Source organism: Janthinobacterium sp. GW821-FHT03A03 (assembly GCF_059421435.1).
Genome location: NZ_JBWKUZ010000007.1, coordinates 56,087 through 110,382, shown reverse-complemented (window position 1 = coordinate 110,382; position 54,296 = coordinate 56,087). Strand labels below are relative to the sequence as shown.

At 64.1% G+C, this 54,296-nt stretch carries 56 protein-coding genes and 1 riboswitch (2 of these 57 running past the window's edge); of the genes, 36 read left to right on the top strand and 20 right to left on the bottom strand.

Annotated features, from left to right (window positions below):
• The 3 genes from AC07VI_RS15745 to AC07VI_RS15735 all read left to right on the top strand — a co-directional run.
• Positions 1-40, top strand: the 3' end of a protein-coding gene (locus AC07VI_RS15745) for a DUF2867 domain-containing protein (protein ID WP_492995024.1). It extends 479 nt beyond the left edge of the window; the window shows 40 of its 519 coding nt (coding positions 480-519); its start codon lies beyond the left edge, outside the window; it ends in the stop codon at positions 38-40.
• Between the two features lie 85 nt (positions 41-125).
• Positions 126-737, top strand: coding sequence for a nicotinamide riboside transporter PnuC (gene pnuC, locus AC07VI_RS15740; RefSeq protein ID WP_086145990.1), 612 nt, complete (start codon positions 126-128; stop codon positions 735-737).
• Positions 737-1,285 carry an AAA family ATPase gene (locus tag AC07VI_RS15735; protein WP_086145975.1) on the top strand — a complete coding sequence of 183 codons (549 nt, stop codon included), beginning with the start codon at positions 737-739 and terminating at the stop codon, positions 1,283-1,285. Before pnuC ends, AC07VI_RS15735 begins: the two co-directional genes overlap by 1 nt.
• On the opposite strand, the gene AC07VI_RS15730 is transcribed toward AC07VI_RS15735, so the two are convergent.
• Both AC07VI_RS15730 and AC07VI_RS15725 read right to left on the bottom strand, forming a co-directional pair.
• Entirely contained in the window at positions 1,282-3,429 is a 2,148-nt protein-coding gene (locus tag AC07VI_RS15730) for a TonB-dependent siderophore receptor (RefSeq protein ID WP_099374927.1), read from the bottom strand. The two genes, AC07VI_RS15735 and AC07VI_RS15730, sit on opposite strands and share 4 nt — an antisense overlap.
• Before the next feature lie 85 nt (positions 3,430-3,514).
• Positions 3,515-3,612, bottom strand: a riboswitch (TPP riboswitch).
• A gap of 78 nt (positions 3,613-3,690) precedes the next feature.
• Positions 3,691-4,848, bottom strand: coding sequence for an iron-containing alcohol dehydrogenase (locus tag AC07VI_RS15725; protein WP_070224018.1), 1,158 nt, complete (start codon positions 4,846-4,848; stop codon positions 3,691-3,693).
• A 142-nt stretch (positions 4,849-4,990) separates the two neighbouring features.
• Between AC07VI_RS15725 and AC07VI_RS15720 the strand changes: the two genes are divergently transcribed.
• The gene (locus tag AC07VI_RS15720; protein ID WP_226935859.1) at positions 4,991-5,296 is read left to right on the top strand and encodes a ferritin family protein; all 306 of its coding nucleotides are present in this window, start codon (positions 4,991-4,993) and stop codon (positions 5,294-5,296) included.
• A gap of 93 nt (positions 5,297-5,389) precedes the next feature.
• Positions 5,390-5,869 carry an Imm26 family immunity protein gene (locus tag AC07VI_RS15715; RefSeq protein WP_086145971.1) on the top strand — a complete coding sequence of 160 codons (480 nt, stop codon included), beginning with the start codon at positions 5,390-5,392 and terminating at the stop codon, positions 5,867-5,869.
• A gap of 159 nt (positions 5,870-6,028) precedes the next feature.
• Here the strand turns inward: AC07VI_RS15715 and AC07VI_RS15710 are convergent, their stop codons facing one another.
• On the bottom strand, positions 6,029-7,387 hold the full coding sequence (locus AC07VI_RS15710; protein ID WP_086145970.1) for a sensor histidine kinase family protein: 1,359 nt from the start codon (positions 7,385-7,387) through the stop codon (positions 6,029-6,031).
• A 13-nt stretch (positions 7,388-7,400) separates the two neighbouring features.
• The gene (ompR, locus tag AC07VI_RS15705; protein WP_223278807.1) at positions 7,401-8,102 is read right to left on the bottom strand and encodes an osmolarity response regulator transcription factor OmpR; all 702 of its coding nucleotides are present in this window, start codon (positions 8,100-8,102) and stop codon (positions 7,401-7,403) included.
• Positions 8,103-8,365: 263 nt separating this feature from the next.
• Between ompR and AC07VI_RS15700 the strand changes: the two genes are divergently transcribed.
• Both AC07VI_RS15700 and AC07VI_RS15695 read left to right on the top strand, forming a co-directional pair.
• Complete coding sequence (locus AC07VI_RS15700) at positions 8,366-8,764, top strand: hypothetical protein (protein WP_172404754.1); 399 nt, start codon at positions 8,366-8,368, stop codon at positions 8,762-8,764.
• A 266-nt stretch (positions 8,765-9,030) separates the two neighbouring features.
• Entirely contained in the window at positions 9,031-10,890 is a 1,860-nt protein-coding gene (locus AC07VI_RS15695; protein ID WP_492995019.1) for a flagellar assembly protein A, read from the top strand.
• Between the two features lie 3 nt (positions 10,891-10,893).
• On the opposite strand, the gene arfB is transcribed toward AC07VI_RS15695, so the two are convergent.
• A complete protein-coding gene (gene arfB / locus AC07VI_RS15690; RefSeq protein ID WP_086145968.1) occupies positions 10,894-11,292 on the bottom strand; it encodes an alternative ribosome rescue aminoacyl-tRNA hydrolase ArfB in 399 nt (132 codons plus the stop codon).
• A gap of 201 nt (positions 11,293-11,493) precedes the next feature.
• Between arfB and AC07VI_RS15685 the strand changes: the two genes are divergently transcribed.
• Entirely contained in the window at positions 11,494-11,994 is a 501-nt protein-coding gene (locus tag AC07VI_RS15685; RefSeq protein WP_492995017.1) for a chemotaxis protein CheW, read from the top strand.
• A gap of 37 nt (positions 11,995-12,031) precedes the next feature.
• On the opposite strand, the gene AC07VI_RS15680 is transcribed toward AC07VI_RS15685, so the two are convergent.
• The 7 genes from AC07VI_RS15680 to dapC form a co-directional block, all read right to left on the bottom strand.
• Positions 12,032-14,026, bottom strand: a complete 1,995-nt coding sequence (locus tag AC07VI_RS15680; RefSeq protein ID WP_172404753.1) for an ATP-binding cassette domain-containing protein — start codon at positions 14,024-14,026, stop codon at positions 12,032-12,034.
• Between the two features lie 49 nt (positions 14,027-14,075).
• Complete coding sequence (prmB, locus tag AC07VI_RS15675; protein ID WP_086145965.1) at positions 14,076-14,966, bottom strand: 50S ribosomal protein L3 N(5)-glutamine methyltransferase; 891 nt, start codon at positions 14,964-14,966, stop codon at positions 14,076-14,078.
• 56 nt (positions 14,967-15,022) lie between these two features.
• Positions 15,023-16,159 carry a succinyl-diaminopimelate desuccinylase gene (gene dapE, locus AC07VI_RS15670; RefSeq protein ID WP_086145964.1) on the bottom strand — a complete coding sequence of 379 codons (1,137 nt, stop codon included), beginning with the start codon at positions 16,157-16,159 and terminating at the stop codon, positions 15,023-15,025.
• Between the two features lie 69 nt (positions 16,160-16,228).
• Complete coding sequence (locus tag AC07VI_RS15665) at positions 16,229-16,585, bottom strand: ArsC family reductase (protein WP_099419425.1); 357 nt, start codon at positions 16,583-16,585, stop codon at positions 16,229-16,231.
• 132 nt (positions 16,586-16,717) lie between these two features.
• Entirely contained in the window at positions 16,718-18,265 is a 1,548-nt protein-coding gene (locus AC07VI_RS15660; protein ID WP_492995013.1) for an FAD-dependent oxidoreductase, read from the bottom strand.
• Positions 18,266-18,500: 235 nt separating this feature from the next.
• Positions 18,501-19,328 carry a 2,3,4,5-tetrahydropyridine-2,6-dicarboxylate N-succinyltransferase gene (gene dapD, locus AC07VI_RS15655; RefSeq protein ID WP_086145961.1) on the bottom strand — a complete coding sequence of 276 codons (828 nt, stop codon included), beginning with the start codon at positions 19,326-19,328 and terminating at the stop codon, positions 18,501-18,503.
• 17 nt (positions 19,329-19,345) lie between these two features.
• Positions 19,346-20,575, bottom strand: coding sequence for a succinyldiaminopimelate transaminase (dapC, locus tag AC07VI_RS15650; protein WP_086145960.1), 1,230 nt, complete (start codon positions 20,573-20,575; stop codon positions 19,346-19,348).
• Positions 20,576-20,836: 261 nt separating this feature from the next.
• On the opposite strand from dapC, the gene tsaB reads away from it, so the two are divergent.
• From tsaB to AC07VI_RS15630, 4 genes are read left to right on the top strand one after another with little or no spacing between them, the layout of a single operon-like run.
• On the top strand, positions 20,837-21,562 hold the full coding sequence (gene tsaB / locus AC07VI_RS15645; protein WP_086145959.1) for a tRNA (adenosine(37)-N6)-threonylcarbamoyltransferase complex dimerization subunit type 1 TsaB: 726 nt from the start codon (positions 20,837-20,839) through the stop codon (positions 21,560-21,562).
• The gene (rimI, locus tag AC07VI_RS15640; protein ID WP_086145958.1) at positions 21,559-22,050 is read left to right on the top strand and encodes a ribosomal protein S18-alanine N-acetyltransferase; all 492 of its coding nucleotides are present in this window, start codon (positions 21,559-21,561) and stop codon (positions 22,048-22,050) included. Before tsaB ends, rimI begins: the two co-directional genes overlap by 4 nt.
• The gene (locus tag AC07VI_RS15635) at positions 22,047-22,967 is read left to right on the top strand and encodes a uracil-DNA glycosylase (RefSeq protein ID WP_492995010.1); all 921 of its coding nucleotides are present in this window, start codon (positions 22,047-22,049) and stop codon (positions 22,965-22,967) included. Before rimI ends, AC07VI_RS15635 begins: the two co-directional genes overlap by 4 nt.
• Positions 22,960-23,898 carry a DUF1853 family protein gene (locus AC07VI_RS15630; RefSeq protein ID WP_099419424.1) on the top strand — a complete coding sequence of 313 codons (939 nt, stop codon included), beginning with the start codon at positions 22,960-22,962 and terminating at the stop codon, positions 23,896-23,898. The genes AC07VI_RS15635 and AC07VI_RS15630 overlap by 8 nt, the downstream gene beginning before the upstream one ends.
• A gap of 98 nt (positions 23,899-23,996) precedes the next feature.
• Here the strand turns inward: AC07VI_RS15630 and lplT are convergent, their stop codons facing one another.
• Positions 23,997-25,259 carry a lysophospholipid transporter LplT gene (gene lplT, locus AC07VI_RS15625; protein WP_076572067.1) on the bottom strand — a complete coding sequence of 421 codons (1,263 nt, stop codon included), beginning with the start codon at positions 25,257-25,259 and terminating at the stop codon, positions 23,997-23,999.
• Between the two features lie 257 nt (positions 25,260-25,516).
• Here lplT and alr point away from each other — a divergent pair, with 257 nt between their 5' ends.
• The 4 genes from alr to fliD all read left to right on the top strand — a co-directional run bounded on the left by alr (position 25,517) and on the right by fliD (position 30,127).
• A complete protein-coding gene (alr, locus tag AC07VI_RS15620) occupies positions 25,517-26,608 on the top strand; it encodes an alanine racemase (RefSeq protein ID WP_086145955.1) in 1,092 nt (363 codons plus the stop codon).
• 74 nt (positions 26,609-26,682) lie between these two features.
• On the top strand, positions 26,683-28,059 hold the full coding sequence (gene radA / locus AC07VI_RS15615; protein ID WP_086145954.1) for a DNA repair protein RadA: 1,377 nt from the start codon (positions 26,683-26,685) through the stop codon (positions 28,057-28,059).
• Between the two features lie 131 nt (positions 28,060-28,190).
• Positions 28,191-28,511 carry a PilZ domain-containing protein gene (locus AC07VI_RS15610; RefSeq protein WP_301178810.1) on the top strand — a complete coding sequence of 107 codons (321 nt, stop codon included), beginning with the start codon at positions 28,191-28,193 and terminating at the stop codon, positions 28,509-28,511.
• Positions 28,512-28,741: 230 nt separating this feature from the next.
• Positions 28,742-30,127: a flagellar filament capping protein FliD gene (gene fliD, locus AC07VI_RS15605; protein WP_086145952.1), complete on the top strand. Its 1,386-nt coding sequence runs from the start codon at positions 28,742-28,744 to the stop codon at positions 30,125-30,127.
• A gap of 69 nt (positions 30,128-30,196) precedes the next feature.
• Here the strand turns inward: fliD and AC07VI_RS15600 are convergent, their stop codons facing one another.
• The gene (locus AC07VI_RS15600) at positions 30,197-30,997 is read right to left on the bottom strand and encodes an AraC family transcriptional regulator (RefSeq protein ID WP_172404752.1); all 801 of its coding nucleotides are present in this window, start codon (positions 30,995-30,997) and stop codon (positions 30,197-30,199) included.
• Between the two features lie 100 nt (positions 30,998-31,097).
• Between AC07VI_RS15600 and AC07VI_RS15595 the strand changes: the two genes are divergently transcribed.
• From AC07VI_RS15595 to AC07VI_RS15580, 4 genes are all read left to right on the top strand, one after another.
• Positions 31,098-32,336, top strand: a complete 1,239-nt coding sequence (locus AC07VI_RS15595; RefSeq protein ID WP_099419422.1) for an MFS transporter — start codon at positions 31,098-31,100, stop codon at positions 32,334-32,336.
• 38 nt (positions 32,337-32,374) lie between these two features.
• Positions 32,375-32,869, top strand: a complete 495-nt coding sequence (rraA, locus tag AC07VI_RS15590; RefSeq protein ID WP_086145949.1) for a ribonuclease E activity regulator RraA — start codon at positions 32,375-32,377, stop codon at positions 32,867-32,869.
• A 354-nt stretch (positions 32,870-33,223) separates the two neighbouring features.
• Complete coding sequence (gene aceA, locus AC07VI_RS15585; protein ID WP_492995005.1) at positions 33,224-34,528, top strand: isocitrate lyase; 1,305 nt, start codon at positions 33,224-33,226, stop codon at positions 34,526-34,528.
• A gap of 230 nt (positions 34,529-34,758) precedes the next feature.
• Positions 34,759-35,400 (top strand): choice-of-anchor C family PEP-CTERM protein, encoded by a 642-nt coding sequence (locus AC07VI_RS15580; protein WP_099374917.1) that lies wholly within the window; start codon positions 34,759-34,761, stop codon positions 35,398-35,400.
• A gap of 106 nt (positions 35,401-35,506) precedes the next feature.
• Here the strand turns inward: AC07VI_RS15580 and AC07VI_RS15575 are convergent, their stop codons facing one another.
• Together AC07VI_RS15575 and AC07VI_RS15570 are read right to left on the bottom strand one after the other, a co-directional pair.
• Positions 35,507-35,926, bottom strand: coding sequence for a DUF4952 domain-containing protein (locus AC07VI_RS15575; protein WP_157792291.1), 420 nt, complete (start codon positions 35,924-35,926; stop codon positions 35,507-35,509).
• A complete protein-coding gene (locus AC07VI_RS15570; RefSeq protein WP_086145945.1) occupies positions 35,913-36,296 on the bottom strand; it encodes a MerR family transcriptional regulator in 384 nt (127 codons plus the stop codon). Before AC07VI_RS15570 ends, AC07VI_RS15575 begins: the two co-directional genes overlap by 14 nt.
• Positions 36,297-36,379: 83 nt before the next feature.
• On the opposite strand from AC07VI_RS15570, the gene AC07VI_RS15565 reads away from it, so the two are divergent.
• The 7 genes from AC07VI_RS15565 (at position 36,380) to AC07VI_RS15535 (ending at position 43,035) form a co-directional block, all read left to right on the top strand.
• On the top strand, positions 36,380-36,817 hold the full coding sequence (locus tag AC07VI_RS15565; RefSeq protein ID WP_086145944.1) for a hypothetical protein: 438 nt from the start codon (positions 36,380-36,382) through the stop codon (positions 36,815-36,817).
• A gap of 101 nt (positions 36,818-36,918) precedes the next feature.
• Positions 36,919-38,745 carry a DUF4153 domain-containing protein gene (locus tag AC07VI_RS15560; RefSeq protein WP_086145988.1) on the top strand — a complete coding sequence of 609 codons (1,827 nt, stop codon included), beginning with the start codon at positions 36,919-36,921 and terminating at the stop codon, positions 38,743-38,745.
• Positions 38,746-38,876: 131 nt separating this feature from the next.
• Positions 38,877-39,512 (top strand): Vat family streptogramin A O-acetyltransferase, encoded by a 636-nt coding sequence (locus AC07VI_RS15555; protein WP_099419419.1) that lies wholly within the window; start codon positions 38,877-38,879, stop codon positions 39,510-39,512.
• 103 nt (positions 39,513-39,615) lie between these two features.
• On the top strand, positions 39,616-40,002 hold the full coding sequence (locus AC07VI_RS15550) for a hypothetical protein (protein ID WP_086145942.1): 387 nt from the start codon (positions 39,616-39,618) through the stop codon (positions 40,000-40,002).
• A 452-nt stretch (positions 40,003-40,454) separates the two neighbouring features.
• The gene (locus AC07VI_RS15545) at positions 40,455-40,691 is read left to right on the top strand and encodes a hypothetical protein (protein ID WP_139842495.1); all 237 of its coding nucleotides are present in this window, start codon (positions 40,455-40,457) and stop codon (positions 40,689-40,691) included.
• Between the two features lie 283 nt (positions 40,692-40,974).
• The gene (locus AC07VI_RS15540) at positions 40,975-41,559 is read left to right on the top strand and encodes a LysE family translocator (protein ID WP_086145940.1); all 585 of its coding nucleotides are present in this window, start codon (positions 40,975-40,977) and stop codon (positions 41,557-41,559) included.
• A 9-nt stretch (positions 41,560-41,568) separates the two neighbouring features.
• Positions 41,569-43,035, top strand: a complete 1,467-nt coding sequence (locus AC07VI_RS15535; RefSeq protein WP_086145939.1) for an aminotransferase-like domain-containing protein — start codon at positions 41,569-41,571, stop codon at positions 43,033-43,035.
• A 30-nt stretch (positions 43,036-43,065) separates the two neighbouring features.
• Here the strand turns inward: AC07VI_RS15535 and motA are convergent, their stop codons facing one another.
• The gene (gene motA, locus AC07VI_RS15530; RefSeq protein ID WP_076566560.1) at positions 43,066-43,929 is read right to left on the bottom strand and encodes a flagellar motor stator protein MotA; all 864 of its coding nucleotides are present in this window, start codon (positions 43,927-43,929) and stop codon (positions 43,066-43,068) included.
• Between the two features lie 3 nt (positions 43,930-43,932).
• Positions 43,933-44,892 (bottom strand): LysR family transcriptional regulator, encoded by a 960-nt coding sequence (locus tag AC07VI_RS15525; RefSeq protein WP_086145938.1) that lies wholly within the window; start codon positions 44,890-44,892, stop codon positions 43,933-43,935.
• A 97-nt stretch (positions 44,893-44,989) separates the two neighbouring features.
• Between AC07VI_RS15525 and AC07VI_RS15520 the strand changes: the two genes are divergently transcribed.
• Positions 44,990-46,159, top strand: a complete 1,170-nt coding sequence (locus AC07VI_RS15520) for a mandelate racemase/muconate lactonizing enzyme family protein (protein WP_086145937.1) — start codon at positions 44,990-44,992, stop codon at positions 46,157-46,159.
• A gap of 2 nt (positions 46,160-46,161) precedes the next feature.
• Here the strand turns inward: AC07VI_RS15520 and AC07VI_RS15515 are convergent, their stop codons facing one another.
• Positions 46,162-46,518 (bottom strand): glyoxalase superfamily protein, encoded by a 357-nt coding sequence (locus AC07VI_RS15515; protein ID WP_086145987.1) that lies wholly within the window; start codon positions 46,516-46,518, stop codon positions 46,162-46,164.
• A 34-nt stretch (positions 46,519-46,552) separates the two neighbouring features.
• The gene (locus AC07VI_RS15510; RefSeq protein WP_492994997.1) at positions 46,553-47,263 is read right to left on the bottom strand and encodes a hypothetical protein; all 711 of its coding nucleotides are present in this window, start codon (positions 47,261-47,263) and stop codon (positions 46,553-46,555) included.
• A gap of 184 nt (positions 47,264-47,447) precedes the next feature.
• On the opposite strand from AC07VI_RS15510, the gene AC07VI_RS15505 reads away from it, so the two are divergent.
• From AC07VI_RS15505 to nosR, 8 genes are all read left to right on the top strand, one after another.
• Positions 47,448-48,506 carry an Lnb N-terminal periplasmic domain-containing protein gene (locus tag AC07VI_RS15505; RefSeq protein ID WP_172404751.1) on the top strand — a complete coding sequence of 353 codons (1,059 nt, stop codon included), beginning with the start codon at positions 47,448-47,450 and terminating at the stop codon, positions 48,504-48,506.
• A 218-nt stretch (positions 48,507-48,724) separates the two neighbouring features.
• Positions 48,725-49,987 (top strand): DEAD/DEAH box helicase, encoded by a 1,263-nt coding sequence (locus AC07VI_RS15500; RefSeq protein WP_492994995.1) that lies wholly within the window; start codon positions 48,725-48,727, stop codon positions 49,985-49,987.
• An 87-nt stretch (positions 49,988-50,074) separates the two neighbouring features.
• Positions 50,075-50,533, top strand: a complete 459-nt coding sequence (locus tag AC07VI_RS15495) for a hypothetical protein (protein WP_139842494.1) — start codon at positions 50,075-50,077, stop codon at positions 50,531-50,533.
• A 124-nt stretch (positions 50,534-50,657) separates the two neighbouring features.
• Positions 50,658-51,524: a response regulator gene (locus tag AC07VI_RS15490; protein WP_086145932.1), complete on the top strand. Its 867-nt coding sequence runs from the start codon at positions 50,658-50,660 to the stop codon at positions 51,522-51,524.
• Positions 51,521-51,865, top strand: coding sequence for a hypothetical protein (locus AC07VI_RS15485; protein WP_086145931.1), 345 nt, complete (start codon positions 51,521-51,523; stop codon positions 51,863-51,865). Before AC07VI_RS15490 ends, AC07VI_RS15485 begins: the two co-directional genes overlap by 4 nt.
• On the top strand, positions 51,862-52,701 hold the full coding sequence (locus AC07VI_RS15480; protein WP_086145930.1) for an HDOD domain-containing protein: 840 nt from the start codon (positions 51,862-51,864) through the stop codon (positions 52,699-52,701). The genes AC07VI_RS15485 and AC07VI_RS15480 overlap by 4 nt, the downstream gene beginning before the upstream one ends.
• A 14-nt stretch (positions 52,702-52,715) precedes the next feature.
• Positions 52,716-54,179 carry an ATP-binding protein gene (locus AC07VI_RS15475; protein ID WP_086145929.1) on the top strand — a complete coding sequence of 488 codons (1,464 nt, stop codon included), beginning with the start codon at positions 52,716-52,718 and terminating at the stop codon, positions 54,177-54,179.
• Positions 54,176-54,296: the beginning of a response regulator c-di-GMP phosphodiesterase, NosR family gene (gene nosR, locus AC07VI_RS15470; RefSeq protein ID WP_492994991.1), read on the top strand. The gene runs 1,217 nt beyond the window's last position; only the first 121 of its 1,338 coding nucleotides appear in the window; the start codon lies at positions 54,176-54,178; the stop codon falls past the right edge of the window. The genes AC07VI_RS15475 and nosR overlap by 4 nt, the downstream gene beginning before the upstream one ends.

Here is a 54,296-nt window from a genome sequence, read left to right as displayed (position 1 = left end):
GCATTCGCTGGCGCGCGCGGCCAGGGCGGGCTTCGCCTGAGGCGGGGAGGGGCGGACGGCAAGGGCAATCTTGCTTATTCATGGCCGGTATTGCATACTGCACCACCAGCCTCATCACGATTCCCATGAACGATACGCTTCTCCTGCTGGGTTTTGCCACCACGCCGCTTGAACTGATTTCCTTTGTCCTGGCACTGACAACCGTTGCGCTGAACATCCGCCAGAATCACTGGGCGTGGCTGTTCGCCATCATTTCCTCGGCCGCCTACGGTTTCGTGTTTTTCGAATCGCGCCTGTATGGCGACATGGCCTTGCAGCTGCTGTTCATCAGCGTCTCGTTCTGGGGCTGGTACCAGTGGCTGCATCCGACCAGCGGCGGCAAGACCTTGCCCGTCACGCGGCTGGGCATGCGCGGCTGGCTGGGCAGCGCCCTGGCGTGGCTGGCGGGCTTTGTGCTGCTGGCCTGGCTGCTGACCTCGACCGACACGGACGTGCCTCACGCGGACGGTTTCCTCACGGCTGGCAGCCTGGTGGGGCAATTCCTGCTGTCGCGCAAGAAGCTGGAAAACTGGATCGTCTGGATCGTCGTCGACGTGCTGTACGTGTGGCTGTACCTGCACAAGGACCTGACCCTGACGGCCATCCTGTATGCCGTGTTTGTCGTGATGGCCACGATCGGCTTGCTGGCGTGGAAAAAAGCGGCGCCGGCCGCGCCCGATGCAATGGTCCTCAAGTGATGGGCCGCTGCGTGCGCGTGGCCATCCTGGGCGCGGAATCGTCGGGCAAGTCGACCCTGGCGGCCGCCCTGGCCGAGCGCTACGGCACCGTCTGGGTGCCTGAGTATTTACGTGAATTCGTCGCCACGCAGGGCAGGGTGCCCGTGGCGGAAGACCAGTATGGGATTGCGCGTACGCAAGTTGAACGCGAAGCGGCCGCGGCCGCACAGGCGGGCAACTTCCTGTTCTGCGACACGACGCCCTTGATGACGGCGGTCTACAGCCGCCATTATTTCAATGGCGCCGATGCGCAACTGGCGGCGCTGGCCGATGCCGCGCACTACGATGTGACCTTGGTAACGGCGCCCGACAGCCCGTGGGTGGCCGACGGCTTGCAGCGCGAGTCCGAAGCAGTGCGCCAGCTGATCTACCGCTACCTGCTCGACGAGCTCGACGCGCGCGGCATCGCCTATCACGTGCTGCGCGACAGCCTGGAGGCGCGCCTGGAACAGGCGGCGCCCTTGCTGCAGCAGGCGCTCGCTGCAGCGCCTGCCATTTCCCTCAATTAAAAATCGAACTGCGCCGACACCTTGAACGTGCGGCTGGCGCCCGGATACAGATAGCCGTCCGATTCCGGCGTCACGTCGCGCCAGTAGAACTTGTCGGCCACGTTGTTGACGGCGGCGCGCAGCACGGCGCGCGTGCCGGCGATGCGCGTGGCGTAAGCGGCGCCCAGGTTGAACACGTGGTATGACGGCACGAAAGTCGTGTTGTTGTACTCAAACGCTTTCTTGCCTGCATATTCCCAGCTGCCATTGACGCTCAGGCCCGCCACCTGCTGCACGGCGTAGTTCGCATGCACGGCCGCCTTGAAGGCGGGCACGTTCGGCACGCGCTTGCCGTCGAGGTCCGCATTGCCCGTGCCCGACTGCTGGCTGTTCAGGGCCGTCACGGAAGCGCCCAGGCTCAGGTTGGCGCTTGCCTTGCCCTGTGCCGACAATTCCAGGCCGCGGTGCTGGGCCTGGCCTTCGCGCACGAAGTAGCCGGCCGTGTTCTGGAATTCCAGGCCCTTGCGGATCTGGAACAGGCTGGCCGCCAGCATGAAGTCCGGCGTCACATCCATCTTGGCGCCCAATTCGATCTGCTTCGAGCGGCTCGGCGACAGTTCTTCGTTGGCATTCATCGCCTTGCGGTCGGCCGTGCCGCCATGTTCCATGCCCTGCGAATAGGCCGCATACACGGATACATTGTCGAGCGGGGTGTAGACGAGCGATACATTCGGCAGCAGGAAATCGTGCTTGGCGCGGATTTCCGTATCGGCCTTCAATACATACTGGTAGCCATCGACATTGATATGGCGCAAGCCGCCATGCAGCTTCCAGTTCGGCGCCAGGCTGACGATGTCCTGCACGAAAACGGAGTTTTCCGTATCCTTGCGCACCAGGCGCACGGGGCCCGTGACGCCGGGCGACGTGCCGACGATCTGCGGCTGGTAGATGTTGCTCACGCCCACCCAGTCGTACACGTACAGGCCGGCGCGGTCCTTGCGGCGGAAGGTCGACACGCCGGCCGTGAAGTCATGGCGCAGCGAGCCGGTGGCGAACTTGCCCTGGATCATGGCTTGCGCGCTCAGCGGCTTTTTCGTTTCGCCCAGGCTGCGGTAGTCGTACACGTCGTAGTCGCCATTGCCGCAGAAGCCGGGGTACAGGTCCTGTCCGCTGCAGCCGTACGGGAAGGCCGTGTAGTCGTCGCGCTTGAACGAGTGCTGGTTGGCCGACACGGTGGCGCGCCAGTCGTCATTGAAGGCGTACTGGAATCGCAGGCCGATATTGCTGGTGACGGTTTCCACGGGGCGCGTCCACGGCTGCAGGTTGAGCATGGCGTCGGCGCTGATGCCGGTCGGCAAGGTTTTATTGTTCAGCAGCTGGAAGCCGGGCGCCGTCGCCTGCGCCTTGTCCTGGTAATCGGCGTCCAGTTGCAGCAGCGCTTGCGGCGAAATCTGCCAGTCGAAGGCGCCGGAAATGAACTTGCGGTTGCCGTCCGCGCCCTTGATGTAGGAGCGCAAGCGCTCGGCCGCCACGTTGACCCGGTAGCCGAAGCGCGTGTCTTCCAGGCGGCCGCCCAGGTCGACGGCGCCGTACAGGGTGCCCCGCTCGCGCGCTTCCACGGTCACCGTGCGCAGCGGTGCGGCGGTGGGGCGCTTGACGATGAAGTCGATCACGCCGCCCGGCGCGGCCACGCCCGCCTGCAAGCCGGCCAGGCCTTTCAGCACTTCGATGCGTTCCTTGTTTTCCAGCGGAATTTGCGTGTCGCCGGGAATGGCCACGCCATCCTTGCGATAGCTGGAATTGTTGTCGAGCTTGAAGCCGCGGATGGTGAACTGTTCCGCATAGCCGACGGCGTTGTAGGCATCGTTGATGCTGGCGTCGAGCCTGGCGGCATCGCTGAGATTGCGGATTTGCAAGTCCTGCATGTCTTTCTGCGAAATGACGGTGACGGACGCCGGCGTCTGCAGCAGCGGCGCATCGCTAAAGCCGCCCACGGAGGCGCGCTTGGCAGCCGGCGCCTTGCTGGCCGTGACGACGACTTCGGCCATGCTTTGCGCCTGCGGCTCGGCGGCTTCGGCGGCGTCATTCGCTGCAAAGGCAGGCGCGGCAAACGCGTGCAGGATGGCCAGGGTCAGGACGGAAACAGATAAATTCGGTGTGGACATAGATTGCTCGTGGTTCAAGCCGTCTCGGAAAAGAGCACGGCAGGCTGCTTGTTCGGCTGGCGCCAACGCAGGAGCTATCAAAGGAGGGAGGTACTTTGCGCTTTCCTTCGCTGGCATTATCCAGATCAGGTACGAAGGGTATCTCTCACCCGGATAACTGCTCCAGGACCCCTAGCGAAATGACAGCTTAGCATGAAGCACGGCCGCTTGTCCCGCCGGCTGACCGTTTTACAACACAGTGGCGTGAATTTGCAAACTGCGCTACAGGCTCAGTTCCAGCACCTTGCGGCTGACGGCGGGCGTCACTTCGCGCTGTTCGCCCAGCGCCGTCATGCCGTGCGCTTCCAGGGCGGCCACGACGGCGTCCACGCTCGCATGGTTCAGGCCGTAGTCGGCCAGGCGCGTCTTGACGCCCATGTGGCGGAAGAAGAATTCCGTGCGCGCGATGGCCGCCTCGATGCGGCCGTCCTCGTCGCCGCCATCGAGGCCCCACACGCGGGCCGCATATTGCAGCAGCTTGGCGCGCTTGGCCTGCTTGCGCACGCGCAACATGCTGGGCAGGATGATGGCCAGCGTCTGCGCATGGTCAAGCTCGTACAGGGCTGTCAATTCGTGGCCGATGGCATGCGTGGACCAGTCCTGCGGCACGCCCACGCCGATCAGGCCGTTCAAGGCCAGGGTGGCGCTCCACATCACGTTGGCGCGCACGTCGTAGTCGTCCGGGTGCGACAGCGCTTTCGGGCCTTCCTCGATCAGGGTCAATAAAATGCCTTCGGCGAAACGGTCCTGCACGGACGCGTTCACAGGGTAGGTCAAATACTGTTCCATGACATGCGCAAACGCATCGACGACGCCATTGCCCACCTGGCGCAGCGGCAAGGTGAACGTCTTCGACGGGTCCAGCACGGAAAATTTAGGATACACCTTGCGGCTCATGAACGAGCGCTTTTCCTGCGTGGCCTTGCGCGTGATCACGGCCGAGCCATTCATTTCCGAGCCCGTGGCCGGCAAGGTCAGGACGGTGCCGAAGGGCAGGGCCGCTTCGACGATCTTGCCGCCTTTGGCCAGGATGTCCCACGCCTCGCCCTCGTGCAGGGCGGCGGCGGCGATGAACTTGGTGCCGTCGACCACGGAGCCGCCGCCGACGGCCAGCAGGAAGTCGATGCGCTCGCTTTTCACCATGGCCACGGCCTGCATCAGGGTTTCATAGCTGGGATTGGGTTCGATGCCGGCAAATTCCAGCACCGTGTGGCCGGCCAGCGCCGCCCTGACTTCATCGTAGACGCCGTTCTGCTTGATGCTGCCGCCGCCGTAGGTCATTAGGACCCGCGCCTGCGGCGGGATCAGGCCGGCGATGGCGGCGATCTGGCCCTGGCCGAAGAGGATTTGCGTCGGATTGTAAAAATCGAAATTGAACATGGGGCTCCCGCTGCCGAGGTTGAGGCTGTTGCCGAGCCATGATTATGGCCGAACGGGTGGAATCGTGTCGTGGACGCTTGAGCTTTTCGTCCGCGCGGTGGAGAATGCAGCCGATGTCACCACCACGCGAAAAGGAATGCGCATGACCACCGTCCCACTGGAAGAATCCGGCCTGCCGGCCACGGCGCTCGACATGCACCGCGCCATCGGCGCCGCCATCGCCGCACTGCAGGCGCTGGACTTGAACGGCCAGCGCTTCGAGGCCTGCACGGACCCGGAACTGCGCCGCGTACTGGCCCATGCGGGCGACACGAGCCGCAAGGAAGTGGCGATGCTGCTCGAATGGATGCGCCGCCGCGATGCGCGCCTGGACGGGGCCATGAAGGAGGCGCTGTTCAAGGCGGGGCCGATTGTTGCCCAATATCATTATGACGAGAAAATTTTGTAACTATCGGTTTGTTGCTGTAACGTACCATGCGCCACATGCGCATCGTTTCGCGTAGACTGTGCCCCGAACACGATTTTGGGGGAGTTTGCAACGATGAGATCATTACCATACCGAGAAGGCAGCTGGTTTGCCGTGCCCTTGCCGGGCGGCGGCTATGCCGTCGGCGTGGTGGCGCGCAGGGCGCCTGCCGGGCGCATCATGCTGGCGTATATGTTCGGGCCCAAGCGCGACAGCTTGCCGAGCCTGGAAGAGCTGGAAGGCTTGCGGCCGGAGCAGGCCGTGCGCCGCCTGCGCACGGGCGACATGGCCCTGCTCAACGAGCGCTGGCCCCTGCTGGGCGACAGCCGCCACTGGGAGCGCGACGCCTGGCCCATGCCGGCCTTTATCCGCCGCAATGAATCCTTGCAGCGCGCCTGGCGCGCCAGTTATGCGGACGCCGACCCTGCCAAGCTGAACCGCGAGGAATCGATCCCCTTCGACACGCCCGGCATGGAAAGCGATTCCCTGTACGGCTACGGGGCAACGGAATTGCTGATGAATAAATTGCTGGCGCCGGAGCAGGCGTCGGCGTGATGGCTGTCGGGCGGCGTTGGTGCCGGAGCCTGCATCGGACGGCGTAGGTCGGATTAGCGAGGCCTTGCCTCGCCTAATCCGACAACATTGTTGGCCAAGGCCGCTGGTGCTGTCGGCTTACGCGCTTTGCGCTAAGCCGACCTACGCCGCTTATGCCGCTTATGCCGCCGGCAAGCTGATCTGGAACGCCAGGCCGCCGCCTTCGCGGTTGCGCACCTGCAATTCGGCGCCATGGCGCAGCAGCACGCGGTCGACGATGGCCAGGCCCAGACCGGCGCCGTTGGCTTGCCCGCGCGCCGTGTCGAGGCGAGTGAACGGCTTCATCAGTTGCTCGATCTTTTCCGCTGGCACGCCCGCGCCATGGTCCTGCACCTCGATGATCACCTTTTTCGCGCCGTGGCTGGTGCGCACGTGGCAGGCGATGTCGATTTCCGTCATCTCGCTGCCCGGCGTCTTGCCATAGCGGCGCGCATTCTCGATCAGGTTGTTGAGCACGCGGCGCAAGTCGGTGGGATTGCCCATCGCATGCGCGCCTTCGGCAATTTCGGCATTGATCTTCACGTCGGGCAGGCGCATGGCTTCGCGCGTCATGTCGGCCAGCAGGCCGCTCAGGTCCACGTCCGTGAAGCTTGACGCTTCCGTCGGCTTGGCGTAGTCGAGGAACTGGCCGATGATGGCGTCCATTTGCCCGATATCGGACTGGATGCCTTCGCGCGCCTCGTCCGACAGGTTGGCCATCTCCACTTCCAGCTGCATGCGCGCCAGCGGCGTGCGCAAGTCGTGCGAAATGCCGGCCAAAATCACGGCGCGGTCCGACTCCACCTGTTTCAGATCATCGACCATCTGGTTGAAGCTGCGGTTCGCCTCGATGATCTCGATCGGGCCTTTTTCCGGCAGCGGCGCCGGCTGCTTGCCCTTGGCGATGTCGCGCGCGGCCGCCGTCAGACGCGACAGCGGCAGATTGATCAGGCTGGAAATGATGGCCGCGCCCAGCAGCGACAGCAGCGATACCAGGCTGGCCCAGCCCAGCCACTGGAAGCCCGTCAGGCCGCGCAGGCGTTCGCGGTCCAGCATCAGCCAGTATTCGTCGTCGTCGATCTTGAAGCTGACCCAGAAGCCGGCCACGCCGTTGACGCGCGCGGAAAAGCGCGTGTCCTTGCCCAGCTTGGCCTTCACCAGGGCCTCGATGTCGGGCATCAGGTAATTGTCGGGCGGCGGCTCGATGCGGTCGTCCTCTTCCAGCGAGAAGATGCGGATGCCTTCGTTGCTGACGAGGTCGAACAGCAGCTCGCGCCGCAGCTCGGGGGCCGAGTGCGTCAGCGCCGCATGCGTAATGGTGACGACGGAAATGATCTGGGCGGAAATCTGCTGCGCCTGCGGCTCGCGCTGGATGACGGAAATCATGCCGATCCAGGTGATCATGCTGACCGTGGTCAAAGTACCCAGCAGCAAAAAGGTGCGCCAGAACAGGCCGCTTTTCAGCCGCGCCAGGCTGATATCGGGAACAAGCTTCATCATGCCTCGCCAGCGATCAGCGCGGCTGTCCGTCCGGGATGAAGACGTAGCCGAGGCCCCACACGGTCTGGATGAACAGCGGACTCGACGGGTCAGGCTCGATCAGCTTGCGCAGGCGCGAAATCTGCACGTCCAGGCTGCGGTCGAACACTTCGTATTCGCGTCCGCGCGCCAGTTCCATCAGTTTTTCGCGCGACAGGGGCTGGCGCGCATGGCGGGCAAACACTTTCAGCACGGAAAACTCGCCCGTGGTCAGCGGCACCGTTTCGCCATTCTTTTTCAGGGTGCGCGTGCCCAGGTCCAGCACGAAGTCGCCGAATTCGAAGGTTTGCGGCGTTTCCGACGGCGCGCCCGGGATTTCATCGGGACCTTTGCGGCGCAGCACGGCGCCGATGCGGGCCACCAGCTCGCGCGGATTGAACGGCTTCGGCAGGTAGTCGTCGGCGCCCATTTCCAGGCCGACGATGCGGTCCACGTCCTCGCCCTTGGCCGTGAGCATGATGATCGGCGTCTGGTCGCCCGCGCCGCGCAGGCGGCGGCAGATGGACAGGCCGTCTTCGCCCGGCAGCATCAAATCGAGCACCAGCAGGTCGTAGCGCTCGCGCAGCCACAGCTTGTTCATGGCAGTGGCGCTCTCGGCCGTAAAGACATTGAAGCCCTGCTCGGTCAGGTAGCGGCGCAGCAAGTCGCGCAGGCGCACATCGTCATCGACCACCATGATTTTTGCCTGGTGGCCGTGGATCGATTGCGTAGTCGTGTTGCTGCCGGATGTGGAGGTTGTGGTCATTTAGGGTGTCGTGTTATCTTATATTGGTTGCTATAGTAGCGCCTCGCGCGGCGCTCACAAGGGGCTGCGGCGACCCATTACAAACTGTTACAAACTTTACCCAATTACTCTTACTGCACCGTGTAAAGCATCATACACTGGGGCCACAGTGGAAATCAGCTTTAGTTTATACGGCATTGCGGAAGAGGAACTCAATGAATATCATTACCCAAAAAATTCACGCCGCTCCCAGCGCACGGGTCTCCGCACGCGCCTTCTTTGCCACGCTGGTGCTGTCCACGTTCGTTGTCTGCGCCATGTTTGCGGCCAGCCTGGCGCATGCGCAAAACCAGCCGCCGCCGCGCCGCGATGAACAGCAGCAAATGCAGGCCCAGCGCTATGAGCAGGTACAGCGCAGCAGCAATGATACGCGACTGCGCGAACAACGTGACGCACGCAGTTTCGACACGCGCGCCGAAGAGCAGCGCCGCGCCAGCGAAGGCGCCGACGCCTCGCGCCGCACGGGCCGCATGACGCCCGACGAGCGCCGCGACCTGCGCCGCCAGATCAACGAAGTGGGGCAGGATATTTACTCGAATCCGCCGCGCCGTTGATGACATCCGGCAATACCTACTGCGCGTCGCGACTTGTGGCCTGCGATGCTCACTGTACTAAAGTACAGTTCTGCTTCTCGGCCACAATTCACTTCCGCTCGCTATGGTCTTGCCAGATGTCGTGACTTTACCTGAAACATCCATCTCCATTTTTCATTCCCATGTTTGTTGCGTCAGGATTATGTTAATCCGGCACGCCGCCACGCCCCGTGATATTGTTCCAATGCACTGAAGCAATTCTCTGAATTTGTTGCTTGGGGAGGCAAATGGTGAGCGACGACGACACGCCCGTTCCTGATGCGGCCCAGGCGGCCGGTTTGCCGCACGGCCTTGTCCAGCGCGACGGGGGCGTGTTCCTCGACCTGTCGCTGGCGCCCGCGCAATTGCGCGCCGCCGTCGGCCAGCTGTTCCAGTCGGGGCAGCTGCTGGCCGGCCTCGATTACGCGCTGTTCCTGCTGACCCTGTTTCACGCCCCCACGCCCCGCGCCGCGCCCAAGGGCGAAGCCCTGCTGCGCATTGCCGCCCGCGTGGCGCCGTTCCCGCCCCAGCGCCGCCTGCTCTACAAGCAAGTCAAGATCTGCGGCGACAGCGCCGAGTTTTACTTTGAAACCCTGCCTGCCGACGCGGACGGCCAGGCGCCGGCACGGCGCGAATTCGACGAGCTGGTGGCCGACCTGTGGGGCAAGGGCGTGCGCTACGGCATTGATGCGGCTGCCGTGCGCGCCATTCTCGGCAGCGGCAAGGCCGAGCGCATCACGGTGGCGCGGGCGTTGCCGCCGCAGCCGGGGCGCGACGCCCGGCTGGCCGAAGTGTCGCAGGGCATACACCGTAACGACGCGCCGCGCGAGCGCCCCGACGGCCGGCTGGACTTGCTCAGCTTCAAGAACCGTTTTCCACAGGTGAAAAAACATGCGCGCCTGCTGCGCCTGCTGCCGGGCGCCCCCGGCGTGCCTGGCTACGACCTGGCCGGCAATGTGCTGGCGCCGCCCGCGCCGCTGGAGCTGGACCTGGCCACGGTGGCCGGCGCCGGCACGGCCGTCGAGCATTTCAGCGATGGCGACTTCGTCGTCGCCACGCAGGCTGGTTACGTGAATGTTGATGCGCATGGCAAGATTGCCATCGAAAACAGGATCGTCAGCCGCGAAGGCGTCAGCAGCCGCACCACGGGCAATCTGAAGCTGCGCGCCGCCTACGAGGAATATGGCGACGTGCAGGAGCAGCGCCAGCTCGACGGCAGCGACATCACCATCCATGGCGACGTGTACGGCCATCTGCACTCGCATGGCGGCTTGATTTTGCTACAGCGCAACCTGGTGGGCGGCACGGCGTTCAATGAGCACGGCGACGTGCGCGTCGAGGGCGTGGCGTCCGGCTCCGTGCTGCAGGCCCTGAGCGGCGAGGTGCACCTGAAGCGCGCCGAAAGCTGCGTCATCGCCGGCACGCGCGTGGTGATCGACCATGCCAGCAATTGCGAGATTATTGCCGACGAGGCCATCATCGAGCTGGCCGAAGGCTGCGCCGTGGCGGCGCGCACCATCCGCATCGGCAGCGCCGGCCCGCGCAAGCAGGTGGAAATGCTGCTTTTTCCGCTGGTACCGGACCTGAGCGCCCTGGAGCAACAGATTGCGGAGAGCCTGGCGAAGGCCGCGCAGCACCGGCAGATGCAGCACAAGCGCCAGCAGGAAATCGACGTCATCGCGCAATTGCCCGAAGTGCGCAATTACCTGACGCTGGCCGGCCAGCTGCGGCGCGGCGAGCGGCAGCTGCAGCCAACGCAACAGTTGCAGTACGACAAGCTGGCCGCGCGCATCGCGCCCGTCCTGAAGGAAGTGGCGCGCCTGCGCGTGGAGGTGAAGCAGTCGGAAATCCTGCACGCGCAGATGCTGGCCCTGGTGGAACAGCTGCGCCATGAGCGGCAGGCGACGGCCGGCCAGTCGCGCTGCGTCCTGGGCCTGGTCGACGGCGAGACGACGGTGCGCGCCATGGTCGCGCCGCCCGGGCCGGCCAAGGTCTACGACCGGCCGCCGAAAGAGATCAAGGCCCTGCTGCGCAGCGCCACGCCGGCCACGCAGCCCGTGTTTGCGGACAGCGCGGGCAGCCTGGACTGGACGTATGCGCCGCCGTAGCGATTAATCCGTGACCCTGCCGCGCGACTGTTTGAGCACGCTGTGCGTGCTCTTGCTGTCGAGACGGCGCCGCTGCGAGCTGCGCGTGGGCTTGGTGGCGCGGCGCACGGCGGGCAGGAAGCTTACGCTGTCGATAATTTCCTGCAAGCGCCGCAAGGCCTCTTCCTTGTTCTGTTCCTGGCTGCGCGACTGCTGCGCCTTGAGCACCAGCACGCCATCCTTGCTGATACGGCTGTCGCGCAGGGCCAGCAGCCGCTCCTTGTACGCTTCCGGCAGCGACGAGGCGGCGATGGGGAAGCGCAGATGGATGGCGCTGGAGACCTTGTTGACATTCTGTCCGCCCGGGCCCTGGGCGCGGATGGCGGAGAATTCAACTTCAGCGGGATTGACGAGGTGTTGCATGGCCTGCCTGTGGAAAAACGATGGGGGTATTGTAAGGCAAGACGCGCGGGACTGCGCCTGCGCAAGGCCGCGGCCGCAGCGGGCGCTGTCTTCCGGGAAAGTTGATGTTTCTCAACGCCGCCTGCGGCGATGCCCGTTAGCATGGGGCCAACGTTGCGCCACTGCGCATCCTGGCAGCGCTTACCGGATGAAAGGAACACCATGCAGCCCACGACGACGCCTGGCGCCGCAGCAACGGTGCAACGCAGCACCGCGCCATCCCTGACGCAGTACCTGAGCTTCCGGCTGGGCGGCCTGGAATACGGCCTCGATTACCGCTGCGTGCGGGAACTGCGCCCGCTCAAGGAACTCGACCGCTTTTCCTCGGAAGGGGAAGTGCTGCACAGCGTGGCCGTTTCGCGCGGCGTGATCATTCCCATCGTCGACATGCGCGCCGCGTTCGGCAGCGCCGACGGCGCGCCCGACCCCGCCACCGACGTGATCATCTTGCAGCTGAGCAATGGCGTGATGGGCATGGTGGTCGACGGCGTCACCGACATCGTCAGCCTGGCGCCGGCCGACATCGCCGCCGTGCCCGGCCTGGGCGAGGCGGAAGCCGACTACCTGCTGGGCCTGGGCGCGGTGGCGGGACGCCGCCTGATCCTCGTCGACATCGACCGCCTGATGGCGATCCGCAGCCCCGGTCCCATGCAGGTCGCCTAAAAAAAAGACGACCCGGAGGTCGTCTTTGTGCTCTGCCTTAGCCGAGTTGCTCTAATTGATCCTGCAAATCGAGCCATTCCGCTTCCAGCTGCGCCAGGTCCTTGGTGAAGAAGGTCTGGTCAGCCAGCAACTGTTTCAGCTTGGCCTTGTTGGCGGCGTCGTAGATGGTCGGTTCGCCCAGCTTTTCTTCCGTTTCCGCCTTTTGCGCGTTGCGCTTGGCGATCTGCTCTTCCTGGCGCTTGATCTTGTTTTCGATCGGCTTGCGCAGGGCGGCCGCCTTCTGGCGGTCTTCCGCTTCCTGGCGCTTGTCGCGCACGGGCGCGGCAGGGGCGGCGGCCGGCGCAGGCACGGACGACGTTACCGGGAAGTCGGTCTTGTTGGCCTTGCCGGCGGCCGGCAGCACATCGGTACCTTTACCCAGCTTGGTCTTGAAGAGCCAGTCCTTGTAGTCGTCCAGGTCGCCGTCGAATGGCTGCAGCTTGCCGTCGGCGACGATGATGAATTCGTCCGTGGTGGCGCGCAGCAAATGGCGATCATGGGAAACGACGACCAGGGTGCCTTCGAACTGCGCCAGCGCTTCCGTCAGCGCTTCGCGCGTTTCCAGGTCCAGGTGGTTGGTCGGTTCATCGAGCAGCAGCAAATTCGGACGCTGCCAGACGATCAGGGCCAGCGCCAGGCGGGCCTTTTCGCCGCCCGAGAACGGCGCGATCGAGCTGGTGACCATGTTGCCGGGGAAGTTGAAGCCGCCGAGGAAGTTGCGCAACTCCTGCTCGCGCGTGGTCGGCGCGATCTTCGACAGATGCCACAGCGGCGATTCGTCGTGGCGCAGCATTTCCACCTGGTGCTGGGCAAAATAACCGATGTTGAGGCCCTTGCCCAGGGTGGCGTCGCCCGTCAATGGCATCAGTTCGCCCGCGATGGTCTTGATCAGGGTCGACTTGCCGGCGCCATTCTGGCCCAGCAGGCCGATGCGCTGGCCGATCTGCAGCGAAAACTTGATGCCGTTGACGATGGTTTTATGCGTGATCTCGCCCGTCGCTTCGTTCTCGATCTTGTAGCCCGCATCGACGTCTTCCATCACCAGCAGCGGGTTCGGCGCGCTCAAAGGCTCGCGGAATTCGAACGAGAATTCGGCGGCGGCGCGCAGCGGCGCCAGTTCTTCCATCTTCGCCAGCGCCTTCATGCGGCTTTGCGCCTGGCGCGCCTTCGAGGCTTGCGCCTTGAAGCGGTTCACGAAGGACTCCAGGTGGGCGCGCTTGCGCTGCTGCTTTTCCAGCGCGCCGGCGGCCAGGATCATCTGCGCCGCGCGCTGGCGCTCGAAGCTCGAATAGTTGCCCGAGTAGCGCTTCAGCTTGCGCTCGTCGATATGCACGACGACGTTGACCACTTCATCGAGGAAGTCGCGGTCATGGGAAATGATCAGCAAGGTGCCGGCGTAGCGTTTCAGCCAGTCTTCCAGCCAGATGATGGCGTCCAGGTCCAAATGGTTGGTCGGTTCATCGAGCAGCAGCAGGTCGGACGGGCACATCAGCGCTTGCGCCAGGTTCAGACGCATGCGCCAGCCGCCGGAGAAGCTGGCGACAGGCTGCTGCATCTGGTCCAGGGTAAAGCCCAGGCCCAGCAGCAATTGTTCGCCGCGCGACTGCACGGTATACGCATCGGCGTCGGCCAGGGCGCTGTAGATCTCGCCGATGGCGATGCCGTTTTCCGACGTGGCCGGCTCCGATTCCAGGCGCGCCAGTTCCGCTTCCAGCTTGCGCAAGGTCACGTCGCCGTCAATCGCGTAGTCGAGCGCGGCACGGTCCAGCGGCGGCGTTTCCTGCGCCACGTAAGCCACGCGCCATTTGGCCGGGAAATCGATTTCGCCCTGGTCAGGGTGCAATTCGCCGCGCATCATGGCGAACAGGCTCGATTTGCCCGCGCCATTGGCGCCGATCAGGCCGATCTTGTCGCCCGGATTGAGGGTGACATCGACTTGTTCGAGCAACGGTTTGATGCCGCGCATCAGGCTTACTTGTAGGAAACGTATCATTTTTTTCTTTGTGTTGTAAATTAAGGCACTGCGCCGCTTGCGCCAGCGTTTATGCCAGCTTGAGCTGCTCGGCCGTCAGCAGGAACACCATGTCGTCGCCGGCGCTCGTCGTCAGCCAGGTCAGGCCCAGTTCGCCGAAAGCCGCTTCCGCGTAGGCGCGCTCGTTGCCGATTTCAATCATCAGGATGCCGTCGTCCGTCAGGCGCTCGGCCGCGCCGGCGATGATCTTGCGCACCAGGTCCATGCCGTCGCTGCCGCCGTCGAGGGCGATCTGCGGTTCGGCCAGGTATTCCTGGGGCAGCGCGCCCATCGACGCGGAATTCACGTAAGGCGGGTTGCTGATGATCAAATCATATTTCTTGGCCGGCACGTTCGCGTACAGGTCCGATTCGATCAGGGTGACGCGGTCCTGCAATTTATACGTGTCGACGTTGCGCTTGGCCACGGCCAGCGCGTCGGCGGAAATGTCCACGGCATCGACGGCGGCGTTCGGGAAGGCGTCGGCCATCATGATGGACAGGCAGCCCGAACCGGTGCACAGTTCCAGGATGTTTTCCACGGCGTCCGGTTCCGCCACCCATGGCGAGAAGTATTCAGGGATCAGTTCGGCGATGAAGGAGCGGGGCACGATCACGCGCTCGTCGACGTAGAAGTTATACGTGCCCAGCCAGCCTTCCTTGGTGATGTAGGCGGCCGGCACGCGGTCGATGCTGCGGCGGTCGATGACGCTCATGACGCTGGCCACTTCCGACGGCAGCAATTTGGCGTCGAGAAACGGTTCGAGCTTGTCGAGCGGCAACTTCAACGTGTGCAGGATCAGATAGGCGGCTTCGTCGAACGCTTCGGCGCTGCCGTGGCCGAAAAACAGCTTGGCGGTATTGAAACGGGTAACGGCGTAGCGCAACAGGTCGCGTGGCGTGGAAAACGGGTTCGGGGTCATGGCATTCTCGAAAAGACGGTGTTCTGGCCCGCCGTGACGGGCCTCGGTATTCTGCTTCAGACGGGCAGCAAATGCTCCAGCGTGCGCCGGTAAATATTCTTCAGGGGATCGATGTGGCGCAGTTCGATGTGCTCGTCGATCTTGTGAATACTGGCATTGGGCGGCCCGAATTCTATCACTTGGGGGCAGATTTGCGCGATAAACCGGCCATCCGAGGTGCCGCCCGTGGTCGACAGCTCCGTCGCGATGCCCGTTTCTGCCTGGATGGCGGACGACAGCGCATCGGAGAGCGTGCCGCGCGGCGTGAGGAAGGGCAGGCCGCTCAGGGTCCACTGCAAATCGTACTGCAAGTCATGCTTGTCGAGGATGGCGTGGACCCGTTCCTGCAGGCCTTCCGCCGTGCTGGCCGTGGAAAAGCGGAAATTGAAGTCGATCACCATGTCGCCTGGAATGACGTTGTTGGCGCCCGTGCCCGCGTTGATGTTGGACATTTGCCATGAGGTCGGCAGGTAATACTCGTTGCCCGCGTCCCATTTTTCCTCGACCAGGTCGGCCAGCGCCTGCGCCGCTTCGTGGATCGGATTTTTCGCCAGGTGCGGGTAGGCGATATGGCCTTGCACGCCCTTGATCGTCAAGCGGCCCGACAGCGAGCCGCGGCGGCCGTTCTTGATCATGTCGCCCAGCTGCGCGCTCGAGGTCGGCTCGCCCACGAGGCAGTAGTCGATCTGCTCGCCGCGCGCCTTCAGTTGCTCGCAGACGATGACGGTGCCGTCCGTGGCGGGGCCTTCCTCGTCGCTGGTGATCAAAAAGGCAATGGAGCCCGTGTGCCCGGGCGTGGCGGCGATGAATTCCTCGCAAGCCACCACCATGGCGGCGATCGAGGTCTTCATGTCGGCCGCGCCACGGCCGTACAGCTTGCCGTCGCGGTGCGTGGGAATGAACGGTTCCGAGCGCCATTGCTCGACGGGGCCGGTGGGCACCACGTCCGTATGGCCGGCAAAGACGAACACGGGCGAGGTGGTGCCGCGGCGCGCCCACAGGTTGGTGACGTCGTTCGACTGGATTGTCTCGCAGACAAAGCCCAGCGGCGTGAGGAGGTCGATCAGGTGCTGCTGGCAGCCCTTGTCGTCGGGCGTGACCGAGGACAGGGCGATCAGTTTTTCGGTCAGGGCGAGGGTTTTGGAGGTGGTCATGGTGTGGAGCGGGGGCGTACCCTTGGGACTCGGCGTCCCCGTACGACCCCAGCCTTGCAGGTGTCGGGTTTAAACTGAAAAAATGCTCTTGTACTGCGCATCGGAAAACGCCACGCTGAACTGGCCATCCTTGTCCAGCACGGGGCGCTTGATGATGGACGGGTTTTCCAGCATCAGGTCCAAAGCGCCGGCCGCGTCCGTGATCGATGCCTTGCGCTCGTCGGACAGGGCGCGCCAGGTCGTGCCTTTCTTGTTGACCAGCACATCCCACGGCAATTGCTGCAGCCATGCTTCGACGGTGGCGCGTTCCAGGCCCTGCTTCTTGAAGTCGTGGAAGGTGAAATCGAGTTGTTGCGCGGCCAGCCAGGTGCGGGCCTTTTTGACGGTATCGCAGTTGGGGATACCGTAGAGTGTAATGGTCGTCATGGGTAGGGCTAAGGGGTATGAATGCGGTTCGCTTGATCGCGGCGCTTGCGCCAGGACAAAATGCGATGGTAGCCGCCATTATACAGTCGATGCGCAGCCGATGCGGCAGTGCAACACGGCCCCGTGATTCCCCTACACGGGCCGTGGCGCCGTCTTGCCCATCTCTTGCGGGCCGAAATGCAGGCCCAGGCGCAAGGCCAGGGCGCGCAGGGCGCCGCTTTCCTGCAGGTGCAGGGCCAGCGCGATGTGGCCGTCGGGGCGCACGAGGTAGGCCGCGTCGCGGCCCAGGCCGGCCAGCTTGGCGGCCACGTTGTAGGTGTAGCAATGCACGGGCAGTTTCAGCACGCGCGCCTCGTCGAGCAGTTCGGGCGCCGCTTCGCCATAGATATGCAATTGCCAATCCATGCTGCACAGGGCGATAAAATTGTCTTGCGTGCCGTCGGAGAACCACGGCAGGCGGTCGCCGCCGCGCAGGTATTGCGCATGGCCCGCGGACAAAGCGCTGTCTTCATAGCTGATCTCGATTTGCGACACGGTCTTGAACAGCAGCCGGCGCGCCCGCGCGAAGCCCGAGAGGAAGGGCAGCGCGTGCGGCACCAGCCAGCGCCGCAGGAATTGCCCGGCGATGCCCTGCGCGACGATGGCCTGGAAGGCGCGGTCGGTGGTGGCGACGAGCTTGCGGGCAAACACGATGCGCTCGCTTTCATAGGTGTCGAGCAGGGCGTCGTTGCTCTGGCCGTGCAGCTTTTGCGCCAGTTTCCAGGCCAGGTTGACGGCGTCGCCCAGGCCCGTGTTCATGCCCTGGCCGCCCACGGGGCTGTGCAGATGGGCGGCGTCGCCGAGGATGAAGCAGCGCCGCGCGCGGAACTGCGCTGCCACCCGGTGGTGCACTTTATAGGTGGAAAACCAGTTCACGTGTTCGACCCGGATGTCCAGCAGGGCTTCCACGTCGCTGCGCACGTCGTCGAAGACGGGCGCCGGCGCGCCATCGGGGCGGTCGGGCAGGATGCCGATCAGGCGCTGCATGCCGGTGGTGCGCACGGGCAACATCAGCGCAAATGCGTTCGCGCCCAGGTGGGCGTGCAAATCCGTATTGTTGCCCGCCACTTGCGCATCGGCCACGTAGTACAGGTGGTCATAGGTGCCGCCGGAAAACTCGAAACCGGCGATCTCGCGCACCTTGCTGCGGGCGCCGTCGCAGCCGCAGATATAGTCAAACGTGCAATATTGGCGTTCGCCATTATGGAGCAGGATGGCTTGCACTTCGCTATCGTCCTGTGTCCACAGGTCCAGCGTGACGTTCCATTCCACATGCACGCCGGCCGCCGCCAGTTTGCTGATCAGAAAGCGTTCATGCTCGTCCTGGGGCAGGCTCAGCACGAAAGGATAGGGACTCAGGCCCTCGCCGATCTCGCCCAGCGCCAGTTTCACGAGTTCCTCGCCCCCTTCGTGGATGTGCATGGCATTGATCTTGATGCCCAGGTTGACCAGCTCGTCGGCAAAGCCCAGCTGCTGGTAAAACTCCAGGGTGCGCGCATGCACGGCCATGGCCCGCGACGCCTGGCCGGGGCCGCTGTTCCTGTCGATGATGCGGCAATCGACACCATGGCGCGCCAGGCGCAAGGCAAGCATGAGGCCGGTAGGACCGGCGCCGACGATCAATACGGGAGGAGTATTCATGCCATCCAGTATAGGACAGGATGAGAAGCGGGGGCGCGACGATTGAAGTTGCTCGCCAGAAATGAAAATGTCCCGCCGGTTGGCAGGACATGATTTTTTTTTACGTGCGTCACGACGCCTCTGCAAACCGTAGCGAGCACGCTCAATATCGGGTCGAGTAGCGGAACTGTACAGTTAGTACAGTGAGCAACGGAAACCCGATAGTGGGCAGCGCAGTAGGTTTACAGAGGTGTCATCAGATACCGCGCAGCAGTTCGTTGATGCCCGTTTTTGCGCGGGTCTTTGCATCGACGCGCTTGACGATCACGGCGCAGTACAGCGAGTACTTGCCGTCTTCCGAAGGCAGGTTGCCCGAGACCACGACGGAGCCTGCCGGCACGCGGCCATACGTCACTTCGCCCGTGGCGCGGTCGTAGATCTTGGTCGACTGGCCGATGTACACGCCCATCGAGATGACGGAATTTTCCTCGACGATCACGCCTTCGACGATTTCCGAGCGGGCGCCGATGAAGCAGTTGTCTTCGATGATGGTCGGGTTCGCTTGCATCGGTTCCAGCACGCCGCCGATGCCGACGCCGCCGGACAGGTGGACGTTCTTGCCGATCTGCGCGCAGGAGCCGACGGTGGCCCAGGTATCGACCATGGCGCCTTCATCGACGTAGGCGCCGATGTTGACGTAGGAAGGCATCAGCACGACGTTCTTGGCGATGAAGCTGCCGCGGCGGGCGACGGCGGGCGGCACCACGCGGAAGCCGCCCTTGGCGAAGTCTTCGGCCGTGTAGTTGGCGAACTTGGTCGGCACTTTGTCGTAGAACTGCATCGTGCCATCGGACGGCAGGACGACGTTGTCTTCCAGGCGGAACGACAGCAGCACGGCTTTCTTGACCCACTGGTTGACAACCCAGTCGCCCGTGGTTTTTTCGGCCACGCGGATGCTGCCGTTGTCCAGGCCGTTGATGACGTGGGAGACGGCGTCGCGCAGTTCGGCCGTGCCGTTGCGCGGATTGATCTCGGCGCGGTTTTCCCAGGCCTGGTCGATGATGGTTTGCAGTTGTTGGCTCATGATGATGTCTTGTTCATTTAGTTGGTTGATGCGGATGCGGAAAGCTGCTGGCAGAATTTTACTATGCGCAAGGCCGCTTCCAGCCCTTCGGCCGTTTCGGCCACCAGGGCCATGCGGATGCGGTTGCGGCCCGGATTGATGCCGTGCGCGTCGCGCGCCAGGTAGCTGCCAGGCAATACCGTGACATTATATTCGGCGTACAGGCGTTGCGCGAATTCGGTGTCGGACAGGCCCGTGCGGCTGACGTCGGCCCACAGGTAGAAGCCGGCGTCCGGCAATTGCACGTCCATCACCGATTGCAGCAGCGGCGTGATGGCGTCGAACTTGGCGCGGTACTTGGCGCGATTTTCCTCGACATGGGTTTCGTCGTTCCAGGCCGCGACGGAGGCCGCCTGCACGGCGGGGCTCATGGCGCCGCCGTGGTAGGTTCGGTAGAGCAGGAATTTTTTCAGCACTTCCGCGTCGCCGGCAACAAAGCCCGAGCGCATGCCCGGCACGTTCGAGCGCTTCGACAGGCTGGAAAACACCACCAGGCGCGCATACGGGCGCTCGATCGTGGACAGGCCCAGCATGTGCGCCGCCTGCAGCGCGCCCAGCGGCGGCGTGTCGCCGTGGTAGATCTCGGAATAGCACTCGTCGGCGGCGATGACGAAGTCGTAGCGCTCGGACAGGGCGAACAGGTGTTCCCAGTCTGTCAGGGTCAGCACGGCGCCCGTCGGGTTGCCCGGTGAACACAGGAACAGCAGTTTCACTTTTTCCCATACCGAGGCGGGCACGCTGTCGTAATCGCAGCCGAAATTGCGCGTGGGGTCGGAATTGACGAAATACGGTTCGGCGCCGGCCAGGTAGGCCGCGCCTTCATAGATCTGGTAAAACGGGTTCGGGCTGATCACGAGCGAACCGGCCGACGGATCGATCACCGTTTGCGCCAGCGCAAACAGCGCTTCGCGCGAACCGTTCACGGGCAGGATTTGCGTGGCAGGATCGAGCCTGGGGATGCCGTAGCGGCGTTCCAGCCAGCCGGCAATGGCGCCGCGCAAGGCTTCCGAACCGATGGTGGTCGGATAGCTGGCCAGGCCGTGGATATGGTCGACCAGCGCCTGCTCGATGAACGGCGGCGTCGGGTGCTTGGGTTCGCCCATGCCCAGGCTGATGGGCGCATACTCGGGGTTGACCGTCACACCGGCAAACAGCTGGCGCAGCTTTTCGAATGGATATGGTTGCAGTTTAGCAAGAAGTGGATTCACGGAACGGACCAGGGCAAGAGTGGAAAGACGATGTTGCTGAGCGATGTAGCTTGGTAGTGTTGCTTAGTCATGGCGGAACGATTGCTTGGCGCGGCAGACTTGATGCCGGTCAAATAATTAGCTGCGTCTTTCATTATAGCCGTCCTCGCGGGGGTGCTGTGCAAGCCGTCTCAAGCTGCGCCGGCCTGATCGCCGCCCGGCTTGCCGCGCCATGCCGCAGCGGGGAGTGCCGCGCCGTGGCGCGGCAAGGTAAAATACGTTATGTCTACCTTACTTCCCACCCTGCTTGCTATTGAAACATCGTCCGAACTGGCCTCCTGCGCCCTGTTGCGCGGCGATGCCGTCCTGTCCCGCGCCTCGTCGGGCGTGCGCACCCATTCCCAGTCGATCCTGCCCATGGTGCAGGAATTGCTGGCCGAAGCGGGCGTGACCCTGGCCGACGTGGACGCCATCGCCTACGGCTCCGGCCCCGGCTCGTTTACGGGCGTGCGCACGGCCTGCGGCATCGCGCAAGGCCTGGCCTACGGCGCCAGCCTGCCCGTCGTGCCCGTCGTGACCCTCGACGCCATGGCCCTCGCCTGCCACCAGCAGCATGGCGCGCAGCACATCGTGACCGTGCTCGACGCCCGCATGGGCGAGGTGTATTGGGCGCAATATGAGTACCAGAATGGCTTGCAGGCCGTCCTGCCGCCGGCCCTGAGCGCGCCGGCCGGCGTGGCGCCGCAAGGCGATGTGGCCGGCTGCGGCAACGGTTTTAGCGCCTACGCCGACGCATTGGCCGCGCTGCCGTGCGCGGCCACGGCCGACGCGGCCATCATGCCGCATGCCGTGCAGGTGGCGCAGCTGGCGCGCATCGCGTTTGCGGCCGGCCGGTGCGTGACGGCGGCCGAGGCGCAGCCTTTGTATTTGCGTAACAAGATCGCCTACACGAGCGCGGAACGCCTGGACATGCAGGCCGCCAAGGCCGCCGCGGAGTCCGCGCAATGAGCGAGGCAGGCAAGGTCGGCGCGGCAGGCTGGGACTTGCTGCGCCTCGACTATCAGCCGATGGTTGAAGCGGACCTGATCGAGGTGCTGGCGCTGGAGCAGCGCGTCTATCCGCATCCCTGGACGCATGGCAATTTCGTCGATTCGCTCAAGAGCGGCTACCCGGCCTGGGTGCTGCGCGACGCGGACGGCACCTTGCTTGGCTACTTCCTGCTGATGCTGGTGGTCGACGAGGCGCACTTGCTGAACGTGGCCGTCGAGGGCGCCATCCAGGGTCAGGGACTGGGCCGCTTCCTGCTGAACCAGTCCTGCGCCTGCGCGCGCCAGCTGGGCATGGAATCGATGCTGCTGGAAGTGCGCCCGTCGAATACGCGCGCGCTCGACATCTACCAGCGCTACGGATTTGCCCAGATCGGCCGGCGCAAGGGATATTATCCGGCCAGCAACTCGCAACGTGAGGACGCCATCGTGATGCGTTATACCCTATGAGCCGCAGCGCCGTTTTCCTCGATGAAATGGGCGTGGGGCCGTTGTGGCGCCTGCGCCAGGGCGGCGCGCCCGAGGCCGTTGATATTGTCGTCGAGGCTGCCGTGGAGGTGGAAGTGGCCGTGGCGCAACCCGTGGCCGAAGTTGCCGCAGCCGCAGCTGTCCCGGCGCCCGTGGCCGAAGTGCTTGCCGCAGAGGCAGTCGCGGACACCGTGGAAGCTGCTGCGCCCGTCGCCGCGGCTCCTGTTTCCGCGGCCGCGCCTGCTCCCGCGCCTGCCGCCGCGCCCGACGACACGGCCTGGTTCGACGATGCGCCCCCGCCGCCGCCCGCCAGGCAGCTCAGCGATGCCGATATCGCCGCCCTCGACTGGGATGGCTTGACGGCCGCCGTCGCCAAGTGCGCGCGCTGCGACTTGTGCAAGACGCGCAAGGGCGTCGTCATGGGCCGCGGCGACCGCCAGGGCGATTGGCTGATGCTGGCCAGCAGCCCCTCGCGCCTGGAAGAGCGGGAAGGGCGCGCCTTGCCGGGCGAGCAGGGCAAGTTGCTCGACAATATGCTGAAAGCCATCGCCGTCGATGCGGATCGCGATGTGTATATGACGCACTTGCTGAAATGCCGTCCGCTTGACGCGGCCGGCCTGGAGCGCTTGCCCACCGAGGCCGAGTCCGCCGCCTGCCGCCCGTATTTCGAGCGCGAACTGGCCCTGCTGCAGCCGCGCACTATCTTGACGCTCGGATCCATGGCCGCCGCCGGCATCAATCCCGGCGAAAAACCCGTGCGCGGCAAGGTGCGCCAGCTGGGCAATGCCTCGCTGATCGCCACCTTCCACCCGGAAATGTTGTTGCAGGACGCAACGGGCAAGGCCAAGGCGCGCGCCTGGGCCGACCTGTGCCTGGCGAAAAGCACGCACGGTGGTTGATACGGCCGGCGGCACCTTCCAGGTCCGCTTCGAGCAGCGCTGGGGCCATCTGACGCAGCCCCGCGTGCGCGCGCTGGCCTGGCTGCTCGATTCGCCCGACTTGCTCGACCCGGCCAGCGTGCACTGGGGCGGGCGCATCGCCAGCCTGCCTGCCGTCACGCCCGCCGTGGCGGCGTGGCTGGCGGCGCTGCAGGATGACCCGTCGCCGCTCGATGCGGCGCTGGGCAGCCGGTTCTATTCCCGCCTGGGCCTGTATGCTGAAAAGCTGCTGGCCTTTTATTTTGCGCAACAGGGTATCCTGGCAGCCCATGGCTTGCAGGTGCAGGTCAACCGCAACGACACGGTGGGCGAGTTCGATTTCCTGCTGCATGACGGCGACGAGCTGCGGCACTGGGAATTTGCCACCAAGTTCTACCTGCTCGAAGGCGCGCCCGATCCCGGCGTCTTCAACCACTTGATCGGCCCCAACCTGGCCGATACCCTGGGCTTGAAGATGCGCAAGATTCTCGACAAGCAACTGGCCCTGTCCCGCCATCCGGCCGCGCAAGGCTTGCTGGCGCAGCCCGTGCGGGCGGCGCAGGCGCTGGTCAAGGGCTGGCTGTTTTACGCCCTCGGCACGGCGCCCGGCATGGACGGCATTTCCCAGGATCACGGACACGGCTTCTGGTGCACGCCCGCGCAATTGCCCGCGCAGCGCTATGTCGTGCTGCCGCGTTTGCAATGGCTGGCGCCGTTCAAGGGCCGCGAGGCGGCAGTGCTGGACGTCGATGCCTTGCGCGCGCAGTTGTTTGATCTGGCGCAACCGCTGATGGTGGCCACGGTGGATACTATCGAAGGCTGGGAAGTGGAGCGCACGCGCGGTTTTGTCGTGCCGCCTGACTGGACGCAGCAGGCTGCCGCGCGGCGAATAACAGGCGCGCTGCCTGGGTAATGCCGGGGTCAGCCGCTTTGCGATCGGAAGGCATCCCATTGGGATGCCTTCCCCCGTCGGGACTCGGCGTCCCCGTCTGACCCCAGCACTTGCTGGGTTTAATGTTTTTGCTCGCCGATCAAGGAAAGATTGTCATGCTCGGCCTGGTTCAGCTTGTGCTTGCGCATGATGGCGTACATGGTGCCGGCGACGAACAGGCCGAACAGGATGATGATGATGTTCAGCGGCAGGTGCAAACGGATCATGATGGAATACACGGCCAGCATGGTCAGAATCGACAGGTTTTCATTGAAGTTCTGCACGGCGATCGAATGGCCTGCGCTCATCAGCACGTGGCCGCGGTGTTGCAGCAGGGCATTCATTGGCACGACGAAGAAGCCGGACAGGGCGCCGATCAGCACCAGCAGCGGGTAGGCGATCCAGACGGAATGCACTTGCGTCATCATCATGACGATCACGCCCATGGCAATGCCCAGCGGAATGACGGTCAGCGACTTGCGCAGCGGAATGAAGCGCGCCGACAGCACGGCGCCGGCCGCCACGCCGATGGCCACCACGCCCACCAGGCTGGTCGCCTTGTCGAACGGCATGTTCAGCGACTGCTTGGCCCATTCCAGCACGATCAGCTGCAAGGTGGCGCCGGCGCCCCAGAACAGGGTTGTCACGGCCAGGGTGATCTGGCCCAGCTTGTCTTTCCACAGGATGGAATAGCAATTGGCAAAATCGGTAATCAATTTGATAGGATTGCGTTCCTGGTGCGCATACACGCAGCCCGTGTCGGGAATCTTCAGGTTGGCCAGGGTTGCCAGCGCATAGATGCCGACCACCACGCACAGGGCCGCTTCCGTCTTGGTGGTGATGCCGGTATCGACGAAGGGCAGATCGAACGAAAGCAGCATGTCGGACACGTGGCCGCTGACGAGTGCGCCGCCCATGACGGTGCCGAGGATGATGGAAGTGACGGTCAGGCCTTCGATCCAGCCATTCGCCGCCACGAGCTTTTCCGGCGGCAGCAATTCCGTCAGGATGCCGTATTTGGCGGGCGAGTACACGGCCGCGCCAAAGCCGACGACGGCGTAGGCCAGCAGCGGATGGACGTGGAAGAAGACGAGGGCGCAACCGAAGATCTTGACCATGTTGGCGATGAACATGACCTTGCCCTTCGGCAATGCATCCGCGAAAGCGCCGACAAAAGCGGCCAACAGCACGTAAAACAGCACGAATGACAGTTTTAGCAGCGGCGTGATCCACGCCGGGGATTTCATGGACACCAATAAATCGACGGCGACAAAAAAGAGGGCGTTATCGGCCAGCGAGGAAAAGAACTGCGCCGCCATGATGGTATAAAAACCACGATTCATTCTGGAATGCCTGAAATCATATCTGGCTTGCTTTATACCACGAAAAAACGGCAAACCCCAAGTTTGGACGGGGCTGCTTTGCATAGTCTTGCCTAAGCGAAGCTTAATTATTCTGCCGTAGAAAAATACATCACATGTGAGCATTTTATAAATGCTATCCTGGGCGAGCATCGTGCACGCCTGCCTGGCAGGCCCCGTCGCCCGCATCCGGCCCATCCGGTAAAATACGGCTTTCCCACCCGCCGTGAATGACGCATATGCCCAGGCCCCTCATCGCCACTATCCATCTCGATGCCATGCAACATAATCTGGCGCGCGCCCGCGCTTGCGCGCGCGGCGCCAGGGTGTGGGCCGTCGTCAAGGCGAACGCCTACGGCCACGGCCTGGAACGGGCCATGCGGGGCTTTGCCGCCGCCGATGGCCTGGCCCTGGTCGAGGTCGACTATGCCGTGCGCTTGCGCGAACTGGGCTGGACCAAGCCCATCCTGCTGCTGGAAGGATTTTTCGACGCCGGCGATTTGCCCGTCATGGCGCAGCACAAGCTGGACGGCAGCGTGCATTGCGAAGAGCAGATCGCCATGCTGGAAGCGGCGCGCCTGCCGGCCGCCATCGACGTGCACCTGAAGATGAATACGGGCATGAACCGCCTGGGCTTCACGCCGCAGGCCGTGGCCGCCGCGTATGCGCGCCTGCGCGCCATCCCGCATATCGGCACGATCACCCTGATGACGCACTTTGCCAATGCGGACGAGGCGGGGCCCACGCGCCTGCCCCTGGCCCGGCAGATGCTGCGTTTCGAAGCGGGTGCGTCCAGCATAGGGACAAGCTTGCCGCGCAGCCTGTGCAATTCGGCCGGCCTGCTGATGCATCATCTGGACAGCGACTGGGTGCGTCCCGGCATCATGCTGTACGGCGGCACGCCCAGCGGCGCTCCCGGCGGCACGTCGGCGCAGGACTTCGGCTTGTTGCCCACCATGACCTTGCGCAGCAGTATCATCGGCATCCAGGATATCGCCGCCGGCGAGGTGGTGGGCTACGGCAGCCGCTACGAAGCGGCCGGCAACGTCAAGGTGGGCGTGGTGGCGTGCGGCTACGCGGACGGCTACCCGCGCCACGCGCCCGAAGGCACGCCCGTGCTCGTCGACGGCGTGCGCACGGTGCTCATCGGCAGGGTGTCGATGGATATGCTGATGGTCGATGTGACCCATGTGCCGGGTGCAAAAGTGGGCAGTGCCGTCACCCTGTGGGGCCAGGGCATGCCGATCGACGAGGTGGCGCTGGCTGCCGGCACCATCGGCTACGAGCTGATGTGCGCACTGGCGCCGCGCGTGCCCGTGGTCGAAGCGTAGGGTGACGCGGCAGCGCGGTTTGTATATACTGTATATATAACCAGCTATTTCATTTTACCCGGGCAAAGTACACCATGGCAAAAGTCAAGACCATCTACACCTGCAGCGATTGCGGCGCCATCAGTAACAAATGGATGGGGCAATGCACCTCGTGCAACCAGTGGAATACCATGGTGGAAACCCTGCCCGAGACGGGCGGCAACAACCGCTATTCGAACCCGCAGCACATGTCGCTGGCGCAGACGGCGCCCGTGCTGTCGCTGGAAGATATCGACGCCATCGACGTGCCCCGCTTCGGCACGGGCATTGAGGAATTCGACCGCGTGCTGGGCGGCGGCATGGTGGCGGGCGGCGTGGTGCTGATCGGCGGCGATCCCGGCATCGGCAAGTCGACCCTGCTGCTGCAGGCGCTGGCCAACATGTCGCACCACAAGCGCGTGCTGTACGTCAGCGGCGAAGAATCGGGCGCGCAGATCGCCCTGCGCGCCAAGCGCCTCGTCATCGACGCCAAGGAACTCAAACTGCAGGCGGAGATCCAGCTGGAAAAAATCCTCGCCACGCTGGCCGATTTAAAACCGGAAGTGGTGGTCATCGACTCGATCCAGACCGTGTATTCGGACGCGCTCAGCTCGGCGCCCGGCTCCGTGGCGCAGGTGCGCGAATGCGCGGCCCAGCTGACGCGGGCGGCCAAGCAGACGGGCGTGACCATCATTCTGGTGGGCCACGTGACGAAAGAAGGGGCGCTGGCCGGCCCCCGCGTGCTCGAGCACATCGTCGACACGGTGCTGTATTTCGAGGGGGACGCCCATTCCAGCTTCCGTCTCGTGCGCGCCATCAAGAACCGTTTCGGCGCCGTCAACGAGCTGGGCGTGTTCGCCATGACGGAAAAGGGCTTGAAAGGGGTGTCGAACCCGTCGGCCCTGTTCCTGTCGCAGCACGACAACCAGGTGCCAGGTTCCTGCGTGATGGTGACGCAGGAAGGCACGCGCCCCCTGCTGGTGGAAATCCAGGCCCTCGTCGACACCAGCCACTTGCCCAATGCGCGCCGGCTGTCCGTCGGCCTGGAGCAGAACCGCCTGGCCATGCTGCTGGCCGTGGCGCACCGCCACGCGGGCATCGCCGCCTTTGACCAGGACGTCTTCATCAACGCCGTCGGCGGCGTCAAGATCACGGAACCGGCGGCCGACCTGGCCGTGTTGCTGGCGATTAATTCCTCGATGCGCAACAAGCCCTTGCCGCGGGGACTCGTGGTGTTTGGCGAAGTGGGGCTGGCCGGCGAAATCCGTCCCGCGCCACGGGGCCAGGAGCGCTTGCGCGAGGCGGCCAAGCTGGGCTTTACCCTGGCCGTGGTGCCCAAGTCCAACCTGCCCAAGCAAGCCATCGACGGCATCAAGGTCATCGGCGTCGAGCGCATCGACGAAGCATTTAACAAACTCCGCGATCACGAGTAAAAGTTGGTATGGTTTAAATGCCAAGCTTGAGGTAAGTCAAACAAAGTTTCCGTTTGGAACTATAATATTTGTCCGATGAATCCGCGCAGCGGGTTCGCATCGACCATGCATTAATAGAGAAGCGGAATACAGTGTCAGTTGAACAAAGGCAAGGCGCACGCAAGATATTGCGTGCCAAGGCAATGCTGGTAATGGATGGGGCGGGCCCCGTGGCGGCGCGCACCCTGGACGTGGGGCCGGGCGGCATGTCGGCCGTGATCGCCGATCCGGTGCAGGCGGGCAAGCAGGGCAAGGTGCTGTTCGAGCTGTTTTATGATGGCAAGGCGCATGTCGTTGAAGCGCGCACGTCCGTCTCGCACTGTATTTTCAGCAGCGCGGGTTTCAAGGTGGGACTGACTTTTCTGCAGCTGGACATGGCTGTCAGCAGTGCCATCGCCAAATTCATGCGCTGAGGCATGCCTGGAAGGACGTGCGCGTCAAATGCGCTAAAATGGTGCATATGGGTTTGCAGTCAGGAAAAACCTGTTCTGTTCGCTGTTTTGATATTCCAGTAATACTGCATAATTATCAACCAGAAGAGGACCTTGCCGCGCCACGCGCGCCTGCCGTCCATTTCATGCGCAGCGCGCGGTCATGACCTGATCCGTGTGCCTTGACCTTACACCGGACGGGAACGCCTACCATGTTTAATTCGACCATCAACAGCAGAGCCTTTACCAACAACACGCAGCAGACGACGCAGGGCAATATCTCGGCCGACGTGTATGCCAAGGTGGAGCGCCAGATGCAGTCGCAAAACACGGGCGTCGTCAAGCTCAACGCCAGCCTGGCGCGCGACCAGGCCAAGTTCTCCGGCCTGGGGCAGCTGCAGTCGGCGCTGGCGAAATTCCAGACCGTGGCCAAGAACATGGCCGGCAGCGGCCTGGCCACCTCGGCCACGTCGAGCACCAAGGGCGTCGTCAGCGCCACCACCACCGACAAGGCTGTCAGCGGCAGCCACGAAATGAACATCAGGCAGCTGGCGCAGGGGCAGACCCTGCTGAGCGGCGCGCAGAAATCGTCGGGCACGCCCATCGGCACGGGCGCGCCGGCGCTGGTCAAGATCGAAGTGGGCACGGCCGACGGCAAGCAATTCACGCCAGGCAGCGGCAAGGTCATTTCGCTGACCATCGACAGCAGCAACAATAGCCTCGACGGCATCGCCGCCGCGCTGAAAAAGCAGGGCGTGGACGCCAGCGTGGTCAAGGGTCCCGATGGCTATTCGCTGGCCCTGAACGGCAAGAGCGGCGCCGACAGCAGCATGCGCATCAGCGTCTCCGGCGACGCGGCCGTCAGCAATCTGCTCAGTTATGCGCCCGGCGCCGGCAAGGGCATGCAGCAGACGGCCGCCGCGCAGGACGCGCTGCTGACCATCGACGGCAAGGAGATCAAGAGCGCCACGAACACCCTGACGACGGCCGTCGAGGGCGTCACCATCGAATTGAAGACCAAGGGCACGACGGACCTCGTCATCGCCAAGGACAGCAGCCAGATCGCCACCAACGTGGCCAGTTTCGTCACCGCCTACAATGAGCTCAACAGCAAGCTGCAGAGCCTGCAGCAGGGCGACTTGAAATCCGATACGGCCCTGGGCCAGGTGCGTTCGCAGATGGAGCAGGTGCTGCGCACGGCCAGCACGGGCGTGCCGGCTTCCGTGCTGAGCAGCGCGGGCGTGACCCTGGGCAAAAGCGGCGAGCTGGTGCTGGACGAGAAAAAACTCAAGGCCGCCATCGCCGCCGATCCCGACGCCGTCAGCAAGCTGTTTACCAACAACGGCAAGGGCGTGGCGGACCAGTTTTCCAGCAAGATCGGCGAACTGACGGGCGAGACGAGCATCATCCGCAAGGAAGTGCAATCGGTGGGCAAGGACATCACCACCCTTACCAACAAGAAAGCCGTGCTGGCCAAGGCACTGACGACCCAGGCGCAGGCGCTGATAAAGGCCTATTCGGCCCAGGAACAGATGGGAACGAATTCGGCCCTTCCCGGTTATACGGGCAAGAACTCCTTGTTTGACTTCATGGCTTAAGGGCGCGTTGCCAAAGCGCCCGGGGCGGCGTGGCAGCGCTTTGCCCTGCACACCGTATCGGCGCGCTTGCTACATTCTGTCGCCCTGGGCAAAGAAGGCCGACGGCGAACTGCCGAACGTCTTCTTGAACATGGCGGAAAAGGCCGACTGGCTGGCGTAGCCCAATTCTTCGGCCACCTGCGACAAGGGCACGCCGCGCGCGATCATGGGCGCCGCGTGCGCCAGGCGCACCTGCTGGCGCCACTGGCCAAAACTCATGCCCAATTCCCGTTCGAACAGCCGCGCCAGGGTCCGCTCCGAGGCGCCCACCAGCTGCGCCCAGTGTTCCAGCGTCTGGTTCGAGCCGGGCTTGTCGATCAGGCTGTCGCACAGGGTTTTCAAGCGCTTGTCGTTGGGCAAGGGCACGCGGATGGGGCGCGTGTCCGAGCGTTTCAGCTCGTCCAGTATCAGCTCGGCCAGCAGCGCTTCGCGCGCCGGCTCCTGGCCCGGGTCCAGCTGTTCCAGCGCCATGATCAGCTGGCGCAGCAGGTTCGACACTTCCAGCACCTTGCAGTCGCGGCCCGCGAACGGCGCGCGCGCGGCATGGATGCACAGCGGGCGCAAACGGGTTTTTTCCAGTATCGTGACGGCATGCTCGACGTTCGGCGCGATCCAGATGGCGCGCATGGGCGGCAGCACCCAGCTGCTGTTGTTGGCCGTGATGCGCAGCACGCCTTCGAGCGCCATGGTCACCTGGCCCCAGGGATGGCTGTGCGGCAAGAGAAATTCATCGGTTTGCAGGTCGCGCGCGACCATGGTCACGGGGATGGTCGCACTGGGCGCCTCCCGTGGCGGACACATGCGGGTATGGTGGAGGATAGGTACACCCATCAGCTTGGCCTTAATTCGATAAATTATGTCGTTCTGTCGGAAAACGGACGATGGTATTTTGCATACACTTGAGCTTCATCAGTATAAGACAGGGTATGACATGATAACAACTAACTCGGCAAGGCACTCGCCGCCAACCTTGCGCAGCGATGCGCGCGTCATCGCCCTGGTGGGCCTGGCGCATGGTATTTCGCACTTCTACCACCTGATTTTGGCGGCCCTGTTCGTCTGGCTGAAGCCCGCTTTCGGCCTGTCGTATGCGGAGCTGGGCTTGCTGATGACGGTGTTTTTCATCATCTCGGGCGTGGGCCAGGCGCTGGCCGGCTTTGTCGTCGACCGCTTCGGCGCGCGCGCCGTGCTGTTTTCCGGCGTTTTTCTGCTGGGCGTGTCGGCGCTGGCCCTGTCCACCGCGCACAGCTATGCGGCGCTGATGCTGGGCGCCATGCTGGCCGGCATGGGCAACAGCGTGTTCCACCCGGCCGACTATACCATCCTCAACCAGCGCGTCTCGCCGGCCCGCGTCGCTTACGGCTTTTCCGTGCATGGCATCAGCGGCAACATCGGCTGGGCCCTGTCGCCCCTGTTCATGACCTATGTCGCCAGCCATTACGACTGGCGCGTTGCGCTGCAGTGCGCGGCCGTGCTGCCGTTTGCCGTGCTGCTGATCCTGTTCCTGAACCGCCACGCCATCCGCCCCGAGCCCTTGAAAAAGGCGGCGCCGGGCCAGGCGGGCGGCGGCGAAGGCACCCTGGACTTCCTGCGCCTGCCGGCCGTGTGGATGTGCTTTGCCTTCTTCTTCATCACCGCCATCGCCCTGGGCGGTATCCAGAGCTTTGCCAGCGTGGCCCTCGTCAAGCTGTACGACATGAGCCTGGCCTTGGCGACGAGCGCCTACACGGCCTACATGCTGGCCTCGGCCGTGGGCATGCTGGCCGGCGGCGTGGTGGGGGCGCGCAGCCGGCATCCTGACCGCAACGTGGCGATCGCCTTCTCCGCCGCCGCCCTGCTGGCCGTGCTGCTGGCCATGGCCGTGGTGCCGGCCTGGGGCGCCGTCGTGCTGATGGGCGCCATCGGCATGACGTCGGGCGTGGCGGGGCCGTCGCGCGACCTGATGATACGCGCGGCGGCGCCGAAAAATGCCACGGGGCGCGTGTATGGCGTCGTGTATTCGGGCCTCGACAGCGGCCTGGCCGTCGGCCCCCTGTTCTTTGGCGCGCTGATGGATGGCAACCATCCGGCCCTGTTGTTCGTGTGCATAGGCCTGTTCCAGGCGCTGGCCATCGCCACGGCCGTGGGCGTGGGCGGGAAAACGCGTGCCGCGGCGCTGCAAAAGGCATAGAATCGTTGCCATCCGATACTATTTCACGAGGAGATAGCATGACTTTTGCCACCACCGACCTGTGCGACGACTACGCGGCCATGCTCGACGACGGCGCCCTGGCCGTGCTGCCGCCCGTGTACCGCGCGTTTGGTCAGCGCATGCGCTTCAGCGGCCCGGCCACTACCTTGCAAGTGTTCGAGGATAACGCCCTCGTGCGCAGCACCCTGGAAACGCCGGGCCAGGGCCATGTGCTGGTGATCGACGGCGGCGGCAGCCTGCGCCGCGCGCTCGTGGGCGGCCAGCTGGGCGTGCTGGCGGAAAGCAATGGCTGGGCCGGCATCGTCGTCCACGGCTGCATCCGCGACAGCGAGGAAATCAATGTCTGCCAGATCGGCGTGCGCGCCCTGGCCACGCATCCGCGCAAGAGCAACAAGGCGGGCACGGGCCAGCGCGACGTGCGCGTCGATATCAGCGGCGTGGCCGTGCATCCGGGCGACTGGATCTATGCGGACGCGGACGGCGTGCTGGTGGCGCGCCAGGAGCTCGACTGAGCCTGCCTCCCTGCTGTGGTGTCTCCAACGCGCCGCCCGGCGCGTTTTTTTGTCCCGCTTGTCGCCGCGCAAGTTCCCTGGCGAAGCGGGCGCTATGCTGCTGACAGGCAGCGCTTTTCATCACGGCGGATGGCATTCCACATGACGGAATGCCGTGGCGGGCGACGCGGCGGCGGCTGTCTCACGCAGAGAAATATCCTTCCGCATCATGAAAAACCAGCAATAACCATATGATTTTATGGAGGAAATTTTTATTTATGTGTCTTATATAAGACTATTGCTGCTGCGCACAAACCGGCCTATTATTGGCTCAATGGATGTCACTTTTAACTTTGCAATGAACAGGAGAGCGCCATGGCAACGCGTGAACAGCAGGCAGCGGCCCTGCAGGCAGACTGGGATGGCAATCCGCGCTGGCAGGGCGTGGTGCGCAACTATACGGCGGCCGACGTGGTGCGCCTGCGCGGCTCCGTGCAGGTCGAACACACGCTGGCGCGGCGGGGCGCGGAAAAACTCTGGCACCTGCTGGGCAATGAACCTTTCGTCAATGCGCTGGGCGCGCTGACGGGCAACCAGGCCATGCAACAGGTGAAGGCGGGCTTGAAAGCCATTTATTTGTCTGGCTGGCAAGTCGCAGGCGACGCCAACAATGCCGGTGAAATGTATCCGGACCAGTCGCTGTACCCGGCCAATTCCGTGCCCGCCGTCGTCAGGCGCATCAACAATACCTTGGCGCGGGCCGACCAGATCCAGTGGTCGGAAGGCAAGGAGGACATCGATTTCTTCGCCCCCATCGTGGCCGATGCGGAAGCGGGCTTCGGCGGCGTGCTGAACGCCTATGAGCTGATGAAGGCCATGATAGACGCGGGCGCGGCCGGCGTGCACTTCGAAGACCAGCTGGCGTCCGTCAAGAAATGCGGCCACATGGGCGGCAAGGTGCTGGTGCCCACGCGCGAGGCGGTGGAAAAGCTCACGGCGGCGCGCCTGGCTGCCGACGTCATGGGCGTCGCGACTCTGGTGATCGCCCGCACGGATGCGGAAGCGGCCGACCTGCTGACGTCCGACGTCGATGCCAGCGACCGGCCGTTCTGCACGGGCGAGCGCACGGTGGAGGGCTACTACAAGACGCGTCCCGGCCTCGGCCAGGCTGTGGCGCGCGCGCTGGCCTATGCGCCGTATGCCGACCTCGTCTGGTGCGAAACGGGCAAGCCGGACCTGCTGTTTGCGAAAAAATTCGCCGACGCCGTGCATGCGAAGTTTCCCGGCAAGATGCTGGCCTATAACTGCTCGCCTTCGTTCAACTGGAAGAAAAACCTCGACGACGCCACCATTGCCAAGTTCCAGAAGGAACTGGGCGCCATGGGCTACAAGTTTCAGTTCATCACCCTGGCCGGCTTCCACGCCTTGAACTACGGCATGTTCAACCTGGCCCACGGCTATGCCCGCAGACAGATGTCGGCCTTCGTCGAGTTGCAGGAAGCGGAATTTGCAGCGGCGGGAAAAGGTTTTACGGCCGTCAAGCACCAGCGCGAAGTGGGCACCGGCTACTTCGACGCCGTGACGCAAGCCATCCAGCAGGGGCAAAGTTCCACCACGGCACTGCACGGCTCGACGGAAGACGAGCAATTCTTCGACGCCAGGCAGCTTGCCCAGATTTAAGGAAGTGCGGGGAGGCGGGCAGGGGAGGCACATCCCCGCCCAGTAAAAAACCACAGCGCGCCCCGGCCGCTGTGGTTTTTTTTGTGTGGCGCCGGCCATTTTGCAGGCTTGATTCGTTACAAAATATCCACATTCAATATTTTTTTGGAAAGTTCTTTGTGTTTTTCCGCGAGCTCCTATATGATTTCATTAAGGTAAGTTAAATGTCATCAAAGCAAGGGAATCAGACCATGAAAATCGCCACCATCGCCGCAGTTGTTGCCCTGTTCGTTGCCGGCAGCGCCAGCGCCAGCCCCGTCAACCTGATCACGAATGGCGATTTTGAGTCGGTCGCGCCCGGATACACGTTTGCCAGCGGCTTTCACGTCGTCAACGGCGGTTCCTCGGCCATCGGCGGCTGGACGGTGGGCGCTTCCTCGGTCGACCTGATCCGCAATGCCTACAACGCCATCAACGGCTACAGCATCGACATGCTGGGCACGCCTGGCCCGGGTTTCCTGTCGCAAAGCTTCAATGTCGTGGCCGGCCAGACCTACAACCTGGCCTTTGACATGGCGCGCAATCCGGGCGGCCCTGCCGGCCAGGGCGTGGCCGTCAATTTCGGCGGCGTAGCGCAAAACTTCTATTCGACGGCAGCCGCCTCGAACACCTTGTACAGCAATACCCTGAGCTTTACGGCCGCGTCCACCGGCCTGGCGACGCTGTCGTTTGCCAGCGCCGCGAAGGCTGGCACGCCGTTCGACAATTACTCGGGCGCCGTCATCGACAACGTTTCCGTGATGGCCGCCGTGCCGGAGCCGGAAACCTATGCCATGCTGCTGGCCGGCCTGGGCCTGATGGGTTTCCTGCGCCGCCGCAAGGCCGCCAGATAAGAGCCTATCCCAGCAGGGGATGTATGCATCTACCGGGACAGGCTCGAAGTCCGGCCTTGTCCCAACTCAAAACCGCCTGTTGCGACGCACAGGCGGTTTTTGCTTTTCATGGGTCTTGCGCGTAGCCGTCGACCTGCACGAAAAAGCGCCCGATCTGCGGCCAGGCGTCACGCGTCCTGACCGGCGTTTCGCCCGTGGCCATGCCTAATACATAGCCGTAGCCCGTGCGGCGGTCGCGCCAGGAATGGGGCGTGCTGTCCCAGACGCAGCAATAGCGCTGTAGCCTGGGCAAGCCATACGTACGCCGCAGGTAGGCTTCCGCCTGCCGCGCATGCTTGCCGTCCACCTGATAGCGGGCCTCGAACGGCTGGTCCTGGCGTTCCCTGTTTTGCCGGCAGCCCTGGTAGACGATGTAGGCGGGCTTCTGCCCCTGCCGGGACAGGAAGTCGCCGCAGGCCAGGGGGGCGCCCTGCGCGCCGCCCGCGCCCAGCAACAGCAGCCACGGCAGTAGTTTAGTGGCGTGCATCGGCATCACCCCGTAGTGGACAGGCCGCCATCTGCGGCCCCATACGCCGCACCAGTTCGCCGCGCAGCTGCGTCAGCCCCGCGATGCGCGCGTCGATGTCGCCCAGCTTGCGCGCCAGCGCCGCGCGCAGCAGTTCCGCCGTGGCCGGATCGCCGGCGGCGGCCAGCAGCGGCATGTCGGCCTCGATTTCCGCCAGGGTAAAGCCCAGCTGCTGCGCCGTGCGCAGGTAGCGCAGCCAGTCGGCCGCCTCGGGCGGGTAGTCGCGGTAGCCGTTCGCGCCGCGCCGCGCGCGCAGCAAGCCCCGTTTTTCATAAAAGCGCAGGGTATCGCGGCTCAAGCCTGTCGCCTGTGCCATCTCGCCGATCTGCATGGTTCTTTTCTTTCATAAAATGCTTGACCCTGGAGTGTACTCCAGGCCTGATCATGGGCGCTTTCCACAGACAGGAGTGTTCCATGTTGTCCGTTTCCGCCTTCCGCCGCCTGGTGCGCGCCAGCGCCATTTATGATCTGCTCCTGATTGCCCCGTTTACCACGCCGTGGACGTTCTTGCTGCTGCGCGAGCAGTTGAGTGACCTCAATGTGCGCCTGGGCGGCGTGCCGCTGCCCGTCTTCGGACCGTTTCATGTACTCATCGGCAGCTTGCTGGGCAGCGTGGTGCTGGTCTGGTCGGTGCTGCGCACGCTCGACCCGCAGCCGCGCTTCGGCCGCTATGACGCGGCGGCCCGCTACCTGTTTTCCCTGTGGATGGCGTGGGCCTGGCTGGTGACGGGCCAGCCCCTGCTGTGGCTGTTCCTCGTGCCGGAACTGGCCTGGGGCCTCGCGCAAAGCCTGCCTTTGCGCGGCACCGGAGTCGGGCGGGAAGGGCGCGCGCGCGAATCGCTGTTGAGATGACGATAACGAAATGCAATAATGGCCGTGCTCGCAGTGCAACAATGACTGCAATGAACGACTCTAAGGGAATGATTATGCAGCAGGATGCGGCAGGAAAAAACATGGCGTTGCTCGATCCGGTGGTGGCGCCCCGCATCGCGGTGACGCGCCTGGTGACGGGCCTGCTGCAAGGCTTGCTGCTGTACTGGCTGTACAGCACGGCGCAAGACAAGGTCTGGCCCGCCACGGAAGCCTACCTGCTGGGTCCCCTGATGCTGGTGTGCCTGCTGCTGCCCATTTTGCTCGTCTCCAGCCTGGGCCATATGTCGGCGAAGCGCATCGCCATGTGGATGGCGGGCGCGGCCGCGGTGCTGGCCGTGCTGGCCTGGCACGACGTGGCGCGCGGGGCCGAACACGTGATTTGGGGCAACTACAAGCCGGGCGCGCCGCTGCGCGTGATTTCCGCCCAGCTCTTCGGCTTCTGCGTCGTCGGCTTGTATATTGCCCACGCGCTGGTGCTGGCCAGCGCCCAGGATGGCCGGCGCATCGCCCGCTACCCGACTTATTTTGAAATCGCCTGGAAGCTGGGCATCCAGCTGCTGTTTTCCCTGCTGTTCGTGCTGGGCCTGTGGCTGGTGCTGTGGCTGGGCGGGCAGCTGTTCCTGCTGATCAAGCTGACTTTCCTGAAAAAGCTGCTGGGCCGGGCCTGGTTCGTGATTCCCGTCATCTGCTTCGCGTTTTCGTTCGCCATCCACATCACGGACGTGCGTCCGTCCATCGTGCGCGGCATCCGCACCCTGCTGCTGGTGCTGCTGTCGTGGCTGATGCCGATTGCCGCCGTGCTGGTCTCCGGCTTCCTGCTGACTTTGCCCTTCATCGGCTTCGAGCGCCTGTGGGCCACGCGCCATGCGGCGTCCGTGCTGCTGGGCATGGCCGGCGTGCTGGTGGTGCTGATCAATGCCGCCTTCCAGAATGGCGAAGTGGGCCATGGCGTGGCGCGCGGCATCCGCCTGGGCACGCGCCTGGCGTGCCTGCTGCTGCCGTGGGTGGTGGGCATCGCCATCTATGCGCTGACCCTGCGCGTGATGTCGCATGGGTGGACGTCCGACCGCCTGATCGCTTGCGCCTGCCTCCTGATCGCCACCTGCTACGCCATCGGCTACGCCTGGGCGGCCAGCAAATATGGCGACTGGCTGCACCTGATCGCCAACGTCAACGTGGCCACCGCTTTTGTTACCCTGCTGGTGCTGTTTGCCCTGTTCTCGCCGCTGGCCGACCCGGCGCGCATTTCCGTGGCCAGCCAGATGGCGCGCCTGGACAGCGGCAAGGTGGGCGTGGACAAGTTCGATTTCGAATACCTGCGCTTCGAGGGCGCGCGCTACGGCCAGGCCGCCTTGCAGGAACTCAAGACGCGCTCGACGGGAGCGGACGCCGCCATCGTGCGGGCCCGCGCCGAAGCCATGCTCAAGCGCCAGAACCGCCTCGACGAGACGGGCGCGCTGAGCGATGTGTCGATCAACCTGACCCTGCGCCCGGCCACGGCGAAGCTGCCGGACAGCTTCCTGCGCCAGGACTGGACGCAAGTGGGCCCGGCCTGGCGCCTGCCCGCCTGTTTGAAGCGGGCAGGGCAGCAGTGCGACGCCTACCTGCTTGATTTCGACGGCGATGGCAAACAGGAAGTATTGCTGATCAGCAACGACCCGCGCGCCTCTTCCGTCTTGCTGGCGGAAAAAGACGACGGCAGCTGGACCGCGCGCGGGCAAATCCCCACCGATGCCCTGCGCTGCAAGCCCCTGCGCGAAAAACTGCAGGCGGGCGCGTTCCAGCTGGTGCCGCCGAAGGTGCGCGAGCTGGAAGTGGACGGCCAGCGCGTGCCGATGACCTTGTATACGCCGGAGGACGAGCTCAGCTGCCCGGAGGAGACGGCGGCGACGCCGCCAACGCCGTAAACGGCCGCAAGAGGGCCGGAGGCGCCGGATAGAAGCATTTACTTGTCATTAAGGCAATGGCTTCGTGGGATCCGCGACTCCGGCCGTCTGCCATGGCGTACTTCAGCCGGAATATGCAATATGGAGAGAGCATGCAAGGTCCTGATCCGAACACTGCATATCCAATGCCTGGATTCCCGCAAATCTGCTTTTTGAAGAATATTCTCACCCGCCCCAACATTGAAATCGGCGATTACACCTATTACGACGATCCGGACGGCGTCAAGCATTTCGAAGACAATGTCCTGTACCATTTCCCGTTTATCGGCGACCGCCTCAGAATCGGCAAATTCTGCGCCATCGCGCGCGGGGTGAAGTTCATCATGAACGGCGCCAACCATCAAATGAACGGGATTTCCAGCTATCCGTTCTTTATTTTTGGCAATGGATGGGAAACTGCACGGCCAGTCGGGGGCGAATTGCCCTACAAGGGCGATACGGTTATCGGCAACGACGTGTGGATAGGCTACGACACACTCATCATGCCCGGGGTACGCATCGGCGATGGCGCCATCATTGCCGCGCGCTCGGTTGTCACAGGCGACATCCCGCCCTACGCCATCGTCGGCGGCAATCCGGCACGTGTCGTCCGGGAGCGCTTCGATGCCGCGTCCGTGCAACGGCTATTGGACATTGCCTGGTGGGACCGTCCGGCAGAATGGATAGGCAGGCACCTCGACCTGATCCGGGGCGGGGACGTGGACGCGCTGTATGCCGCCGCCCGCTGAGGACGTGGCCGATGCCGTGCCGGCTTTGGCCGGCAGCAGACGGTTGTGCAAACATGCGAGATGCAGCGCATTAAATTCATTCATCAGCTGAGTAGGGTTAGCAATGCAAGAGGAATCAAAAGAAGAAGTTCGCCGGATCTTGCAGGCAGCCTTTGGCAGCCTACATCTCCATGGTGAGCTTCCATCAAGGGAGTTTTACGCGAGACTAAGCGTTGTTGGGCGTCCTGACGTATGGATACTGATCTACGGCGATTACATGGATTTCTCTTATACGGAAAATTCTTCACCGGTCTCACTCATCACCGACGTTTTTGCAGTACTTCAGCCTGCACAGATCATCGATTGGTCGCCCGGCCGGCTGGCATGTGTTCAGTACAAGTCAGCTGACCCTGACATGCTATTTCAAGCGATCGATGCATTACTAAAGAAACTTTATGGAATTACCGACTACAAACTCGCTGGCTCCCTAGAGACGTTTGGATGCGCGTAAGTTTGTGGGAAAGATCCATTATTTGATGGTAACAATCGGCCGGAAGCGGGCGACTGACGTTAGTTTCCGTTCACTACGCAATTCAAGTATGCCAGCTTACGTAAAAAGACACGGGGAAGAGACTGGTAGTGACAGGTACGATGCATGGGGCACGTCCTGGTGGTACTTTGAAGTCGATGGTGCAGGCTGGGTTACCCGACAAATCGAACAGTATGATTCTGGTCCGCTGCTTTGCTATGGTGCCGAGCATGAGAGCGACGAATTTGGCGGGATCTCGGAAAAGCCTCTCGATTTATCAGAGTCAGGGTATAGTGTGATTTCCCATCAAGAGTTCGAATCAATTTGGAGAACCGCGTAGTGCTTCCGTTATCGGCCAAAAGCGGACGTCCAGACTCAGGGCGCAGTTTCAAGACAACCACGGCTTAAGATTAGCCTGCCACGGAAGCAATAACATGCATCATCCATACCTAGCGTTCTGCATTAACCAAGCTGGCGAACTTGTCATAACTCATCAGCGAGACGCAAATCGACAGCATCCGCTTGAAATGGAATTGCCACTTACAGAACTGGCAGGCAAAGGTCGCGAGAAGGCTGCGCAGTCGATTGGGGAGCTTACGCTTGCGTTGCTTGAGAAATGGTATCCAGAAGAGTTCGCTGCACATCCGGCGCTCAAGTCCGAGACCCCTTAAGCACGCTAAGGCAAGCTATCGACGCTACGGCTCAGCTACTGCAACGTCTGCAATAGGGCGTAAGCAGACGGTGCCATTTAGGTAAAGCGCCACCGCCAGCCCAGTTTTGCTCCATGGTTCCAGGCATATGAGAACCCGATGGGGCCTGGGCGGGGCGGCCCCTGTCGCCGCTGTAGCCGTCGCCCGACTGATACAGCATGTGCCTGTACGCGCCGCCTTGTGCCTTGTCGCTGACGTGCCGCGCTTCTAGACTGGGGCCTTCTCCACGCTGCGACTGCCTGCCATGACCGAACTCCTGCCCCTGATGAGCTATTGCTTTGTGATGTCGGCCACGCCCGGGCCGAACAACGTCATGCTGGCCACCACCGGCGCCAATTTCGGCTATCGGGGGGCGCTGCCGGTGATCCTCGGCATCCAGGCCGGCATCTTCGTGCAGACCATGCTCATGTGCGTGGGCCTGGGCAGCGTGTTCGTTGCCTACCCGATGGCGCAGCAGCTGCTGCGCATCGCGGGCGCGCTGTACCTGGTGTTCTTGGCCTGGAAGCTGGCCGGCGCCTCGGTGGCGGGAAGCAGCGCGCCGAAGGCCGTGTCGTTGGCGCAGGCGGCGCTGTTCCAGGCGTTGAACCCGAAGAGCTGGATCAAGGCGGTCACCATGGCGTCGGTCTTCATGCCTGCGCACGGCAACATGCTCGCCAGCGCGCTGCTGGTGTCCGTGACCGGCACCGTGGTGGGCATGCCGTGCAACGCCATGTGGGCGCTGTTCGGCGTGTCGATCCGCGGCGTGCTGAAAGCGCCGCGCAACCAGCGCATCTTCAATCTGGCGATGGGCGCCATCCTGCTGCTCCTCGCCCTGACGTTTTTGCGCTAGACTTGCGCCATGTTCGCCATCGACCGCTCCTCACCCGTCGCCCTGTTCCAGCAGATCGAGGCCGCACTGCGCCAGCAGATCGCGCAACGCGTGCTGCCTGGCGGGACCAGGCTGCCGTCGATCCGCCAGCTCGCCGCGCAGCTTGCGGTCAGCACCAACACCGTGGTGGTCGCATATGACCGGCTGGTGGCTGCAGGCGTTATCGATACGCACGGCACGACAGGCTTCTTCGTCTGCGCACCGGCTGACGCCGGCCGCGCCATTCCCGACGAGGTGGCGCTGGAAGCGGGACAGGAGCAGGAGCCGGTCTGGCTGAGCCAGCAAGTGAACGACCAGCGGCCGGGCGTGCTGCTGGCCAGCAGCGGCGCCTTGCCGCCCACCTGGCTGCAGGACGCGCTGCCGGCGGCCGCCGTGCAACGCGGCCTGGCGCGCAGCGCGGCCGGCATGGCCTCGCGCTGTCCGCCGCAAGGGCTGGCCGAACTGCGCGAGCAGATCGCGCTGTTGTTGCGCGGCATCGGCATCGCGGCGGACGCCAGCCACATCCTCACCACGTTCGGCGGCACCCATGCCATCGACCTGATCTGCCGCACCTTCCTGCAGCCCGGCGATACGGTGCTGGTGGAAGACCCCGGATACTTCCTGATGTTCGGCAGGCTGCGCCAGGACGGCGTGCGCCTGGTGCCGATTCAGCGCCGCCCCGACGGCCTCGACCTGGACGAGCTGGAAGCGGCCTGCCGCGCGCACCGTCCGCGCCTGCTGTTCATGCAGACGGCCCTGCACAATCCCACCGGGTGGAGCAGCAGCGCCGCCAACCTGCACAAGGTGCTGATCATGGCGCAGCAGCATGGCTTCCTGATCGCCGAAGACGACGTGCACGGCCATTTCCAGCCGGGCCACAGCACGCGGCTGGCGTCGCTGTCCGGGCTGGACGGCGTGATCTACTATTCCAGCCTGTGCAAGGCGCTGAGTCCGGCCCTGCGCATGGGCTACCTGGCCGCGGCGCCGGCCCTGCTCAAGCCCTTGATGCGCAGCAAGATCCATTCCATCATGACGTTGCCTGCGCTCAACGAATACGTGCTGCTGGAAGTACTCAAGGCCGGCAACCTGCGCAAGCACCTGGAGCGGCTGCAACGCAAGATCATGGTGGCGCGCAACGCCAGCACGCGACAGCTGAGCGCGGCGGGCGTGCTGTTCGAGCAGCCCGGCGATGCGGGCATTTTCCTGTGGGGCTCCATGCCCGAAGGGCTGGACGTGGACTTGCTGGTGCAGGACGCCTACCGCAACAAGATTTTGCTGATGCGCGGCGCCGCGTTCTCGGCCAACGACACGCCCGACCGGCACATCCGCTTCAACGTCGCCTTCAGCCAGCATCCGCGCGTGAGCGCCTACCTGGAAGAACGCCTGCGCGCCGTGGCTGGCGCGCGCTCAAGCCTGGCCCGCGCCAGCGCCGCCGCCGGCATCGGGGGCAAGTCCTGAGCACCGGCCGGGGCGGTTCAGCCATCGTGCCTAGTTCTTCGTGCGCACCTGGCGCACATGGTTTTCCAGTTCGCTGAACGAGGGGCGTTCGGTGGCGGAAATGACCTTGCGGCCGAATTCCACGGCCAGCGCGGGCGCGTAGCCGTTCAGGCTGGCCAATAAGGTCACTTTCACGCACTGGTACATCTTTGCCGTTTCATGGTGCTTGCGGCGCAGCAAACTGGCCAGCGGGGCGATGAAGCCATAGGCCAGCAAGATGCCGATGAAGGTGCCCACCAGCGCCTGCGCGATCAGCACGCCCAGCTCGGCCGGCGGCAAGCCGACGGACGCCATCGTGTGCACCACGCCCATCACGGCGGCCACGATGCCGAAGGCGGGCATGGCGTCGGCCAGCTGCGAAATCGTCTGGATCGGCATTTCCGCATCCTCGTGGTGCGTCTCGATCTCGTTATCCATCAGGTTTTCGATCTGGTAGGCGTCCATATTGCCCGACACCATCAGGCGCAGATAATCGGTGATGAATTCCAGGATGTGCTCGTCGCCGAGCGTGTACGGGTATTTCACGAAGATGGCGCTGCGGTAGGGGTCGTCGATATCGTCCTCGACCGACATCAGGCCCTCCTTGCGGATCTTGCTGAGGATTTCATACATCAGCCCCATCAGCTCCATGTAGCGCGCCTTCGTGTACTGCGAACCGTGGAACAGGGTGGGTATGGCGGCGAACGTGGCACGGATGGCCTTGGCGTCATTGCCGACAAAGAAGGTGCCCAGCGCGGCGCCGCCGATCATCAGCAGTTCCAGCGGCTGGAACAGGGCCGCCAGATGGCCGCCCTGCATGGCGAAGCCGCCGAAGACGGAAAACAGCACGACGAGAAATCCGAGTATGACTAGCAAAACCTACTCCTTCATAATATTGCCATATCGCAATATTGTAGTGTAACCCGATTCCGCCGTCGTGGCCGCTTCCGGCTGCAGCTGCTGGATGAGAAAATTGATAAAAGCGCGCACTTTGGCGGGCAGCTGGTGGCGGCTCGGGTAGTAGGCGTACAGGTCGGCCGGCGCCAGCGTATAGTCGGCCAGCACCACGCGCAGGCGGCCGCTGTCAAGGTAGCGCGCCAGGTCCCATTCCGAACGCAGCAGAATGCCGTGGCCGTCCAGCGCCCAGCCCAGCACCACGTCGCCATCGTTGCTGGCCACCGTGCCGCGCACCTTCACCGTGTGGGTGGCGCGGCCACGGCTCAAACGCCAGATGCCGTAGGCGTCGTCGTTCTGCCGGTGCACGATGCAGCGGTGCCGGGCCAGCTCCTCGGGCGTTTGCGGCGTGCCGTGCGCCTGCAGGTAGGCGGGCGAGGCGCACAGGAAGCGCCGGTTCGACATGATGCGCCGCGCCGACAAGCGCGTGTCGGGCAAGTCGCCGAAGCGGATGCCCAGGTCGTACGCCTGTTCGACGAGGTTGATGGGGCTGTCCGTCAGCTGCAGCTGCACTTCCAGCTGCGGGTGGCGCAGCGCGAATTGCGACAGCAGGGGCGCGATCACCGTGCGCCCGAATCCCAGCGTGGCATTCACGCGCAACAATCCCTTCGGTTCGGCGCTGCCGCTGGCCAGCGATTCTTCCATGGCGCGGATGTCGTCGAGGATCTGCCGCGCCTGCTGCAGATAATTTTCGCCGTCGCCCGTCAGGCTGATGCGCCGCGTGCTGCGGTTGAGCAAACGCACGCCCAGGCGCTGTTCCATCAGCACCAGTCGCTTGCTGACGGCGGGCGGCGTGATGCCCAGCTCGCGCGCCGTGGCCGACAGGCTGCCCAGCTTGGCCAGCAGCACAAAGAAGGCCATTTCCGTGGTGGCGTCGCTTTTCATTATTAACTTGAAGTGAAAAATGGTTTAAATTGTAGTCGATTATACGACTGTATATCGCGGTTAAGCTGGCGTCACCATTCAAGCACAGGAGAGCCGCATGAAAATCGTCGAGATCCGCGAAAAGACCATCCCCATCTCTTCGCCCATCCGCAACGCCTACATCGATTTCACGAAGATGACGTTAAGCCTGGTGGCCGTCGTCACGGACGTGATGCGCGACGGCAAGCCCGTCGTCGGCTACGGTTTCAACTCGAATGGCCGCTACGGCCAGGGCATGCTGATGCGCGAGCGTTTCATCCCGCGCATCCTCGACGCCGATCCGGCCAGTCTCGTGACGGACGACGGCGGCAACCTCGATCCGCACAAGGTCTGGGATTGCATGTACACCAATGAAAAGCCGGGCGGCCATGGCGAGCGCTCGGTAGCCATCGGCACCATCGACATGGCCGTCTGGGATGCCGTGGCGAAGATCGAGAACAAACCGCTGTTCCAGCTGCTGGCCGAGCGCCACGGCACGGGCGTGCCCGGCAAGCAGGTGTTCGTGTATGCGGCGGGCGGCTATTACTACCCGGGCCAGAGCCTGTCCGCCCTGCAGGACGAGATGCGCAGCTATGTCGACCGCGGCTACACGGTGGTCAAGAAGAAGATCGGCGGCGCCTCGCTGGACGAGGACTTGCGCCGCATCGACGCCATCATGGAGGTGCTGCAGGATGGGCAGAAGCTGTGCGTGGACGCCAACGGGCGCTTCGACCTCGACACCTCGATCGCCTACGCCAAGGCGCTGCGTGAATATGACCTGTTCTGGTACGAGGAGGCGGGCGACCCGCTCGACTTCGAGCTGCAGGCCACCCTGCGCAGCTATTACGACAAGCCCATGGCGACGGGCGAAAACCTGTTTTCCATGCAGGATGCGCGCAACCTGATCCGCTATGGCGGCATGCGCGCCGACCGCGACTGGCTGCAGTTCGACTGCGCCCTCAGCTACGGCCTGGTGGAGTATTTGCGCACGCTGGACATGCTGCACCAGCACGGCTGGTCGCGCAGCCGCTGCATCCCGCACGGCGGCCACCAGATGTCCCTGAATATCGCGGCCGGCCTGGGCCTGGGCGGCAATGAGTCGTATCCGGACCTGTTTCAGCCGTTCGGCGGCTTCCCCGACGGCGTGCGCGTGGAAAACGGCCACATCACCATGCCGGAGCTGGTTGGCATCGGCTTCGAGGGCAAGGCGAACCTGTATGCGGAAATGCGGGCGCTGAGCGGGCAATAACCTTACTCGCTGCGCTGCCAGAAGCGCAGCTTGTTGCCGAACGGGTCCGCCACTTCCAGGACGCGGCCCCAGTCCTCGTCGCGGATACCGGGCCGCGCATACGGATAATCCCTGGCCTGCAGTTCCGCGTGCAGGGCGGCGACGTCGTCGACGGGGATCAGCAGCGCCGACCCCGGCGTGGCGTCGCCGTGGTGTTCGGACAGGTGCAGCACGAGATCGCCCCGCGTCACCTGCAGGTACAGCGGCGCCGCAGGCTCGAAGCGATGTTCCCAGTCCAGGGTAAAGCCGAGGAAACCGAGGTAGAACTCGCGCGCTTTTTCTTCCGAGAAGATGCGCAGGATGGGGATGGCAGCATGCATGGCGGTGCTTTCGACAGGTGGGTATGCCGCCATTCTAGCCGCAGGCCGGCGCCTGGCGCTTCATGCGTGCGGCGGGGCTGGCCTTCTCCCAGCGGAACAGCCACATGATGATCAATTTGGTCGTGGCGCTGACGCAGGCCAGCAGCAGCAGGGGCCAGCCCGTTTCCAGCCCCATGACGCAGGCGAAGAAGATGGTGCTGACATCCATCGCCAGAATGAACTGGCTCATCTTTAACGACACGGCGCCCGTCCTGCCCGAGCGCCAGATCAAGCGGATCTGGTGCGCATAGCCCTGCGCCAGCAGCACGGTGACGGCGACGATCAGGCTTTGCGAGATCAGCCTCTTTTCATCGCTGAACGTGGGGCCGAAGGCCAGCCCCGCCACGCCCGCGCCCAGCAGCAGCGTGCAGCCCAGCAGCGCATTGCGCGAGGTCAGACTGCGGCGGTCGCGCTCGATTTCAAACAGGATGGCCAGCGCGATCAGGGACGCGAGCAGACGGGGCCAGACGATGTAGTGGTTGAACGGCGTGATCGAATAGCCGTAGACGAAGAAGGCGCAATATGCGAGGAAGCTGACGGTGAACTGGTTGATCGACAAAATGTCCGTCGTCTGGCCGGCGCCGATGCCGGCATCGCGCTTGCGCCGCCAGATTTTTTGCAGCTGCGACCACAGGCCGTACAGGCTGACGACGATGAACAGGGAATTGAGGCTGCCGGCGAGGGCGTACAGGGAAGGGGCTTGCAAAGGTGTCTCCGGAAATCGGCAAGGCTGCGCTGCGGTGACAGGATGCCTTGTCTATACATTTTATTTTTTGCAACATGCTCTCATGAAATAAATTGGCAGGCAAGCAATGATTTCACGGCCGGGCCTGTTGCAGCTGCACTTGCCCGGACGCACCTCTTCCTGCGCTTGCCCGTATAATCGGGGCATGACTTTCTTCTCACTGCGTGCCCGCTCCGTGCTGGCCACCGTCGGCAAAATGGCCGTTTCCCTGATTCTCCTGTTGACCGCTCTGTGGGGCGCGCTGGCGCTGTGGTACCAGCTGTCCGGCGGCACGGCCGCGCAAGCCATCGGCGCGCTGCTGTGGGCCGCGCTGGGCGTGGCCAGCGTGGCGCTGTGGTGGATGCGCGGCGACGCGCGCGTGCTGCTGCCGTATGCGGCCGGCTTCATCCTGCTGCTCGTGTGGTGGAGCTTCATCGCGCCCAGGCAGGAGCGCGTGTGGGCCGACGACGTGGCGCGCAACGTCACGGGCACCGTCAAGGGCAATCTGGTCACCGTGGAGAATGTGCGCAATTTCGACTGGCGCAGCGATGACGATTACACGGTCAAGTGGGAGCAGCGCAGCTACGACCTCGACGAACTGCGCACGGTGGACGCGGCGTTGTCGTACTGGACGGGGCCCTATATCGCGCATACGCTGATCTCGTTCGGCTTTGCCGACGGGCGCTTTCTGACGTTTTCCATCGAAATCCGCAAGGAAAAGGGCGAAAGCTTTTCCGCCATCGGCGGTTTTTTCAAGCATTTTGAAATGAGCCTGGTGGCCGCCGACGAGCGCGACATCCTGCGCGTGCGCACGAATGCGCGCGGCGAGGACATGCACTTGTACCGCGTGATGATGCCGAAGGCGGCCATGCGCTCGCTGTTTCTCGCCTACCTGGACGAGGCGCAGGCGCTGAAGGCCCAGCCGCAGTTCTACAACACCCTGACGGCCAACTGCACCACCATCGTCTTCGAGATGGTGCGCCGCATCGTGCCGGGCTTGCCGCTCGATTACCGGCTGCTGGCCTCGGGCTACCTGGACCGCTATCTGTTCGACGTCAAGGGCCTGGTGCCCGGCCTGAGCTTCCAGCAGCTGCGCGAGGGCGGCCACGTCACGGCGCGCGCGCGGGCGGCCAACGACGATGCGGACTTTTCGCACGCGATCCGCCGCGGCATGCCGGGCTACGATGAAACGGGCTACCCGAAGCTGCAAATGCCCAAGCAATGATCTGCTGTCGCAACGACGCCCCATCAAACCGTGGCGAGCGGCAGGAAGAGGTCGCCGACAAGCGGAACTGTACGAATAGGACAGTGAGCATCGCTGGCCGCCTATGCCGACGCGCGGCAGGTTTGGTTGGGTGTTAACGGTCATTGCCTTATACTGTCGCTATTCCGACCGGCCGCCTTTCGCGGCCGGTCTCACTTTACGAATAAAGAAGGCCCGCTATGCCATTTTCCTCCCTGGGTCTGATTCCCGCCCTGGTCCGCGCCGTCGAGAAGGCCGGTTATGCCGCGCCGACGGCCATCCAGGCGGCCGCCATTCCCGCCATCCTGCGCGGCAGCGACGTGCTGGGCGCCGCGCAGACGGGTTCCGGCAAGACGGCCGCCTACGCGCTGCCGCTGCTGCAGGCGCTGATGGCGCCCGTTTCCGGCCCGCGCCAGGTGCGCGCGCTGATCCTCGTGCCCACGCGCGAGCTGGCGGCGCAGGTGGGGCAGACGGTGCACGCGCTGGCCAGGCCGCTGCCCGTCAAACTGAAGATTTCCGTGCTGTTCGGCGGCGTGTCGATCAATCCGCAGATGATGGACTTGCGCGGCGGCGCCGACATCGTCGTCGCCACGCCGGGCCGCTTGCTGGACCTGGTGCGGCAAAATGCCGTGAAGCTGGGCGGCGTGTCGCTGTGCGTGCTCGACGAAGCGGACCGCCTGCTCGACATGGGCTTTAGCGAGGAAATCAACGCCATCCTGGCATTGCTGCCAGCGAAACGGCAAAACCTGTTCTTTTCCGCCACCTTCCCCGACAGCGTGCAGGCGCTGGCCGACAGCCTGCTCGCGGAACCCGTGCGCATCGAGGTGGCGTCCGAACCGCAGGACAAGCCCGACATCGTGCAGCGCGCCATCACCGTCGACGTGCCGCGCCGCACCCAGCTGCTGCGCTACCTGATCCTGCAGCAGCAGTGGGAGCGGGTGCTGGTGTTCGTTGCCACCAAATACGCGGCCGAACACGTGGCTGACAAGCTGCAGCGCGCGGGCCTGCACGTGGGCGCCTTCCACGGCGAATTCAGCCAGGGCACGCGCAGCCAGCTGCTGGCCGATTTCAAGGCGGGCCGCCTGCAGGTGCTGGTGGCCACCGACGTGGCCGCGCGCGGCATCGACATCGCCGGCCTGCCGGCCGTCGTCAATTACGACTTGCCCCGCTCGGCCGTCGACTACACGCACCGCATCGGCCGCACGGGGCGCGCCGGCGAAAGCGGCACGGCCGTCAGTTTCGTCACGGCCGACACGGAAGCGCATTTCCGTCTGATCGAGAACCGCAACGACTTGCGCATCGTGCGCGAAGTGGTGGCCGGCTTCGAGCCGACGGAACTGCCCACGCGCGCGAACCCCGCCACGGACACGGTGAACGGCGGCGTGAAGGGCGCGCGCAAGAGCAAAAAGGATAAATTGCGCGAGGCCGCTGCCATGGCTGCGAAGGCGGCCGCAGGCAATTAAATGCGCCTTATGTGCGCTGGCCGCTTGAAAGGCCAGGTTTCCCGGACTAAGATTGTGTTTCTATAAAGCAAGGGGACGGGAATGCACATGACATGCATCAAACGCGCGGGCGCGCTGGCGTGCGCGCTGGCGCTGGCCGGTTGCGCCGGCATGGGCGGCAACGGTGACAAGGCCGGCATGCGGATGCCGGGCAAGACGCCGGCCGATGCGGCCGTGGCCGCCACCTGGTACAACCCGCCCAGCGAATTTCCCGGCATTTGCCTGACCCAGTTCAGCGATGGCAGCCTGCGTTTCGACGGCGGCTTCGCCTTCTATAACCCGGGCCGCTGGGCGTATGACGCCGCCAGGGGCGAATTGCGCCTGGCGCTGGCGCCGACGCCCTCGCTGGAGCTGTCCCACGCGCAAATCGTGCAGCACCAGAATCTGCTGCGCATCGAGGCGGACAAGAATACGCTGGTGTATGGCGTGCAAGCCGACACCAAGGCCATCGGCCTGGGCGGCTTTATGTTTTACCGCGACATGCCGTGCCCGCCACGGCGCGGATAAATGTCCAAAAGGAATATTTAGTCGTATAATTTCAGCGCAAGCTGGCTGCCGCGCAATGGTGCCGCGCGGCCGATTCCCCCTCCAGGCAGCTCCGATATCGCCGTGGCGATGAGAGGATGTTCCGATGGATTTGCACGACGAGCACGGTATGCCGGTCACGGCGGTGCTGGCGGCGGACGCCGGGCAGGCGCCCGTGGCGCAGCCGCGCACCTTGCTGCTGGTCGATGACGAACCGAATATCCTCGCTTCCCTCAAGCGCCTGCTGCGGCGCGATGGCTACCAGATCCTCACGGCCGGCAGCGGCCAGGAAGGGCTGGACGTGCTGGCCGGCCATGCCGTCGACGTGATCGTCTCGGACCAGCGCATGCCCGGCATGCTGGGCGCCGACTTCCTGCGCAAGGCCAAGCTGCTGCGTCCGCAGACCATCCGCATCATGCTGTCGGGCTACACCGAGCTGCAGGCCGTCACGGACGCCGTCAACGAAGGCGCCATCTTCAAGTTCCTCACCAAGCCCTGGGAAGACCACCAGCTGCGCGAGCATATCGCCGAAGCGTTCCGCCTGAAGGGCATCGACGACGACAATGTGCGCCTTAACGCGCAGTTGCGCGACGCCAACCTGGCCCTGGCGGCGGCCAATGCGGCCATGCAGGCGCTGGTGCGCCAGCAGCAGCACCAGATCAGCCGCGACGAGGTCAGCCTGGGCATCGCGCGCGAATTGCTGCAATTTCTGCCGCTGCCCGTGATCGGACTCGACGAGGACGGCATGATTGCCTTCATCAATGCGGCGGCGGCCAACCTGTTCGAGCGGGGCGCGGCCCTGCTGGGCAACGAGGCGGCGCTGGTGCTGCCGCAGCTGTTCGACGGGCAGGGCGCGCCCTGCCTGGCCGCCATCGACGGCCAGCCATATGCCGTGGCCGTCCACCCCATGGGCCTGCATTCGCGCTCGCGCGGCAGCCTGGTCACCCTGAGTCGTCATGGAGCGGATACATGAGTGAAAGCGTGAGTGAGAGCGGACGCGAGATTTCCATCGAGCAAGCGCAGGAAGGCATGGTGCTGGCGCAGGCGCTGAACGACGCCGGCGGCGCCGTGCTGCTGGCCCAGGGCGCCGTCCTGACGGCGGCCAGCCTGACGGCCTTGCGCAGGCGCAATGTCGAGCGCTGCCACGTCGTCGCCGACGAGGAGCCGGACCCCGCCGCGCAGGCGCAGGCCGAGCAGGAACGCCTGCGCCGCCTGGAACGCCTGGCCGTGCTGTTCCGCGCCACGCCGCCAGGTTCCGCGGGGTCGCAACTGCTGGCGCTGCTGCAGCGCTACCGGCAAGGGAGCGCGGCATGACACGGCTCAGTTTTGAACACATCATCCGCCAGATACAGGAATTGCCCTCGCTGCCCGTGGTGGTGCTGGAACTGCTGTCGAGCATGGACCAGGATGACACGGACGTCCATGTGCTGGCGCAAAAGATCGAACTGGACCAGGGCCTGGCGGCGAAAACCTTGCGCATCGCCAATTCCTCGTTCTACGGCATGCAATCGAAGGTCACCAGCATTCCGCAAGCCGTATCCGTGCTGGGCTTTCACAGCATCCGCACCGTCGTCACGGCCTGCGCCCTGACGGGCAGCTTCGCGCCGGTGGGCGACGGCTTCGATTTCCAGGCCTTCTGGCGCCATTCGCTGGCCACCGCCGTCGCCGCGCGCCTGCTGGCGCCGCACCTGCGCGTCAATCCCGAAACGGCCTTCACGGCCGGCCTGCTGCACGACCTGGGCACCCTGGTGCTGGTGACGCGTTTTCCGGCCGAGCACGCGCTCGTGCGCAGCCACCGCCAGACCCATGACTGCCAGATGGCCGAGGCGGAACTTGCCGTCATCGGCATCGACCATGCGCAGGTGGGCAGCGCCCTGGCCGCCTACTGGAAGTTTCCCGCCACGATACAGCAGGCCGTGGCCGACCATCACGCCATCGAGCGGCTGGAAGCGGGCGGCCTGCCGCTGGCCGTGCACATGGCCAACGCCATCGTCCTCGGGCTCGACCTGGCGGGCGCCGACGATGCACTGGTGCCGCCACTGTCGCCGGCGGCCTGGCGCGGCGTTGCGCTGGACGAGCAGGCCTGGCTGGCGCTGCTGCGGCAAACGGAACACACCTTCGATGAAATGTCGCGGATCATGCTGGCATGAACAGGATAGAGGCCATGGAAACAGAAGCAGGACAGGCGCTGCCCGCCACGCCGGAACGCCGCCAGGGCGACACCATCGCGCTGTCGGCGTTTTTCGACGGCCATCCCGTGGCCACCTTCGCCATCAACACGGACCACGTGGTGACGCACTGGAACAGCGCCTGTGAACAGCTGCTGGGCTTTACGTCCGCCGAAATGGTCGGCACGCGCGACCACTGGAAGGCGTTTTATCCGCAGCCGCGCGCCTGCCTGGCCGACCTGCTGGTGGCCGACGATATCGCGCTGGGCGAAAATGAACTCTACCTTGGCAAGCTGAAGCGTTCTTCCGTGATTCCCGGCGCCTACGAAGCCGAGGATTTCTTTGCCGATATCGGCCCCGACGGCCACTGGCTGCACTTCACGGCGGCACCCCTGCGCGACCGCCAGGGGCGGCTGGTGGGCGCCATCGAAACGCTGCGCGACGTGAGCGAGCGGCGCAATGCCGAGAGCGCGCTGCGCAAGGCGCACGACAACCTGGAACACCTGGTGGCCAAGCGCACGGCCCAGCTGGCCGAGATGAACGAGCGCCTGGCCGACGATATCCGCCAGCGCCAGATCGCCGACCTTGAGTTGCGCGAGCGCAACCTTGCCCTGACGGAATTGAACAGCAAGCTGTCGCTGGCCCAGCAAAAGCTGCTGCAGTCGGAAAAGCTGGCCTCGATCGGCCAGCTGGCCGCCGGCGTGGCGCACGAGATCAACAACCCCATCGGCTATGTGTTTTCCAATGTCGGCACCCTGGAAGGGTATCTGGACGACCTGTTCAGCATGCTCGACGCCTACGAGGATGCCGAGCCGGCCGTCGCCGACCCCGTGGTGGCGGCGCGCCTGCGCGCGCTGCGCGAGCAGATCGACCTCGATTTCCTGCGCACCGACATTCCGCTGCTGATGGGCGAGTCGAAGGAAGGCATTGCGCGCGTGCGCCGCATCGTGCAGGACCTGAAGGATTTTTCGCGCACGGACGCGCACCAGGAATGGGTGTGGGCCGACTTGCGCCAGGGCATCAACACCACGCTCAACATCGTGAACAATGAGGTCAAGTACAAGGCCGACGTGGTGCGCGAGTTCGGCGACATTCCCGACGTCGAGTGCCAGCCGTCGGAACTGAACCAGGTCATCATGAACCTGGTCGTCAACGCGGCCCACGCCATGGGCGAGGCGCACGGGCGCATCACCCTGCGCACGGGCAGCGACAATGCGGCCGAAGTGTGGATCGAGGTCGAGGACAATGGCGCCGGCATCGCGCCCGAACACCTGTCGCGCATCTTCGACCCGTTTTTCACCACCAAGGCCATCGGCAAGGGCACGGGGCTGGGCCTGTCGCTGGCCTACACCACGGTGCAGAAGCACCATGGCCGCATCGACGTGCGCAGCTGCCTCGGCCGCGGCACCACCTTCCGCATCACCTTGCCCGTGCGCCAGGCGCAGGCCGTCGCACCATGACCGAACAGGACAGCATGAGCATCAGCACCAGCGCCGCGGCCGCGCCGCCGACCATCCTGTGCGTCGACGATGAACCGAATATCCTCTCGTCGCTGCGCCGGCTGTTCCGCCCGCACG

What these genes read in the sequence shown, in the direction of transcription:
- pnuC (WP_086145990.1), top strand. Translation starts at nt 126, where the DNA reads ATGAACGATACGCTTCTCCTGCTGGGTTTTGCCACCACGCCGCTTGAA.
- AC07VI_RS15600 (WP_172404752.1), bottom strand. Translation starts at nt 30,997, where the DNA reads ATGGGTGTACCTATCCTCCACCATACCCGCATGTGTCCGCCACGGGAG.
- AC07VI_RS15545 (WP_139842495.1), top strand. Translation starts at nt 40,455, where the DNA reads ATGCATCATCCATACCTAGCGTTCTGCATTAACCAAGCTGGCGAACTT.
- AC07VI_RS15685 (WP_492995017.1), top strand. Translation starts at nt 11,494, where the DNA reads ATGCAGCCCACGACGACGCCTGGCGCCGCAGCAACGGTGCAACGCAGC.
- rraA (WP_086145949.1), top strand. Translation starts at nt 32,375, where the DNA reads ATGACTTTTGCCACCACCGACCTGTGCGACGACTACGCGGCCATGCTC.
- AC07VI_RS15500 (WP_492994995.1), top strand. Translation starts at nt 48,725, where the DNA reads ATGCCATTTTCCTCCCTGGGTCTGATTCCCGCCCTGGTCCGCGCCGTC.
- AC07VI_RS15540 (WP_086145940.1), top strand. Translation starts at nt 40,975, where the DNA reads ATGACCGAACTCCTGCCCCTGATGAGCTATTGCTTTGTGATGTCGGCC.
- AC07VI_RS15665 (WP_099419425.1), bottom strand. Translation starts at nt 16,585, where the DNA reads ATGACGACCATTACACTCTACGGTATCCCCAACTGCGATACCGTCAAA.
- AC07VI_RS15560 (WP_086145988.1), top strand. Translation starts at nt 36,919, where the DNA reads ATGGCGTTGCTCGATCCGGTGGTGGCGCCCCGCATCGCGGTGACGCGC.
- ompR (WP_223278807.1), bottom strand. Translation starts at nt 8,102, where the DNA reads ATGGTGGTCGATGACGATGTGCGCCTGCGCGACTTGCTGCGCCGCTAC.
- aceA (WP_492995005.1), top strand. Translation starts at nt 33,224, where the DNA reads ATGGCAACGCGTGAACAGCAGGCAGCGGCCCTGCAGGCAGACTGGGAT.
- AC07VI_RS15535 (WP_086145939.1), top strand. Translation starts at nt 41,569, where the DNA reads ATGTTCGCCATCGACCGCTCCTCACCCGTCGCCCTGTTCCAGCAGATC.
- AC07VI_RS15695 (WP_492995019.1), top strand. Translation starts at nt 9,031, where the DNA reads ATGGTGAGCGACGACGACACGCCCGTTCCTGATGCGGCCCAGGCGGCC.
- AC07VI_RS15700 (WP_172404754.1), top strand. Translation starts at nt 8,366, where the DNA reads ATGAATATCATTACCCAAAAAATTCACGCCGCTCCCAGCGCACGGGTC.
- dapD (WP_086145961.1), bottom strand. Translation starts at nt 19,328, where the DNA reads ATGAGCCAACAACTGCAAACCATCATCGACCAGGCCTGGGAAAACCGC.
- AC07VI_RS15485 (WP_086145931.1), top strand. Translation starts at nt 51,521, where the DNA reads ATGAGTGAAAGCGTGAGTGAGAGCGGACGCGAGATTTCCATCGAGCAA.
- AC07VI_RS15725 (WP_070224018.1), bottom strand. Translation starts at nt 4,848, where the DNA reads ATGTTCAATTTCGATTTTTACAATCCGACGCAAATCCTCTTCGGCCAG.
- AC07VI_RS15580 (WP_099374917.1), top strand. Translation starts at nt 34,759, where the DNA reads ATGAAAATCGCCACCATCGCCGCAGTTGTTGCCCTGTTCGTTGCCGGC.
- fliD (WP_086145952.1), top strand. Translation starts at nt 28,742, where the DNA reads ATGTTTAATTCGACCATCAACAGCAGAGCCTTTACCAACAACACGCAG.
- AC07VI_RS15635 (WP_492995010.1), top strand. Translation starts at nt 22,047, where the DNA reads ATGAGCCGCAGCGCCGTTTTCCTCGATGAAATGGGCGTGGGGCCGTTG.
- arfB (WP_086145968.1), bottom strand. Translation starts at nt 11,292, where the DNA reads ATGCAACACCTCGTCAATCCCGCTGAAGTTGAATTCTCCGCCATCCGC.
- AC07VI_RS15505 (WP_172404751.1), top strand. Translation starts at nt 47,448, where the DNA reads ATGACTTTCTTCTCACTGCGTGCCCGCTCCGTGCTGGCCACCGTCGGC.
- AC07VI_RS15495 (WP_139842494.1), top strand. Translation starts at nt 50,075, where the DNA reads ATGACATGCATCAAACGCGCGGGCGCGCTGGCGTGCGCGCTGGCGCTG.
- radA (WP_086145954.1), top strand. Translation starts at nt 26,683, where the DNA reads ATGGCAAAAGTCAAGACCATCTACACCTGCAGCGATTGCGGCGCCATC.
- AC07VI_RS15520 (WP_086145937.1), top strand. Translation starts at nt 44,990, where the DNA reads ATGAAAATCGTCGAGATCCGCGAAAAGACCATCCCCATCTCTTCGCCC.
- lplT (WP_076572067.1), bottom strand. Translation starts at nt 25,259, where the DNA reads ATGAATCGTGGTTTTTATACCATCATGGCGGCGCAGTTCTTTTCCTCG.
- AC07VI_RS15490 (WP_086145932.1), top strand. Translation starts at nt 50,658, where the DNA reads ATGGATTTGCACGACGAGCACGGTATGCCGGTCACGGCGGTGCTGGCG.
- rimI (WP_086145958.1), top strand. Translation starts at nt 21,559, where the DNA reads ATGAGCGAGGCAGGCAAGGTCGGCGCGGCAGGCTGGGACTTGCTGCGC.
- AC07VI_RS15595 (WP_099419422.1), top strand. Translation starts at nt 31,098, where the DNA reads ATGATAACAACTAACTCGGCAAGGCACTCGCCGCCAACCTTGCGCAGC.
- AC07VI_RS15710 (WP_086145970.1), bottom strand. Translation starts at nt 7,387, where the DNA reads ATGATGAAGCTTGTTCCCGATATCAGCCTGGCGCGGCTGAAAAGCGGC.
- alr (WP_086145955.1), top strand. Translation starts at nt 25,517, where the DNA reads ATGCCCAGGCCCCTCATCGCCACTATCCATCTCGATGCCATGCAACAT.
- AC07VI_RS15715 (WP_086145971.1), top strand. Translation starts at nt 5,390, where the DNA reads ATGAGATCATTACCATACCGAGAAGGCAGCTGGTTTGCCGTGCCCTTG.
- AC07VI_RS15555 (WP_099419419.1), top strand. Translation starts at nt 38,877, where the DNA reads ATGCAAGGTCCTGATCCGAACACTGCATATCCAATGCCTGGATTCCCG.
- AC07VI_RS15720 (WP_226935859.1), top strand. Translation starts at nt 4,991, where the DNA reads ATGACCACCGTCCCACTGGAAGAATCCGGCCTGCCGGCCACGGCGCTC.
- AC07VI_RS15730 (WP_099374927.1), bottom strand. Translation starts at nt 3,429, where the DNA reads ATGTCCACACCGAATTTATCTGTTTCCGTCCTGACCCTGGCCATCCTG.
- AC07VI_RS15575 (WP_157792291.1), bottom strand. Translation starts at nt 35,926, where the DNA reads ATGCACGCCACTAAACTACTGCCGTGGCTGCTGTTGCTGGGCGCGGGC.
- AC07VI_RS15480 (WP_086145930.1), top strand. Translation starts at nt 51,862, where the DNA reads ATGACACGGCTCAGTTTTGAACACATCATCCGCCAGATACAGGAATTG.
- AC07VI_RS15660 (WP_492995013.1), bottom strand. Translation starts at nt 18,265, where the DNA reads ATGAATACTCCTCCCGTATTGATCGTCGGCGCCGGTCCTACCGGCCTC.
- AC07VI_RS15735 (WP_086145975.1), top strand. Translation starts at nt 737, where the DNA reads ATGGGCCGCTGCGTGCGCGTGGCCATCCTGGGCGCGGAATCGTCGGGC.
- AC07VI_RS15570 (WP_086145945.1), bottom strand. Translation starts at nt 36,296, where the DNA reads ATGCAGATCGGCGAGATGGCACAGGCGACAGGCTTGAGCCGCGATACC.
- AC07VI_RS15550 (WP_086145942.1), top strand. Translation starts at nt 39,616, where the DNA reads ATGCAAGAGGAATCAAAAGAAGAAGTTCGCCGGATCTTGCAGGCAGCC.
- AC07VI_RS15515 (WP_086145987.1), bottom strand. Translation starts at nt 46,518, where the DNA reads ATGCATGCTGCCATCCCCATCCTGCGCATCTTCTCGGAAGAAAAAGCG.
- AC07VI_RS15680 (WP_172404753.1), bottom strand. Translation starts at nt 14,026, where the DNA reads ATGATACGTTTCCTACAAGTAAGCCTGATGCGCGGCATCAAACCGTTG.
- AC07VI_RS15475 (WP_086145929.1), top strand. Translation starts at nt 52,716, where the DNA reads ATGGAAACAGAAGCAGGACAGGCGCTGCCCGCCACGCCGGAACGCCGC.
- AC07VI_RS15525 (WP_086145938.1), bottom strand. Translation starts at nt 44,892, where the DNA reads ATGAAAAGCGACGCCACCACGGAAATGGCCTTCTTTGTGCTGCTGGCC.
- tsaB (WP_086145959.1), top strand. Translation starts at nt 20,837, where the DNA reads ATGTCTACCTTACTTCCCACCCTGCTTGCTATTGAAACATCGTCCGAA.
- AC07VI_RS15565 (WP_086145944.1), top strand. Translation starts at nt 36,380, where the DNA reads ATGTTGTCCGTTTCCGCCTTCCGCCGCCTGGTGCGCGCCAGCGCCATT.
- prmB (WP_086145965.1), bottom strand. Translation starts at nt 14,966, where the DNA reads ATGACCCCGAACCCGTTTTCCACGCCACGCGACCTGTTGCGCTACGCC.
- dapE (WP_086145964.1), bottom strand. Translation starts at nt 16,159, where the DNA reads ATGACCACCTCCAAAACCCTCGCCCTGACCGAAAAACTGATCGCCCTG.